Annotated in this window: 57 protein-coding genes, 1 tRNA gene and 1 pseudogene (2 of these 59 running past the window's edge); 27 read left to right on the top strand and 32 right to left on the bottom strand. The window is 69.3% G+C overall.

Translation table 11 applies throughout. The features are described from left to right. The 11 genes from G555_RS20975 to G555_RS0102215 form a co-directional block, all read left to right on the top strand. On the top strand, positions 1–241 hold the 3' portion of the coding sequence (locus tag G555_RS20975) for a hypothetical protein (protein WP_051208247.1). The gene continues 149 nt to the left of window position 1, outside the view; the window shows 241 of its 390 coding nt (coding positions 150–390); its start codon lies beyond the left edge, outside the window; it ends in the stop codon at positions 239–241. Between the two features lie 103 nt (positions 242–344). Next, positions 345–1,691 carry a M20/M25/M40 family metallo-hydrolase gene (locus tag G555_RS0102260; protein ID WP_051208241.1) on the top strand — a complete coding sequence of 449 codons (1,347 nt, stop codon included), beginning with the start codon at positions 345–347 and terminating at the stop codon, positions 1,689–1,691. 9 nt (positions 1,692–1,700) lie between these two features. Continuing rightward, positions 1,701–2,690 (top strand): asparaginase, encoded by a 990-nt coding sequence (locus tag G555_RS0102255; protein WP_051208238.1) that lies wholly within the window; start codon positions 1,701–1,703, stop codon positions 2,688–2,690. Between the two features lie 310 nt (positions 2,691–3,000). Next, positions 3,001–4,896 carry a BglG family transcription antiterminator gene (locus tag G555_RS0102250; RefSeq protein ID WP_028707611.1) on the top strand — a complete coding sequence of 632 codons (1,896 nt, stop codon included), beginning with the start codon at positions 3,001–3,003 and terminating at the stop codon, positions 4,894–4,896. A 9-nt stretch (positions 4,897–4,905) separates the two neighbouring features. Further along, positions 4,906–5,373: a transcriptional regulator GutM gene (locus tag G555_RS17400; protein WP_051208236.1), complete on the top strand. Its 468-nt coding sequence runs from the start codon at positions 4,906–4,908 to the stop codon at positions 5,371–5,373. 186 nt (positions 5,374–5,559) lie between these two features. Then, positions 5,560–6,111 (top strand): PTS glucitol/sorbitol transporter subunit IIC, encoded by a 552-nt coding sequence (srlA, locus tag G555_RS0102240; RefSeq protein ID WP_028707610.1) that lies wholly within the window; start codon positions 5,560–5,562, stop codon positions 6,109–6,111. Between the two features lie 4 nt (positions 6,112–6,115). Further along, positions 6,116–7,162, top strand: coding sequence for a PTS glucitol/sorbitol transporter subunit IIB (gene srlE / locus G555_RS0102235; protein WP_028707609.1), 1,047 nt, complete (start codon positions 6,116–6,118; stop codon positions 7,160–7,162). Positions 7,163–7,191: 29 nt separating this feature from the next. Beyond that, positions 7,192–7,554, top strand: coding sequence for a PTS glucitol/sorbitol transporter subunit IIA (locus G555_RS0102230; RefSeq protein WP_028707608.1), 363 nt, complete (start codon positions 7,192–7,194; stop codon positions 7,552–7,554). After that, positions 7,551–7,877, top strand: a complete 327-nt coding sequence (locus G555_RS17395; protein WP_051208232.1) for an HPr family phosphocarrier protein — start codon at positions 7,551–7,553, stop codon at positions 7,875–7,877. The genes G555_RS0102230 and G555_RS17395 overlap by 4 nt, the downstream gene beginning before the upstream one ends. Then, positions 7,874–9,214, top strand: coding sequence for a sn-glycerol-1-phosphate dehydrogenase (locus G555_RS0102220; protein WP_028707607.1), 1,341 nt, complete (start codon positions 7,874–7,876; stop codon positions 9,212–9,214). The genes G555_RS17395 and G555_RS0102220 overlap by 4 nt, the downstream gene beginning before the upstream one ends. Before the next feature lie 74 nt (positions 9,215–9,288). Continuing rightward, positions 9,289–11,004, top strand: coding sequence for a DEAD/DEAH box helicase (locus tag G555_RS0102215; RefSeq protein WP_245581173.1), 1,716 nt, complete (start codon positions 9,289–9,291; stop codon positions 11,002–11,004). A 191-nt stretch (positions 11,005–11,195) separates the two neighbouring features. Here G555_RS0102215 and G555_RS0102210 read toward each other — a convergent pair whose 3' ends face one another. From G555_RS0102210 to G555_RS0102195, 4 genes are read right to left on the bottom strand one after another with little or no spacing between them, the layout of a single operon-like run. Next, complete coding sequence (locus tag G555_RS0102210; protein WP_051208230.1) at positions 11,196–12,314, bottom strand: mannosyltransferase family protein; 1,119 nt, start codon at positions 12,312–12,314, stop codon at positions 11,196–11,198. Further along, positions 12,311–13,897 carry a glycosyltransferase family 87 protein gene (locus tag G555_RS17390; RefSeq protein WP_156887387.1) on the bottom strand — a complete coding sequence of 529 codons (1,587 nt, stop codon included), beginning with the start codon at positions 13,895–13,897 and terminating at the stop codon, positions 12,311–12,313. The genes G555_RS0102210 and G555_RS17390 overlap by 4 nt, the downstream gene beginning before the upstream one ends. An 11-nt stretch (positions 13,898–13,908) precedes the next feature. Next, positions 13,909–16,110 carry a transglycosylase domain-containing protein gene (locus G555_RS17385; RefSeq protein ID WP_036920704.1) on the bottom strand — a complete coding sequence of 734 codons (2,202 nt, stop codon included), beginning with the start codon at positions 16,108–16,110 and terminating at the stop codon, positions 13,909–13,911. Further along, the gene (locus G555_RS0102195) at positions 16,103–16,522 is read right to left on the bottom strand and encodes a DUF5318 family protein (protein ID WP_028707604.1); all 420 of its coding nucleotides are present in this window, start codon (positions 16,520–16,522) and stop codon (positions 16,103–16,105) included. The genes G555_RS17385 and G555_RS0102195 overlap by 8 nt, the downstream gene beginning before the upstream one ends. Positions 16,523–16,723: 201 nt before the next feature. Here G555_RS0102195 and G555_RS0102190 point away from each other — a divergent pair. After that, positions 16,724–16,796, top strand: a tRNA-Ala gene (locus G555_RS0102190). A gap of 130 nt (positions 16,797–16,926) precedes the next feature. Next, a complete protein-coding gene (locus G555_RS23000) occupies positions 16,927–17,166 on the top strand; it encodes a hypothetical protein (RefSeq protein ID WP_232514701.1) in 240 nt (79 codons plus the stop codon). Between the two features lie 243 nt (positions 17,167–17,409). Here the strand turns inward: G555_RS23000 and G555_RS22995 are convergent. The 6 genes and pseudogenes from G555_RS22995 to G555_RS0102160 all read right to left on the bottom strand — a co-directional run. After that, a pseudogene (locus tag G555_RS22995) lies at positions 17,410–18,450 on the bottom strand (recombinase family protein); the annotation flags it as partial. Between the two features lie 181 nt (positions 18,451–18,631). Beyond that, positions 18,632–18,877: a hypothetical protein gene (locus tag G555_RS0102180; RefSeq protein ID WP_242497681.1), complete on the bottom strand. Its 246-nt coding sequence runs from the start codon at positions 18,875–18,877 to the stop codon at positions 18,632–18,634. Next, positions 18,864–19,421 (bottom strand): hypothetical protein, encoded by a 558-nt coding sequence (locus G555_RS0102175; protein ID WP_028707602.1) that lies wholly within the window; start codon positions 19,419–19,421, stop codon positions 18,864–18,866. The genes G555_RS0102180 and G555_RS0102175 overlap by 14 nt, the downstream gene beginning before the upstream one ends. A gap of 19 nt (positions 19,422–19,440) precedes the next feature. Further along, entirely contained in the window at positions 19,441–19,881 is a 441-nt protein-coding gene (locus G555_RS0102170; RefSeq protein WP_028707601.1) for a single-stranded DNA-binding protein, read from the bottom strand. Between the two features lie 80 nt (positions 19,882–19,961). After that, positions 19,962–21,740 (bottom strand): type IV secretory system conjugative DNA transfer family protein, encoded by a 1,779-nt coding sequence (locus tag G555_RS0102165; RefSeq protein WP_028707600.1) that lies wholly within the window; start codon positions 21,738–21,740, stop codon positions 19,962–19,964. Then, positions 21,737–22,285 (bottom strand): hypothetical protein, encoded by a 549-nt coding sequence (locus tag G555_RS0102160; protein ID WP_028707599.1) that lies wholly within the window; start codon positions 22,283–22,285, stop codon positions 21,737–21,739. The genes G555_RS0102165 and G555_RS0102160 overlap by 4 nt, the downstream gene beginning before the upstream one ends. Before the next feature lie 176 nt (positions 22,286–22,461). On the opposite strand from G555_RS0102160, the gene G555_RS0102155 reads away from it, so the two are divergent. From G555_RS0102155 to G555_RS17370, 3 genes are read left to right on the top strand one after another with little or no spacing between them, the layout of a single operon-like run. Then, positions 22,462–23,544, top strand: a complete 1,083-nt coding sequence (locus tag G555_RS0102155; RefSeq protein ID WP_028707598.1) for a tyrosine-type recombinase/integrase — start codon at positions 22,462–22,464, stop codon at positions 23,542–23,544. Positions 23,545–23,569: 25 nt separating this feature from the next. Then, positions 23,570–23,878, top strand: coding sequence for a helix-turn-helix domain-containing protein (locus tag G555_RS0102150; protein ID WP_245581172.1), 309 nt, complete (start codon positions 23,570–23,572; stop codon positions 23,876–23,878). Next, positions 23,875–25,653, top strand: coding sequence for a site-specific integrase (locus G555_RS17370; protein ID WP_211223145.1), 1,779 nt, complete (start codon positions 23,875–23,877; stop codon positions 25,651–25,653). Before G555_RS0102150 ends, G555_RS17370 begins: the two co-directional genes overlap by 4 nt. A 95-nt stretch (positions 25,654–25,748) precedes the next feature. Here the strand turns inward: G555_RS17370 and nhaA are convergent, their stop codons facing one another. Then, positions 25,749–27,020 (bottom strand): Na+/H+ antiporter NhaA, encoded by a 1,272-nt coding sequence (nhaA, locus tag G555_RS0102140; protein ID WP_245581171.1) that lies wholly within the window; start codon positions 27,018–27,020, stop codon positions 25,749–25,751. 294 nt (positions 27,021–27,314) lie between these two features. Between nhaA and G555_RS0102135 the strand changes: the two genes are divergently transcribed. Genes G555_RS0102135 through G555_RS17365 form a run of 3 tightly spaced genes read left to right on the top strand, consistent with a single transcriptional unit; the run spans position 27,315 to position 28,358 of the window. Then, on the top strand, positions 27,315–27,596 hold the full coding sequence (locus G555_RS0102135; RefSeq protein WP_028707595.1) for an ArsR/SmtB family transcription factor: 282 nt from the start codon (positions 27,315–27,317) through the stop codon (positions 27,594–27,596). 7 nt (positions 27,597–27,603) lie between these two features. After that, complete coding sequence (locus G555_RS0102130) at positions 27,604–27,993, top strand: VOC family protein (RefSeq protein WP_028707594.1); 390 nt, start codon at positions 27,604–27,606, stop codon at positions 27,991–27,993. Then, positions 27,990–28,358: a toxin-antitoxin system YwqK family antitoxin gene (locus G555_RS17365; RefSeq protein WP_051208224.1), complete on the top strand. Its 369-nt coding sequence runs from the start codon at positions 27,990–27,992 to the stop codon at positions 28,356–28,358. Before G555_RS0102130 ends, G555_RS17365 begins: the two co-directional genes overlap by 4 nt. Before the next feature lie 141 nt (positions 28,359–28,499). On the opposite strand, the gene G555_RS17360 is transcribed toward G555_RS17365, so the two are convergent. Both G555_RS17360 and G555_RS0102110 read right to left on the bottom strand, forming a co-directional pair. Continuing rightward, positions 28,500–29,477 carry an ATP-binding protein gene (locus tag G555_RS17360; RefSeq protein ID WP_245581170.1) on the bottom strand — a complete coding sequence of 326 codons (978 nt, stop codon included), beginning with the start codon at positions 29,475–29,477 and terminating at the stop codon, positions 28,500–28,502. A 525-nt stretch (positions 29,478–30,002) separates the two neighbouring features. Further along, positions 30,003–31,244, bottom strand: a complete 1,242-nt coding sequence (locus G555_RS0102110; RefSeq protein WP_028707593.1) for an IS256 family transposase — start codon at positions 31,242–31,244, stop codon at positions 30,003–30,005. Between the two features lie 251 nt (positions 31,245–31,495). On the opposite strand from G555_RS0102110, the gene cmtR reads away from it, so the two are divergent. The 5 genes from cmtR to G555_RS0102085 are packed head-to-tail and all read left to right on the top strand — an operon-like array spanning position 31,496 to position 35,219. Next, positions 31,496–31,855 carry a Cd(II)/Pb(II)-sensing metalloregulatory transcriptional regulator CmtR gene (gene cmtR / locus G555_RS0102105; protein WP_028707592.1) on the top strand — a complete coding sequence of 120 codons (360 nt, stop codon included), beginning with the start codon at positions 31,496–31,498 and terminating at the stop codon, positions 31,853–31,855. Then, entirely contained in the window at positions 31,852–33,768 is a 1,917-nt protein-coding gene (locus tag G555_RS0102100) for a heavy metal translocating P-type ATPase (RefSeq protein ID WP_028707591.1), read from the top strand. The genes cmtR and G555_RS0102100 overlap by 4 nt, the downstream gene beginning before the upstream one ends. Beyond that, the gene (locus G555_RS0102095; protein ID WP_028707590.1) at positions 33,768–34,376 is read left to right on the top strand and encodes a cadmium resistance transporter; all 609 of its coding nucleotides are present in this window, start codon (positions 33,768–33,770) and stop codon (positions 34,374–34,376) included. The genes G555_RS0102100 and G555_RS0102095 overlap by 1 nt, the downstream gene beginning before the upstream one ends. Next, positions 34,373–34,897: a signal peptidase II gene (locus G555_RS0102090; protein ID WP_028707589.1), complete on the top strand. Its 525-nt coding sequence runs from the start codon at positions 34,373–34,375 to the stop codon at positions 34,895–34,897. Before G555_RS0102095 ends, G555_RS0102090 begins: the two co-directional genes overlap by 4 nt. 10 nt (positions 34,898–34,907) lie before the next feature. Then, positions 34,908–35,219, top strand: coding sequence for a thioredoxin domain-containing protein (locus tag G555_RS0102085; RefSeq protein ID WP_026936351.1), 312 nt, complete (start codon positions 34,908–34,910; stop codon positions 35,217–35,219). Between the two features lie 7 nt (positions 35,220–35,226). On the opposite strand, the gene G555_RS0102080 is transcribed toward G555_RS0102085, so the two are convergent. The 14 genes from G555_RS0102080 to G555_RS0102020 all read right to left on the bottom strand — a co-directional run bounded on the left by G555_RS0102080 (position 35,227) and on the right by G555_RS0102020 (position 45,873). Next, a complete protein-coding gene (locus G555_RS0102080) occupies positions 35,227–37,188 on the bottom strand; it encodes a hypothetical protein (RefSeq protein ID WP_211223144.1) in 1,962 nt (653 codons plus the stop codon). 5 nt (positions 37,189–37,193) lie between these two features. After that, a complete protein-coding gene (locus G555_RS0102075; protein WP_026936353.1) occupies positions 37,194–37,529 on the bottom strand; it encodes a helix-turn-helix domain-containing protein in 336 nt (111 codons plus the stop codon). Continuing rightward, complete coding sequence (locus G555_RS21650; protein ID WP_211223152.1) at positions 37,519–37,680, bottom strand: hypothetical protein; 162 nt, start codon at positions 37,678–37,680, stop codon at positions 37,519–37,521. The genes G555_RS0102075 and G555_RS21650 overlap by 11 nt, the downstream gene beginning before the upstream one ends. Positions 37,681–37,715: 35 nt before the next feature. Then, positions 37,716–38,069: a cation diffusion facilitator family transporter gene (locus G555_RS17350; protein WP_084634532.1), complete on the bottom strand. Its 354-nt coding sequence runs from the start codon at positions 38,067–38,069 to the stop codon at positions 37,716–37,718. Between the two features lie 25 nt (positions 38,070–38,094). Further along, positions 38,095–38,427 carry a heavy-metal-associated domain-containing protein gene (locus tag G555_RS20970; RefSeq protein ID WP_051208222.1) on the bottom strand — a complete coding sequence of 111 codons (333 nt, stop codon included), beginning with the start codon at positions 38,425–38,427 and terminating at the stop codon, positions 38,095–38,097. A 62-nt stretch (positions 38,428–38,489) separates the two neighbouring features. Continuing rightward, positions 38,490–38,732: an SHOCT domain-containing protein gene (locus tag G555_RS0102060; protein WP_028707587.1), complete on the bottom strand. Its 243-nt coding sequence runs from the start codon at positions 38,730–38,732 to the stop codon at positions 38,490–38,492. Positions 38,733–38,847: 115 nt separating this feature from the next. Then, complete coding sequence (locus tag G555_RS0102055) at positions 38,848–39,468, bottom strand: peroxiredoxin family protein (RefSeq protein WP_028707586.1); 621 nt, start codon at positions 39,466–39,468, stop codon at positions 38,848–38,850. 5 nt (positions 39,469–39,473) lie between these two features. Then, complete coding sequence (locus G555_RS17340) at positions 39,474–40,451, bottom strand: cytochrome c biogenesis CcdA family protein (protein WP_084634530.1); 978 nt, start codon at positions 40,449–40,451, stop codon at positions 39,474–39,476. Further along, positions 40,451–40,774 (bottom strand): thioredoxin domain-containing protein, encoded by a 324-nt coding sequence (locus tag G555_RS17335; protein ID WP_028707585.1) that lies wholly within the window; start codon positions 40,772–40,774, stop codon positions 40,451–40,453. The genes G555_RS17340 and G555_RS17335 overlap by 1 nt, the downstream gene beginning before the upstream one ends. Before the next feature lie 130 nt (positions 40,775–40,904). Next, positions 40,905–41,525: a DUF305 domain-containing protein gene (locus G555_RS0102040; protein ID WP_028707584.1), complete on the bottom strand. Its 621-nt coding sequence runs from the start codon at positions 41,523–41,525 to the stop codon at positions 40,905–40,907. A gap of 100 nt (positions 41,526–41,625) precedes the next feature. Then, on the bottom strand, positions 41,626–42,801 hold the full coding sequence (locus G555_RS17330) for a YibE/F family protein (RefSeq protein WP_245581175.1): 1,176 nt from the start codon (positions 42,799–42,801) through the stop codon (positions 41,626–41,628). Between the two features lie 187 nt (positions 42,802–42,988). Further along, positions 42,989–43,450 carry a hypothetical protein gene (locus G555_RS22745; protein WP_051208216.1) on the bottom strand — a complete coding sequence of 154 codons (462 nt, stop codon included), beginning with the start codon at positions 43,448–43,450 and terminating at the stop codon, positions 42,989–42,991. Positions 43,451–43,496: 46 nt separating this feature from the next. After that, a complete protein-coding gene (gene lnt, locus G555_RS17320) occupies positions 43,497–45,071 on the bottom strand; it encodes an apolipoprotein N-acyltransferase (RefSeq protein WP_051208214.1) in 1,575 nt (524 codons plus the stop codon). A 28-nt stretch (positions 45,072–45,099) separates the two neighbouring features. After that, positions 45,100–45,873, bottom strand: a complete 774-nt coding sequence (locus tag G555_RS0102020; protein WP_028707583.1) for a prolipoprotein diacylglyceryl transferase — start codon at positions 45,871–45,873, stop codon at positions 45,100–45,102. Positions 45,874–46,079: 206 nt separating this feature from the next. Between G555_RS0102020 and G555_RS21645 the strand changes: the two genes are divergently transcribed. Next, positions 46,080–46,721 carry a DUF305 domain-containing protein gene (locus G555_RS21645; protein ID WP_169337846.1) on the top strand — a complete coding sequence of 214 codons (642 nt, stop codon included), beginning with the start codon at positions 46,080–46,082 and terminating at the stop codon, positions 46,719–46,721. Between the two features lie 102 nt (positions 46,722–46,823). On the opposite strand, the gene G555_RS0102010 is transcribed toward G555_RS21645, so the two are convergent. The 5 genes from G555_RS0102010 to G555_RS0101990 all read right to left on the bottom strand — a co-directional run bounded on the left by G555_RS0102010 (position 46,824) and on the right by G555_RS0101990 (position 54,429). Next, positions 46,824–47,168, bottom strand: coding sequence for a metal-sensitive transcriptional regulator (locus G555_RS0102010; protein ID WP_084634522.1), 345 nt, complete (start codon positions 47,166–47,168; stop codon positions 46,824–46,826). Beyond that, positions 47,140–49,911, bottom strand: coding sequence for a heavy metal translocating P-type ATPase (locus G555_RS17310; protein ID WP_036920695.1), 2,772 nt, complete (start codon positions 49,909–49,911; stop codon positions 47,140–47,142). Before G555_RS17310 ends, G555_RS0102010 begins: the two co-directional genes overlap by 29 nt. A gap of 103 nt (positions 49,912–50,014) precedes the next feature. Continuing rightward, positions 50,015–52,459, bottom strand: coding sequence for a heavy metal translocating P-type ATPase (locus G555_RS17305; protein ID WP_051208206.1), 2,445 nt, complete (start codon positions 52,457–52,459; stop codon positions 50,015–50,017). 42 nt (positions 52,460–52,501) lie between these two features. Then, positions 52,502–52,819: a hypothetical protein gene (locus G555_RS0101995; RefSeq protein WP_051208205.1), complete on the bottom strand. Its 318-nt coding sequence runs from the start codon at positions 52,817–52,819 to the stop codon at positions 52,502–52,504. Between the two features lie 104 nt (positions 52,820–52,923). Beyond that, positions 52,924–54,429 carry a multicopper oxidase family protein gene (locus tag G555_RS0101990; protein WP_028707580.1) on the bottom strand — a complete coding sequence of 502 codons (1,506 nt, stop codon included), beginning with the start codon at positions 54,427–54,429 and terminating at the stop codon, positions 52,924–52,926. Positions 54,430–55,182: 753 nt separating this feature from the next. On the opposite strand from G555_RS0101990, the gene G555_RS0101980 reads away from it, so the two are divergent. Further along, positions 55,183–55,896 carry a response regulator transcription factor gene (locus G555_RS0101980; protein ID WP_028707578.1) on the top strand — a complete coding sequence of 238 codons (714 nt, stop codon included), beginning with the start codon at positions 55,183–55,185 and terminating at the stop codon, positions 55,894–55,896. Further along, positions 55,893–56,157: the beginning of a sensor histidine kinase gene (locus G555_RS0101975; RefSeq protein WP_245581169.1), read on the top strand. It continues 863 nt past the right edge of the window; only the first 265 of its 1,128 coding nucleotides appear in the window; it begins with the start codon at positions 55,893–55,895; the stop codon falls past the right edge of the window. The genes G555_RS0101980 and G555_RS0101975 overlap by 4 nt, the downstream gene beginning before the upstream one ends.

Genomic DNA, 56,157 nt, shown 5'->3' with positions numbered 1-56,157 from the left:
CGTCCTCGACCTGCTGGTCGTGGGACTCCTCGCGTTCCGGCGCGTGGCGGGGGTCGTCCTGGCCGTGGTCGTGATCCTCGCCGACATCGCCGTGAACTGGATCGTCTTCGCCACCATCGGCGGCAATCCGCTGTACGGCGTCGTGAACCAGACGGTCTTCGCCGTGTTCCTCCTCGTCACAGCACCGTCGTTGGGGCGGTGGTGTCGCGCGTTCCACGCCGAGCGGCCCGACCGGCGCTGAGAACGGACGGCCAACCGACGAGCGGAGGCGGGCGCGGCAGGGCCCCCCGAGCGGCCGGGTCGTAGAGTGACCGGAGCGGCAGCACCCACGACCCAGGAGCATCGTGACCGAGCAGACCATCGACTCCGCCGAACTCGACCTCATCCAGGACGAGGCCGTCCGCATCACCTGTGAGCTGATCCGGATCGATTCGACGAACTACGGCGACGGTACCGGGCCGTGCGAACAGGAGGCCGCCGAGTACGTGATGGAGGTCCTGCGCGAGGTCGGGCTCGAACCGCAGTACGTCGAGTCGGCGCCTCGCCGGGCCAGCGTCGTCGTGCGCGTCCCGGGGGCCGACCGCGATCGTCCCGGACTCGTCCTGCACGGCCACCTGGACGTCGTCCCGGCCGATGCCGACGACTGGTCCGTGCCCCCGTTCTCCGGGGAGATCCGCGACGGCATGATCCACGGGCGCGGTGCCGTCGACATGAAGGACATGGTGGCGATGCTGCTCGCCAACCTGCGTTCGCTGGCGCGCACGGGCGCCGTCCCGCCGCGCGACATCGTGTTCGGGTTCTTCGCCGACGAGGAGGCGGGCGGGGCCTACGGCGCCGAGTGGCTGGTGAAGAACCACCCGGAGGTGTTCGCCGGGTGCAGCGAGGCGATCAGCGAGGTCGGCGGGTACTCGATCACGCTCACTCCGGCCGGCGGCGGGCCCGCACGCCGGACGTACCTGCTGCAGACCGCCGAGAAGGGGTACGCGTGGATGCGGATCCGCGCGCGGGGCCGCGCCGGGCACGGGTCGGTGCCCAACGACGAGAACGCGATCGTGCGTCTCGCGCAGGCGATCTGCCGGATCGACGCGCACGACTGGGGCACGGAGCTGATCCCGCCCGTGATCACGCTGCTCGATCACGTCTCCGAGGTCACGGGGATCGGCTGGGACCCCGACGACCCGGCCGCGTTCCTGCCGCAGTTGGGCGGTGCCCGGCAGTTCGTCGCCGGCACGCTCGCCAACTCCGCGAACGTGACGACCCTGCTGGCGGGCCGCAAGTCCAACGTCGTGCCGGGTTCGGCCGAGGCGTCCATCGACTGCCGGTTCCTGCCCGGGTCGGAGGACGTCGTCCTCGACACGCTGCGCGCGCTGTGCGGGGAGCATGTCGAGCTCGTCGTCGACCGGATGAACCTGCCGCTGGACGTTCCGGCCGAGGGTCCGCTCATCGACGTCCTCGCGGCCGCGATCGACGCCGAGGACCCGGGTGCGCAGGTCGTGCCGTACTGCCTGTCGGCCGGCACCGACAACAAGGAGCTGCGCCCGCTCGGCATCGCCGGCTACGGGTTCGCCCCGCTGCGGCTGCCCGCCGATCTCGACTTCGCTCCGCTGTTCCACGGCGTCGACGAGCGTGTGCCGGTGGACGCCGTCCGGTTCGGCGCGCGCGTCCTGCGGCGCGTCATCGCCACCTGCTGAGGAGGGTTCATGCCCGAGGGACTGCCCATCGTCGCGCTCGCGAGTGTCGGCGGGACGATCACGATGACGCCGGGCGATTCCGGCGGGGTCCAGCCGACGCTGACGGCGGCCGACCTTGCCGCGTCGGTGCCCGGGCTGAGCGAGGTCTGCGAGATCCGCGTCGACACGCTGGCCTCGATCCCCAGCCCGTCGTTCCCGATCACCCGCTTCTGGGATGTCGCCGAATGGGGTCGGGAGCAGGTGGACCAGGGTGCGTCCGGTGTGATGCTGGCGCAGGGCACCGACACCATCGAGGAGTCCTCGTTCCTGCTCGACCTGTACTGGGAGCTGCCGCACCCGTTCATCGTGACCGGGGCCATGCGGGCGCCGCGGCAGGTGTCGGCCGACGGCCCGGCGAACCTTCTCACCGCGGCCGTCGTCGCGTCGTCCGGTGCGCTGCGCGACCAGGGCGTGCTCGTGGTGCTCGACCAGACCGCGCACGCGGCCAGGGTCGTCCGGAAGACGCATTCCTGGGCCGTCAGCACGTTCCAGTCGCCGGGTTTCGGCCCGGTCGGCTTCGTGATCGAGGGACGTCTGCGCGCCCGCCCGATGCCGCGCCCTGCGGTGCGCATCGCGGCGCCGCTGTCGGATCCCTACGTGCCGTTGCTGGAGACGTTCGTCGGGGACGACGGCACGACGCTGCGGGCGGTGCTCGACGCGGGTGCGGATGGCGTCGTCCTCGGCGCGTTCGGCGTCGGGCATCTGCCGGCGCGGGTTGCGCGGGTGGTCGCGGAGGCGGCCGCCGACGTCCCGATCGTCGTCGCGTCGCGCACGGGCAGCGGGGGGACGTTGCGGGAGACGTACGGGTACGAGGGCTCCGAGATCGACCTCGGCCGCAAGGGCGCGATCCTGGCCGGAGCCCTGGATCCGCGGAAGGCGCGGACGCTGCTGTGGGCCGCGACCGCGGCGGGGCGTCCCGCGGCGGACGTCCCCGGCCTGTTCGCGGCGTTCGACGACTGAGCGTCCCGCCGACACGGCCCCGAACGCTCCCAAACCCCCGGGTCCCGCCCGCGAACGCTCCGAAGCTGCCGGAAAACGGCGGCTTTCCGGGGGTTTGGGAGCGTTCGGCGGGATCGTTCCTCCGTCCGCCGCGGCGGCGCGCCACCTCCGGCACCTGTCCGACCCCGTCCTGAACACGCTCCGGCCCGGATTCGGCCACCGTGGCGGCGCAGAACGCCGGAGGGGCGGACCATTCCCGCATTCCCGCTCGCCCCTGCGACCGGTAACGTCCCGAGCAACCTGAGAGGTTGCCACCAACGGAGGAGGGACGATGAACCGGCAGGCCGCCATCCTGAACCAGCTCGAGACGTCCCTGTCCGTGTCCCCCGCCACGCTCGCCGACCGCTTCGGCGTGAGCGAGAAGACCGTCGCGGCGGAGGTCGCCCAGCTCAACGTCGCGCTCGGTGCCGCCGGCTCGGTCAGGCTGCACCGCGGACGCTACAGGCTCCTCGTCGTCGACACGGACGGGCTGCGCGCGGCACGCGAGCGGATCGTGGGGATCGACGCCGGTCTCGGCGACCCCCAGCGGCGGACGGCGTTCATCCTGGCGCGACTCATGCGCAGCGAGCGGCCGGTGCGCATCGAGGAACTCGTCGCGGAGATGTTCGTGGGCCGGACGACGGTCGTCGCGGACCTGGCCCGGCTCCGCGAGGGACTGTCGGGGCTCGACGTGCGCATCGAGGGACGCACTCACGTCGGTCTCCGGTTGGACGGGCCCGAACTCGGGATCCGCCTCGCCGTGCTCCGCTACGCCTGGGACGCGGCCTATGCCGACTACCCTCTCGGCCCCGAGCTCACCGCGGCACTGACATCGGCGGTCGCCGAGGGCGGGTTGCCGCAGGACGTCGCCGCGACCGTGCACCGATGGGCGACCGTGATCCTGGACCGGTATCTCGGCGGGCATCCGCTCGTCACACTGCCCGTCGAGTACCAGAGCCTCGCGAACACGCGCGCCCACGACCTGGCCCGACGGGTGGCCGCACGGCTCGAACCGCTGATCGCCGAGACGCTGCCGCCGGCCGAGGTGCTGTTCCTCGCCATCCCGGCCGCAGGACGCCGGACACCCACCGTCGCCGAGGACAGGGAGGGGTCGCCCGAGGCCGTCCCCGACCTCGTCGAGGACATCTGCCGCCAGATCCGCGACACGATGGACGTCGAGGTCGACGCCGGCGGGCTCCTCGCCGAGTTCAGTCACCACCTCGCCTTCATGATCAATCGGATGCGCTATTCGCAGCACGTCACCGAGCCGATCCAGGTCGAGCAGATCCGGGCCCAGTACCCGCTGGCGCACCACATGGCGACGATCGCCCGGGGCGTCATCGCCGAGCGCACCGGCCTGGCCATGGACGACACCGAGGTGGCCCTCACCGCGACATATTTCCAGGTGTACCTGGAGGATCACGCCGCGCGGCCGCAGCCCCCGTTCCGGGTCGCGATCGTGACGCCACGAGGGCCGGGTGTCGCTCGCCTCATCCAGACGAGGATGGCCAAGGTCCTCCCGCCCGGGACGACGTTCCAGATGTTCTCGACGGACACGGACGAGCGGGTGCACGACGCGGACCTCGTCGTCGCCACACCCGGGACAACGGTCGACGTGCCCGCCCCGGTGCTGCAGCTCTCCGAGGTGTTCGACAGCTCGGAGTTGGCCCGCCGGCTGGCGGCGATGCGCTTCCCCGGGTACAGGCAGCTCGCCCTGCCGCGTCACGCCGGGTCGATTCTGGTGACGCTCCTCGACGCCGACCGGTTCGTACCGCTTCCGCGAGACTGCGCCTACCTCGACGGGACGAGGCTCCTCATCGACCATCTGGTCGAACGTGGCCTGATGGACGAGGCATTCCGCTCGGCCGTCGCCGAGCGCGAGAAGCGGGCCACCATGCTCCTCGACGAGGTCCTCGCGTTCCCGCACGCCGTTGCGCCGCACGGGGAGCACCTCGTGTGCGCGCTCGGCCTGATCCCACGCGGGGACGCGGAGGAGGGGCTTCGCGCGATCTTCCTCATGGCCGCGCCCGAAAAGGCGCTCTACGACGACACCATCCTCATCCGTGCATACGACGACCTCATCCGGCTCGGGTCCAACCGGCTCCTGCTGAGCAAGGTCTCCCGTCTCTCGACCTACGAGCAGTTCTTCTACCTGATGGAGAGCGCTGCCGAGGACCACGTCCTCTAAGGAGTCACCATGTTCTGGATCTTTCTCATCGGCTTCGCGGTCATCTACGCGACGCAGACGGTGCTCGCGTTGAAGCAGGCGAAGGACTTCACGCGTACCTTCACCGCGTTGCACCGCCGCGGCAAGGTCGCGATCGGCAAGAAGAAGGGCCTGCTCACCGCGGGCGCGATCGTGATGTTCCTGTTGGACGACGCCGGCGGGATCGCCGAGGGGCATCGCCTCAACGGGGTGACGGTCTTCGCGCGGTTTCGCCGGTGGGGCGCCTTCGACGGCGCCGACCTCATCTCGGTGGCGCCCGAGACCGACAGGCGGTTTCCCCGGAGCGTGCGGCAGGCCGTCGCCAACGCCCGCGACAACTACCGCATCGTTCTCACCGGCGGCAGGCCTCCCGAACCTCCCGGCCCGCTGACGCAGATCGCCGACCGGCTCCGCGTCGTCGTCCGACGCTCCTCCAGGGCGCAGGCCGCCGGGGGCTGACCGTCGCCCCACCCCCGTCACCGGGTTCAGCGTGTATCGCGTCGCGCGTCCCGCGACTCGCCGGACCGATTCCGGCCCTCACCCGCGGGTGAGCCCCTTCCACGTGCCCACCAGGGCGTCACTGCACCACCTGCCCTGGCCGGCCCTGCTCGTTTCTGCTCCCACGACCGCTCGAAAGGAGTGACCATGAATAACGTTGTCGGCGTCGCCGAATGGTTCATCGGACTGTTCAAGGCCGGCGCGGAGACGTTCCTCAGCTGGATGACGGGCATCGTGCCCCTTGTCCTGATGCTGATCATCGCTATGAACTCGCTGATCCAACTGATCGGCGAGGACAGGATCAACACGCTCGCCGCCAAGGCGGGCAACAACCCGGTCTCGAGGTACCTGCTGCTGCCGTTCCTCGGCTCGTTCATGCTCGCGAACCCGATGGTGCATTCGCTCGGCCGGTTCATGCCCGAGCGGTACAAGCCCAGCTACTTCGCCAGCGCCGCGCAGTTCTGCCACACCAGCAACGGCGTCTTCCCGCACATCAACCCGGCCGAGCTGTTCATCTGGCTCGGCATTGCCCACGGCGTGGAGCAACTCGGCCTCAGCACAGGGCCGCTCGCGATCCGCTATCTCCTCGTGGGCCTCGTCATGAACTTCCTCGGAGGGTGGGTCACCGACCTCACAACGAGGTGGGTCAGCAAGCAGCAGGGTGTGACGCTCAGCACGGCGACGAAGGTGGAGGTGTGAACCGATGAGTGAGTACAGGACCATCGTGATCGAGCGCGGGAGCGGAGGGTTCGGCGGGCCGTTGACGTTGACCCCGACCCCTGAGCGCAACAAGCTCGTGTACATCGTCGGCGGCGGCATGAAGCCCGAGGTCGTCGACAGGATCGCCGAACTGTCGGGCGCCGAGCCGGTGAACGGCTTCGCGACGTCCGTCCCGGACGAGGAGATCTTCGCGGCCGTCATCGACTGCGGCGGAACGCTGCGATGCGGCATCTACCCGAAGAAGGGCATCCCCACGGTCAACGTGATGCCGACCGGAAAGACCGGCCCGCTCGCCCAGTTCATCCACGAGGGCATCTACGTGTCGGCTGTCGGTCCCGGACAGGTCAGGGCGGCCGACGACGCGGTCGAGGTCGGTGCCGCCGCTGCGGGCGCTGAGGCCTCCGCCGCGGGGACGCCCGGCGGCGAGAAGGGCCCTGCGTTCACCGTTCAGGGCGACTGGTCGACCGACAAGAAGATCTCCCAGACCATCGCCGCGAAGGAGAAGAAGTCGATCCTGGAGCGGATCGGTCTCGGCGCGGGACGCGTCGTGTCCATCTTCTTCCAGGCCGGCCGGGACGGCGTCCAGACAATGCTCAACACGGTCATCCCGTTCATGGCGTTCGTCGCCATGCTGATCGGCATCATCAACGCCTCCGGCTTCGGCAACTGGTTCTCTTCGATGCTGACGCCGCTGGCGGGTTCGGGCTGGGGCCTGCTCGTGCTCGGATTCATCTGCTCGCTGCCGTTCCTCTCGCCGCTGCTCGGCCCCGGAGCGGTGATCGGGCAGATCATCGGCACCCTGATCGGCGTCGAGATCGGCAAGGGCAACGTGCCGCCGAGCCTTGCCCTGCCGGCTCTGTTCGCGATCAACACGCAGAACGCCTGCGACTTCATCCCGGTCGGCCTCGGGCTGGCGGAGGCGGAGCCCGAGACCGTTGAGGTCGGGGTGCCGTCCGTGTTGTACTCCCGCTTCCTCAACGGCGTCCCACGTGTCGCCGTGGCCTGGCTCGCCAGCATCGGCCTCTACTGACACCGCCACACGAACTGAGGACAACGCTCATGACCGAGATCTACCGCACGACCGTGACCGCCGTCGGACCGCAGGCGACCGAGTTCACTGCCCAAGGACTGTTCGTCACCTTCGGCGACGACGCACCTGCCGCTCTCCGGGAGTTCTGCTACATCGTGGCGCAGGCGCGGACGTCGGCGCCGATCGTCCCGGGCCAGCGGCTCGTGATCGACGGGACGGAGTACCCGATCACCGCGGTCGGCGACGTGGCTCAGCGGAACCTGGACGCACTGGGGCACGTGACGGTGAACGTCGACGGCTCCCCCACCCCGAAGCTGGCCGGGGCGATCCACATCGCCGGGGAGTCGCCGGTGATCGGCGTCGGCACCACGATCGCGATCGAGGGGCCATGATCCGCCGGGACGTCCGTCTCGGCGACCCGGCGGGACTGCACGCGCTGATCGCGCAAGCCGTGGTCGCCGTGGCAGGGGAGTTCGCCAGCAGCGTCTTCCTCCGCCACGACGGCCGCACGGCCAGTGCGACCAGTCCTGTCGGGGTGCTCGCCCTGGGTGTCCCGCCGGGCGCAACCGTATCGGTGTGGGCGGACGGGGCCGACGAGTACGAGGCCCTGTCCGCGGTCGCCGACCTGCTGACCCGACCACATGCGCAATCCGCGGTCGACGAAAGCCCCCCACCGGGGACCGACACAACCAGTGAGACGAAGGAGAACCGATGAATGCCGTGATGGCCGAGGGGCTGCGGCGGGCCGGCGACACCAAGGTGGTCGAGGTGGGACGCGGCGTGCTGGAGCGCAGTGGCGTCCTGCTGCGGGACGCCCTGCTGCGCGACCGGACCGCCCTCGTCGTCGCCGACGAGCGGACGTGGGCGGCCGCCGGACACGCCGTGTTCGACCGCCTCGCCGCTGCGGGGGTGAACCTGGCAGAGCCTCTCGTCTTCCCGGGGCAGCCGGCGCTGTACGCGTCGTACGAGAACTGCGTGATCATCCGGGAGCGGCTGCGCGAATCGGACGCGCTGGGCGTCGCCGTCGGCGCAGGGACGATCAACGACCTGGTCAAGCTGGCGTCGGGGGAGCTGAGCCGGCTGTACGCCGTGGTCGGCACGGCTGCGTCGATGGACGGGTACACGGGGTTCGGCGCACCCATGAACCGGGGCGGGGTGAAGCTCACGATGCCCTGTCCGGCGCCGCGCGTCGTCCTGTTCGACCTGGACGTGGCGGCTGCCGCGCCCCCGTCGATGGTGGCGTCGGGATACGGTGACCTGGCAGCGAAGATCCCGGGCGGCGCCGACTGGATCCTGTCGGATGCGGTGGGCATCGACCCGATCGAGCCGCTGGCCTGGGACCTCGTTCAGGGCGGGGTCTCGGAGGCGCTGTCGCGACCCGCGTCGCTCGCCGCGGGCGACGCGTCCGCCTACGAGGGGCTGGTGTCGGGCCTCGTCCTGTCGGGGCTCGCCATGCAGGTGTACCGGGGGACGCGGCCGGCCTCGGGCGCCGAGCACTACTTCAGCCATCTGTGGGAGCTCGCGCATCTGGGCGCCGAGGAGGACCCGCCGCTGTCGCACGGGTTCAAGGTGGCTATCGGGACGTTGGCGATGTGTCAGTTCTACGAGCGCTTCCTCGCCCGCGACCTGAAGGGACTGGACGTCGACGCGGCCGCTGCGCGGTGGCGTCCCTGGGACGATGTGGAGGCGGACATCCGCAGCCGGTTCACCGGCGCCCTCGCGGACAACGCCGTGAACGAGACGAAGGCCAAGTATGTGGACGCCGACGGGCTCCGCGCCCGGCTGCGGGGGCTGATGGACCGGTGGGACGAGCTGCGGCCGAGGCTCGCTGCGCAGGTGCTGCCGGCGGCGGACCTGCAGCGGATGCTGCGGGCGGCGGGTGCCCCTGCCGTGCCTGAGGACATCGGTTTGACGGCCGCTGACGTCCGGGACACGTTCCCACGGGCCATGTACTACCGGGCGCGCTACAGCGTGTTGGACGTCGCGCGGGAGACGGGTTGGTTCGACGACCTCGTGGCGGAGGTGTTCGCTCCGGGGGGTCTGTGGACATAGATCCGGAGCGGTCGGTGCCTTCCGCCGCGGCGGCGTGGAACGGCCTCGTGCCGGAGAACCGCTACGGTCGTGTGGTGAACGACGACAACCGTCCCGAGCAGTCCACCTCCGACGAGATGACCTTCGCCGACCTCAACCTCGACCAGCACGTGCTGCGCGCGCTGCGGGACGTGGGGTACGAGCACCCGACCCCGATCCAGGCCGCGACCATCCCGGCGCTGCTCGCCGGGCGGCATGTGGTGGGTCTCGCGCAGACCGGCACGGGCAAGACGGCCGCGTTCGCGCTGCCGATCCTGAACCGGCTCACCCTCAAGCAGAAGGCGCCGCAGGCGCTCGTCCTCGCCCCGACCCGGGAACTCGCGCTGCAGGTGTGCGAGGCGTTCCAGACCTACGCCGGACGGATGCACGGCGTCCGCATCCTGCCGGTGTACGGCGGCCAGGGGTACGGCGTGCAGCTCAGCGCCCTGGCCCGGGGCGTGCACATCGTCGTCGGCACACCGGGCCGGATCATGGACCACCTCGAGAAGGGGACTCTCGACCTCTCGCAGGTGCGTTTCCTCGTCCTCGACGAGGCCGACGAGATGCTGAGCATGGGATTCGCGGAGGACGTCGAGACGATTCTCGCCGAGACGCCCGACGACAAGCAGGTCGCCCTCTTCTCGGCGACCCTGCCCGGGCCGATCCGGCGGTTGTCGAAGAAGTACCTCGCCGACCCCGTCGAGGTCGTGCTCCAGGGCCGGACGAAGACCGCACCCAACGTCCGTCACCGGTACGTCGTCGTGGCGTACCCGCAGAAGATCGATGCGCTCACCCGGATCCTCGAGGTCGAGGATTTCGAGGGCATGATCGTGTTCGTCCGCACCAAGAACGAGACGGAGACCCTCGCCGAGAAGCTGCGCGCCCGGGGATTCTCGGCGACCGCCATCAACGGCGACATCGCACAGAACCAGCGCGAGCGGACCATCGGGCAGCTCAAGTCGGGCAAGCTCGACATCCTCGTCGCGACCGACGTGGCGGCCCGCGGCCTGGACGTCGACCGGATCAGCCATGTCATCAACTACGACATTCCCACCGACACCGAGTCGTACGTCCACCGCATCGGACGGACGGGCCGCGCCGGGCGCAGCGGCGACGCGATCTCGTTCGTGACCCCTCGCGAGCGCGGCCTGCTGGCGGCGATCGAGAAGGCGACCGGTCAGCGTCTCACCCCCATGGCGATGCCCACGGTCGACGATGTCAACGCGACCCGGCTCAGCCGCTTCGACGACGCCATCAGCGAGGCACTCGGCTCCGACCGGCTCGACACGTTCCGGGAGATCGTCGCGCACTACGTCGCCGAGTACGACGTGCCCGAGGTGGACGTGGCGGCGGCGCTCGCGATCAACCTGCAGGGGGACGAGCCGATGCTGCTCGGGCCCGAGGACGAGATGCGGGCCGTCCCGGATCGCCCCGCGGGAGCGCGCCGGGAGCGGTCGCCGCGGCCCCGGTCGGACGTGGCGCTGGCGATGTACCGGATCGCGGTCGGGAAACGGCACCGGGTGCTGCCGCGGCAGATCGTCGGTGCGCTCGCGAACGAGGGCGGGCTGCGCCGGGAGGACTTCGGCCGCATCGACATCCGCGCCGACCACTCGCTGGTGGAGCTTCCGGCCGTGCTGCCGCAGGCCGTGCGGGACGCGTTGCGCTCCACCCGCATCTCGGGCAAGCTCATCGATCTCGCGCCGGTCCAGACCCAGGGCCGGGCGGACGACCGCCCGCGCAAGAAGCCGCGCCACAAGAAGGTCCGTCCCTGACCCGGATCCGTCTCGGGACTGCGGAATTGTGTTCCTTACGAGGGCGCTCGACGGCAGCGCGGGCCCCGATCGCGGAGTTCTGTACCCGATGAGAGCGTCCGGCGGCCCGAGAAGGTACAAAAGTCCGCATCCGGGCGACGGGACCGGCCCGACCGGCAGCATTCGGTACGGAAAGCCGCAGCGACCGATCGTCAGCTTGCCCACAGGCCGTTGAAGTAGAGCCAGGCCCAACTGGCCAGGGCCGCGCAGGCCGCGACGACCGCCACGGTCAGGCCGGCCGTCCGCGCAGCCCTCCCGCCGGGAGTCTCGGGCCTCCGCTCCGCCCACTCGCCGACGAGGATCCACGTCGGGAACCACAGCAGGACGGCGCGGCACACCGACTGGAACCAGTACGACAGCGAGAACGCGAGGATCTGCACGCCCACATAGCCCGCCTCGGCCCAGCGACGGCGCCGCAGGCACAGGACGGTCGTCACGACGCCGACCACGACGGAGACGAGTTCGAACCGGAAGATCCACTTCCACTCGGGGTGGTCGGGGTACGCGCCGGGCGCGGCCGCGCCGAACGTGTTGATCACGGCCTGGACCGGGTTGGTGAGGGATCGTGCCCAGCCGGTGGACTGGGCGTGGTACCAGGCCATCCAGTCTCCGGTGGACGCCTTCAGGTACACCATGTACGCGAGGATCACCCCGAACGGCACCAGCAGCCACGCCAGCCGCGCGATCCGCCGCCGCAGGGCGTCCCCGGCCTGGGTGAGGATGAGGATGCCCAGCGCCCCGGCCAGGAACAGGCCCGAGACCCGGATCGCCGCGGCGGCTCCGGCGAGCACCGCCATCCACAGGTAGTTGCGTCGCCGGGCGAACTCCCACGCCCAGAAGGCGGCGGCGCAGAACAGGCTCTCGGTGTACCCGACGACGGTGAACACGGCCGTCGGGGCGAGCAGCCAGGCGATCGCCGCGCCCGGTCCGCCCAGCCGGTACAGGGCCCAGGTCGCGAGGACCGATCCGATCAGCGACAGCAGGACGCCGCCCACGACGGGGTCGATGCCGACGGCAGACCCGGCCCGCAGCAGCAGCGGCAGCCCCGGGAAGAACGCCTGCGAGTTCGCGGCGACGTAGCCGTCCTCGGCGATGCGGATGAAGTGCACGACGTCCCAGGTCTGCAGGATGCCGCGCAGCGTGAGGTCGGGGCGGGTCGCGAGCACGTACGCGGCGGCGAGCGCGATGAGGAGGCGGCTGCCCGCCCAGGCCTGGGCGACGAGCTGGACGTCCGGTCGGGAGAACGCCGCGCGCACCCGCGCGGGGCTCACCGCCCGTCCCCGGAGTCGGCCTCCGGGTCGGCCTCGGGGACGTCGGCCGCGTCTGCGTCCCGGTCCTCCCGGCCCGGTTCCGCACCGCCCGGGTGTGCCCCGGGATCCACGTCGTCCGGCTCGGCGGTGACCGCGCGGATGCCGACGGGGACCGGCTCGCGGACGTCCGGCTCGGCCCGGAGGATCGCCGGGTCGCCGTCCGGCGCGGACCACGAGCGCATGCCGAGGCGGCGGCGCAGCGCGAGCACCCAGCCGTCGTCGGCCGCATGGTCGAAGATGCCGCCGTCGGGGTCGTCGACCGACCAGGCGTTGCGGATCGGGTCGAGCTCGGGATGCAGGATGTCTCGCACGACCATGCCCGCGAGCCACACCTGGACGCCGATCCTGAGGAGGACCGCCAGCCAGTACAGCTTGTCGGACGTGCCGTCGGCCGGGCCGATGGTCTGCGCGAGGTGTCCCCACACCGCCGCCCAGTACGCCAGTTCGGCGACGGTGAAGATCACCAGTTCGCGCGCTTTCGGCCGGGCGAGGACGAGCAGGGGGAGCAGCCACAGCATGTACTGCGGCGAGTACACCTTGTTGAGGACGAGGAACGCGACCGTGATGAGGAACAGCGACTGGGCCAGCCGGGGTCGGCGGGGGGCCAGGAGGATCAGGCCGGCGAGGAGGATGCCGCAGATGCCGAGGAGGACCGTCACGATCCTGCTCAGGCCGTCCACCTCGAAGCCCGCCAGGTCCAGCACGTACCACAGCGATCCGAGGTCGGGCCCGCGGTCGGCGTTGAACGTCCAGAAGTTCAGCCAGTTCGTCGGCGAGATCACGTACATGGGGGCGTTCACCGCGAACCACGCCGCGATCGTGCCCCACGCGAACGTCGTGAAGCGGCGGAGCTGGCCCGATCGCAGGCACAGCGCGAACAGGGGCAGGAGCCAGAAGACGGGGTACAGCTTCGCGGCGACGGCGAGCCCGAGCAGCAGCCCGGCGACGAACGTCCGTCTTCGGCTCCACGCCAGCAGGGACGCCGAGGCGAGGAACACGACCAGCATGTCCCAGTTGATGAGGCCCCCCGCGACGATGAGGGGTGATCCGGCGATGAGGAGGGCGTCCCACGGGCGGTGCAGCCGGAGGTGGACGATCACCAGGGCCAGGAAGCAGATGAACATGACGATGGCGGTGACGGCGTAGAACAGCTCGGCGCCCTGGACCTGCTGGAGAGCGGTCGCGTCGGGCCCCGAGTACCCGCCCAGCAGGTTCACGGCCCGCCGGGCGAACTCCATGATCCAGGCCGTGAGGACCGGGTACTCCATCGGGATGTCGACCAGCGGGACCGAACCCGTGGACAGGCCCCGGTTGAGGTACAGCACGGGGATGTCCGTGTAGCACATCAGCTTGAAGGTCTCGGGGTACGAGTCGGTCGAGGTCTGGATGCAGGCGGCGTTGCGCCACATCGTCAGGATCCATGCGACGGTCGCCAGGAGCAGCGCCCACGGCGCCGGGGTGCGCCACGCGCCTCCCGTGGCGGCGTGACGCCCGATCGGCCCACCGATCCAGCGCCACAACGGGCTCCGCGTGTCAGCCTCCACGGAAGGCAATGTTAGCTATGGCTCGCTGTGGGACGTGTCGATGGGCTTGGCTGCGCCTGTGTGGGTTCGGTGGACGGCTCGACCTGTGTGGGTGTGCGCGTCGGCTGAGGCTCGGGTTCGGCGGTCGTGGAGCTCTGCGTCGGCTCGGGGGTCGGCGTGGACGTGGGGGTCTGGGTGCGCGTCTGCGTCGGAGCGGCGCTCGGGGTTGAGGCGCGTGTCTGCGCGGGCTCGGCGGTGCGCGTGGACGTCCTCGTCGAGGACGACGGCGCCTCGAACTCCTCGTCGGGCAGGTCCTTCATCGCGACGGCCATGTACTCCGACCACGCGTCGGCCGGGTAGCCGGAGCTGTAGAACCAGGCGTCGCCGGGCGCGGCGTAGTCGTCCAGGTTGCCGTTGCCGTCGTCCCCGGCGACGAACATGACGGCCGTCGAGATCTGCTTGGTGTACGCGACGAGCCAGCTCGACACGGTCTTGTCCTCGACGGCGCCCGTGCCCGTCTTTCCGGCGGCGGTGTGGCCGGACGTGTCGACGGTGTTGCCGGACCCTTCCTCGACCACGGTCTCCATGGCCTGTGTGACGGTGCGGGCGTCGTCGGCGGAGATGTCGCTCTTCGTCGCGACCTCGGGCTTGTAGACGACCTTGTCGCCGGCGTCCTTCACCTCGCGTACGACGTGGGCCGCGTGGTAGGTGCCGTCGTCGGCGAGCGTCGCGAACGCGTTGGCCATGTTGAGCGGGCTCGCCTCGGCGGTGCCGAGCGCGATGCGGTTGTTGAGGTCCCAGCCGTCGCCGGTGGGGACGCCCGCGTCGTTCGCGGCCTTGACGACCTGGGCGGGGCCGTCGTCCAACTGCTGGGTCATGTCGACGAAGGCCGTGTTGATCGAGTCGGTGACGGCCTGGCGGAGGGTGACTGTCCCGTAGTTGATGCTGCTCGCGTTCTTGACCGAGGTGCTGTCGCCCCGCGGGGTGAAGGTGGAGCCGCGGAACGTCGAGTTGAGGGTGAAACCGCCGCGGAGGGCGGCGATCGTCGCGAAGGCCTTGAAGGTGGACGCTGTGGGCCGGGCTGTCGTCGCCCAGTTGCGGGAGTTCGACACGTAGTCGGAGCCGCCGTACAGCGCGATGACCTCGCCGTTGGAGGTGTCGACGGAGGCGATGGCGGCGTGCAGCCCGGAGGAGTTCTGGCCGGCCGCCTCGGCGGCGGTCTTGACCGTGGACTCGGCGACCTTCACCGCGGCGTCCTGCGCGGTCTTGTCGAAGGTGGTGGTGATCTTCAGGCCGCCGCCGTACACCTGGGCGTCGGACATCCCGGCCGCGCTCAGCTCGGACTCGACCATCTTGATGAGGAAGCCCTTCGCGCCGCCGTAGGTCGACGATGCGGGGATGTCGGGGAAGGTGGGCAGGTCGTCGTACTTCTCCCGTTCCGCCGCGGTGATGGTGCCCTGTTCGACCATGCCGTCGAGGACGTAGTGGTAGCGCTCCGTGAGGCGCTGGAGGTTCTTGTCGCCGCCGTCGGGGTCGAAGTAGGCGGGCGCGTTGAGGACGGCCGCGAGGACCGCGGACTGTTGCACGGTGAGCTCGGACGCGCTCGTGTTGAACCACGCGTGGGCCGCCGCCTCGACGCCGTACGCGCCGCGACCGAAGTAGATGGTGTTGAGGTACCCCTCGAGGATCTGTTCCTTCGACCGCTCGTTGTTGAGCTTGACGGCGAGGACGATCTCCTTCAGCTTGCGGCTGAACGTCTGCTCGCTGGTCAGGTAGAGGATCTTGATGTACTGCTGGGTGATCGTGGACCCGCCGCCGGTGATCTCCTGGTTGCTGACGAGGCCCCAGGCGGCGCGGAGGATGCCGCTCACCGAGATGCCGGGGTCGGTCCAGAAGGAGCGGTTCTCGGCCGACACGACGGCGTCCTTGATGCTCTGCGGCATCTCGTCGTAGCTGATGGACTGCCTGTTCTGGATCGACAGGGTGCCGAGCACGGTCGTCCCGTCGTTGTAGTACAGCGTCGTCGTGTTGGTCTGGAAGTCGCCGTTCGGATCGGGGATGTCCGTCGTCGCGTACAGGACGCCGATGCCGCCCGCCGCGATCAGCACCAGGGAGAGGATGCCGATGGTTGCCCATTTGAAGAAGCGGCGCACCTTCTGCCCCCGGGTGCGTTTCGTCTTCGCGGATGTGGGCTTGGATGCCTTTCCCCCGTTGGAGCGGGTGGAGTCAGCCATAGATGTCCTCTACCGTCTTCTGGCGCCGCGGGGGCCGGCGTGTCACGCCGTCCCCGAGCACATAGCTGCTGTTCATGTGGTTCCACCTGCAGTCCGGGCAGACTTCGACGACGCACACCCGGAACTCGCCGAACTCGGTCTGCATCTCGTCCAGTTCGGCCGTGGACTTGATGCGTCCCGAATACTGCCCGAGTTGGGAGCCGAACACGTAGCGGAGCGTGACGAGCCGGTCGGACCGGCAGATCGGGCACGCCTCGTCGGTCTCCTCGCCATGGTGGACGGCGGAGCGGACGAGGATCGGGTCGGCGTCGCAGAGGTCTTCCCTCGACACGGTGCGGACGCGTCGGCGTAGCGCGGCGAGCAACTCTCGCCGCCGCAGGGTGTAGTCGACCTCCTGCCGCTTGGACCACATGCGTCCCAGCGTAGGTGGCTCGCCGAAATGGGGCGACCCGGACGCGAGACCTCCTGCCCGCCGCGTCTGCGCACCGGACGCTCCCGAGCTGCCGGGCCCCGCGGCGTGTCGCGCCAGAAACAGAGCAATCGGCGGCAGGTGGTCGGCCGTCTCGGTCGTTCGCTACGATGGCGGACGTCCGTCGCTCCCCGCGAGCGGCCCGGGGCATTAGCTCAGTTGGTAGAGCGGCGGCTTTGCAAGCCGTAGGTCAGGGGTTCGAATCCCCTATGCTCCACCGCACGCACAAGGCTCGAACCCTTGCCAACGGAAACGTTGGTTGAGGTTCGGGCCTTGTGTGCGTCTGCGGCCCAGGTCAGCGCGTTGGCGTTGACCTGTGGATCGAGGAGCATCTCGAAGGGTCGGTTGTGCTCGACGCGCAGCTCGTTGTCTTCGTCGATGAAGACCTTGGTGAAGAACGCCTGATTGCACAGCCGCCGGTTGGTGTCGTCGCACCGGGTGTAGATGTCGGCGCAGTTGGCGAGCAGACCGAGCGCGTCGTCGAGGTGGGAGCGGGCGTCGGCGTAGTCGCCGTAGTGGGCGTCGATGCGGCGGGTCACTTGGTCGAGTTCGGCGACGATGCGGTCCTGTTCGCGCTTGAGCACTGAGAGCGGAATCGCGTCGGCGTAGTGCGCCTGCATGAGGCGGTCCTGCTCGCTTTCGAGCCGGTCGCGGTTGGTGGTGAGGCGTTCCAGTTCCTCGGTTTCGGCGGCCATGAGCCGGTCGAACTCGTGGTGGAGCATCCCCGCGAGCGCGTCCTGCTGGGCGGGCGTGATCTGGACGCGGGTGTAGTAGTCCTCGACGAGTTTCTCGACGTCTTCGATGAGCATCGCCTGGCGTGTGCAGTCGGTGCGCTTGGAGTGCCGGCCGGAGCACACGAAGTAGCAGTAGACGTTGCCGTGGCGGTTCTTCGCGTTGGAGACGATGAGTCGGGAGCCGCACTGGCCGCAGTGGATGGTGCCTTTGAGGTAGTGGCCGTGGACTTGGGTTGCCTCGACGGCGCACTGGTGCGCGGTGAGCACGGACTGGACCTGGTACCAGACCTCGGCGGGCACGAGCGCCGGGTGGTTGCCCTTGTAGCGGGTGCCTCGGTAGACGACATCGCCCTTGTAGTACGGGTTGGTCAGGAGGCGGTGGATGGTGGACACGGCAAGCGGCTTCGCCGGCCTCTTCGGCGTGGGCAGACTGCGCAGCCCCCGCGAGGTGAGTTCGTCGTGGAGTTGGCTGACGCTCCAGTTGCCCGAGGCGTAGGCCTTGAACGCCCATTCGATCATCGGTGCGCGCTCAGGATCGAGCTCGATGGTGCGGACTTCGCGCCCGAGCTCGTCGCGCTTGCGGACGTTCAGATACCCGATGGGTGCGCGCCCGTTCGTGCCGCCACCGATGGCCTTCTGCGTCATGCCCTTGGCGACCTCGGTGGCGAGGTTGCGGGAGTAGAACTCGGCGATGGTGGACATGATTCCGTGCAGCAGCATCCCCGAAGGAGTCTCGTCGATGTTCTCCGACGCGGACACGAGCATCACCCCGCACTGTTGGAGTGCGAGGTGGATGCTCACATCGTCGGCGCGGTTGCGGGCGAGCCGGTCGACCTTGTGAACGATGCAGTACGCGACCTTATTGGCCTTGACGTACTGGATCATCCGCATCAGCTCGGGCCGGTCGGACGACTTGGCTGAGGCTCCCGCGTCCACGAACTCCTCGACGATGCCGGCGCCGAGCTGTTCGGCCTTGCGCCTGGTCGCTTCGCGCTGGGCCGGGATCGAGAAGCCTTCGTCGGTGCCGCCCTTCTCTGCCTGCTCGCGGGTCGAGACTCGCAGGTAGGACACGGCGGCAGCCGCAGTCTTGGGCGGGTCGATGAGGCTGGCTGCCGGATCGTCGGCAATGGTGGTCATCGGGGGCTCACTCTCACGCGGTTCGACCCTCGCGCTCCCACTGTTGGTGGGAGGGGTGTTGATCGTGAGAGCAGCCGGTGAAGGCTGTAGGGCGAGACCCGATGGTCTCGGTGCGTGTTGCCCGCCGAACGGCGGGGTTTAGGCCACAACACCCCGCATCGCGAGGCTTGCAGGTTTCATTCTACCGGGCGGCTTCAGAGGCGGCCAGGCCATCGGGAGCCGCCTGGTAGGTGTCGGGCACCCGCACGGCTTCACGGGCCGCGCGGCTCTCGCCGGTCTCCTGCAACGTCAGCCGGATGAGAACCTCGGCGAGCTTGTGCAGGTCGGCGCGCTCGCGGTGGACGGCCCGGACGGAAAACGACCGCTCCTCGTACGGGCGACGGTCGGTCTTCTTGGCATAGCGGCTCATCGCTCTACGGAGCTTCATCGTCGGCCAGGTTGGCGTAGAACTCGTCTTCGGCCTCCTGGCGCTTGCGGACTTGGGCGATGACGAACTCGACGAACTCGGTGTCGCGGTCGGTGAAGGTGAAGTCCTGGATGGTGGGCGCTGAGTCTTCACCGGGCCATGCAGCTTGCCGGGTCGGTCGGTCGCGGTCGCCACGGGTGCCGCAGGCGGTGACCCAGTAGCGAAGGCGTTCGCGCGCGTCGGCGAAGTCGCGGTGCCAGCCGAGCGGCGCGGATGCGTTCTGATCGGGGTCGTAGGCCGCGAGCCAGTGCAGGTGCAGTGCCGATAGCTCCCAGACCATCTCCGGGTGGTGGTGCCAGAACGGTGGCACTACCGCGACGGTGAGGCCGTAGGTGCGGCGCAGCCAGTCAACCCATCGGTTCAGCGCGAGCCATTCCTGCTCCAGCTCGTGTGCCGTCAGCAGGTTCCAGTTCACGGGGTGCGGCGGTTCGGGCATGTCCGAGTTGGTGACGCGGGGCGGGCCGTCGAAGACGTCCGGCTCATCCATCTCATGCTGATCGTTCATGGTGCTGTAGCTCCCGAGCTCACATGCTGACCGGGGCGTGCGCCGCGGTCGCTGCTCGCTGCGTCGGCTCGTACGTTGCTGCGTCCCGCCCGACTCCATTGCGCGGCGTGCGATCCACCTGGTAGCGGGTTCGCGCGGCGTCGTGGCCGATCTTCTTGGCGACGAACTCTTCGCCCTCGATTGCCTGACCGTTGCGCTCGTAGTTGACCGGTCGCGTGTAGCCCTCGGCGACGAAGTTGTCGCCCTGGTCGAAGTTCGCGTGCGCGTGCTCAGCGGAACGCCCGAACATCACCAGGTGGTGGTAGGTCGTCTCGGTCTGCGTGAACGAGCCGTCGTCCTCGCGGCGGAAGTGCTCCTTGCCGATACGGGCGAAGAACCTGGCGTCTCCCTTTGCCGTCTCGGTGAGCAACGGCTCCGAAGCGATGAAGCCTGACAGCGATTCCTGGGTGTGAATGGCCATGATGGCCTCCTCCTGATTCGGGCGACCAGCTGCGTGTGGGTCGCTCTGTCAGGCAGGTGCACTGGAGCTTCCAAGCGTCGTCAGGAGGCGGGGCGGTGGCGCAGAAGCGCTTCGAGTTCGTCGCGGTCAGTGCGGAGCTGCGCTGCGTCGGGGCGGGTCGGCCAGGCGCGTAGGTCGGTGACGATGGGCGGTGCAGAGCGCAGCATCGTGATGCCGGTGCCGAACGGCAGTGTTCGGATGCGGTCTGGCGGCAGGATCGGGACGCGGCGGATCGAGCGCTGATTCGAGCGGGTGCCGTGGTCGCCGAGGGTCACGCTGTCGGTGTACTCGTCGCGCTCTCCGATGAGCGTGGAGAGGTCTTGGAGGTCACGGCTGTTGGATGCGCCGCCGAGGATGATCTTGACGATGCTGGCGTCCCAGATCGCGCCGGCCTGATGCTCACTCCACCTGTCGCGAGCCTGGGCGAGGGACTGCAAGACCGGCATGGTCGTGATCCCGGTGCCGCCACCTTCGGCCATGAGCGTCGGCAGTGACGGCAGCGGCGCGAGGTTTCCGATCTCGTCGAGCGCGAGCAACAGCGGCGGGTCGAGCCGGGCTCCCGGTGAGCGTGCCGCGAGTCGGCGGGCGGTTTCGATGAGGTCTTCGACGAACGCCGCGACCAGCGACGCGGAGGCTCCCGCTCCGGCACCGGTGGCGAGCAGGTAAAGGGTGCCTTGTTCGGTGAGGAAGGTCTCGGGGTCGAAGTGTTCGTGCGGTCCTGGCGTGACAGCATCGAGCACGCGCGGGTCGGCGAGGGCTGCGAGCGCGAGGGAGACGCCTTGCCAGATGCTGTCCCGGGTCTTGGGGTCAGCGTCGATCATCGCGGCCAGCGAGTCGTCCCAACCCATCGCCGCGTTCGGGTGTGAGTTGAGGATGGCGACGGCCTCCGACGCAGCGCTGGGGTCGAGGGTCCACCTGAACAGCTCGGCCGGTTGACGACCGTCGAGCGCGGCAGCGTGCAACAGACTCTGGAGCGCGGTGCGGGTCTTGCCTTCCCAGAACCCGCCGGACTCGACCCCGCCAGCACTGAGACCCGTAGCAGCGGCGAGTCCGTTGGCGCGGATCATCGCGGTCAGTGGATCGTCGCAACCGCGAATGGGTGACCAGCGCAGCCCGGCGGGGATGCCTTCGGCCAGGCGCTGGGGGTCGAACACGGCGACCGGGCCGCCCTTGCGGCGTCGGGCGCGAAGCGTCGCGGTGAGGTTGTCGGGCCTGGTGCTGGTGGTGACGACCGCCCCGGGTGCGTCGAGGATCGCGTTGATGACGACGTGCAGACCTTTCCCGGATCGGGGTGGGCCGATCAGCAGGATCGAGTCTTCGACCGATGCCCAGACCTTCGTGCCACGGCTGGCTCCGAGCAGGTAGCCGACATCCTGTGGTGCGGGCGACTTCAAGGAGGGCCGCAGGGTGGCCGCGCGGTGAAGCAGTGCCTTCGCGGATGCTGCGGTCTTGACCTCGTGGCTGGTCGCGATCCCGGCCAGTCGGTGCGGGTCGGTCTCTGTCTTCCGCGTGTGTCGGCGCAGCACGATCCAGACCCATGCGATCCCGGCGGCGAGTCCGCCGAGCAGTGCCGTGCTGACGAGCCAGTAGACGACCGGGTTGAGCCTGTCGGCACCGAGCGCGGTCGCAGGGTCGCCGGGGTTGAACAGCACGGCGAGCCCTGCTGCTGCGCCGGCCTCGGGCTGGGGTGTGCCGGTGAGGAACGCGGCGACGCTGCCGGCGGCGCGGAGGACGAGAGCGATCCCGAACATGCCGATCAGGCCTATGAGGGCGGCGTTGGTGAGTTCGTCGCCCATGCCCCCGGCTTGCCGCTGGTTCATGTCAGCCGCCGCACTGTGAGCGTGCCCGAGATGCGCCCGAACAGGATCACCTCGTGTGTGCCGTCGGGTAGGTCATCGAGGTCGATGAGCGCGCGGGCTTCGCCGGTTCCGGTGGCGTCGGTGTGGGAGACGATCGTCGCGACGGCGATATCCTCGCCGGGCACGAACCCGCCCGCGGTGACTTCGGCCAAGCGCGGCAGTCGTCGGGCGTGGCGACTCCGACGTGTCTCCGGCACAGGGTTCTGGGACGGGGCCGCTGCGCGTCGGGGCTTGCGGGTGCGGAGGATGTCGGTGAACACACTGCCGTCGTTCTCGCGCACCTCGACTCGGACGGCGATCGTGCGGTCCTGGGTGATGACATCCATGAGCGGCCCGAACGTCGCCCGCGTCCACGCTGTACCGTCCGGTGACGGGAATGGTGCTCCATCGACCGTCGCGGTGAGGGTGCCGTCGGCGGCGACGGTGACGAGGACGTGCGGCAGCTCGACGGGAGCGGTCGCATCTTCGTCGGTTGGGGTGGATCGGCGCGGGCCGGTGAAGCTCATCGGTGGCCAATCTCCATGCATTGAAGTTCCGCTCTCCGCTTCGGGCCCGATCGGGCCGTGTTCCCTTGTGGTTGCAGGTTCGTCGCGGGTGCGACTCGCGGTGACGAATGGTCACTGTGGCTGACGGTTCGTCGGTATGGTTGACGTATGGTCGACCGGCGTGAACAGCAGAGTCCATGAGGCTCGTCGCGCTGCGCGGCGGCGCCGGCGACGACGAGGTCCTGCGGACTGCTCAGGATGTCGAGGACTTCGAGCAGGAGATCGTCGATGAGTACGCGATCGCGATGGCGGCCGCCGGGCTCAGCGACGGGTATATCCGCACGACCAGGCCGACGATCATCGAGTTCGCGCGGTCGTTGACCGGCCCGTTGTGGGAGGCGTCGTTCGCTGACGCGGACCGGTTCCTGGTCGAGCAGCGGCGGATGGGTCACGCGGTGAGCACGCGGGCGGGCAAGGCCGGAGCGCTGGCGCTGTTCTACGAGTTCGTCGTCGCCCGCTATCAGGGCCAGATCCACCGGATGACCGGGGTTGTGGTCGAGCAGCCCATCGATGAGTTCAACCGGCAGTCCGGCGCGTCGCTGGGCAAGGTGCGGGTGCCGCCGTCCGATGCCGAGGTCGATGGGCTGTTCGCCTCGTGGCGCGGTTCGATCCCCGAGGCACGGAAGTATCTGCCTGCTGCACGGGATTACTTCGCCGCGGCGCTGTGGCGCCGGCTCGGCCTGCGGATCACCGAGACGGTGATGCTCGACATCCGCGACTGGCGCCCCGACCTGGGCGGGTTCGGGAAGCTGCATGTGCGGTTCGGGAAGGGCTCGCGCGGGCGCGGCTTCAAGGCGCGCCTGGTCCCGGCGATCAACGGCGCCGAACAGCTCATCGACTGGTGGCTGGCCGAGGTGCGTCACCAGTTCGGCGACGACTGGGACAACCCGGACGCGCCGCTGCTGCCGTCCGAGCGGTTCGACGAGGACCTGCGTCGTTGCGGACGAGTGAGCGACTTCTCGCTGCGTCGGGGTCTGACGGTCCAAACCGATCGGTTCCTGCCCGCGTGGTCGGGCCGGCTGACGCCTCACGTGCTGCGGCATTACTGCGCCTCCTCGCTGTATGGGTCGGGGATGGACTTGAAAGCGATCCAGGAGTTGCTGGGTCATCAGTGGCTGTCCACGACGTCGGGCTATATCCACGTGCGCAGCGAGCACGTCGAGCTGGCCTGGCGAGGCGCCAACCAGCGGGTCGAGGCCCGCTTCGCAGAAGAAAGGTGAGCCGCCCGTGCAGTGGAATCTGAGGATGAGAGCCGCCGAGCGCGGCATCTGGAAGTCCGCCGAGATGCGCCGCCGCCTCGCCGCAGAAGGACTGGAGATCAGCGCCGGGAAGATGTCGTCCTGGTGGGCCGGGACCCCGCCGACGATCCGACTGGACGAGCTCGACGTGATCTGCTCGGTGCTGGACTGCACCCCGTCTGATCTGATGGTGCCCGAGCCGGAGAAAGTCGCCGCGCGCAGGCCGCAGAAGGCCGAGACCATCAACGCCCAGAACGACGCCCCGCCCCGGGTCGCGCCACGGTTCGGCAACCCCAGGTCCGAGCCCCCGTTGTGAGCCCCGCAGCGGGCAAGGACGCGCCGCTGCGGGTGCCGCCGAACTGCTCCCGCTGCCAGGTGGGCCGCGCCGCCTGGACGAAGCCCCGTGTGGACTTCTGCTACGACTGCCTGCCCGGAGGCCCGTTCGCCCTGCCGCCGTGCTCGGCCTGCGCGTCGATGAAGAACTACTTCAGCCAGGGCCTGTGCGAGCGGTGTCATCCGCGCAGTCCCGAGCGGCTTGGCTCCTGCAAAGGATGCCTGGCCTGGGGTGTATATCCGCAACGCAACTGGATGTGCTCGTCGTGCCGCTGGTGGCAGACCCACTACCCGAAGGGCGTGTGCGACTACTGCGGCCGCGAGAGCTGGATCGCCGAGCAGGGTGCCTGCCGGCTCTGCCTCGAGCAGGCGCGGATGCTGCAAGAACCCGGACGCTCCCTCGACATCGCGGGCGCGAACAAGTACGGGCAGCAGCTCTTCTTCGCCAACATGGTCTTCCAACGTCCGAGGACGCCGCGTCTCAAGTCCGCCAACGGCTGGAAGACGCCCGGCGGGTGGGGTCGCCCCGGTCCGCCGCCGAAGAAACTCACCCTCACCGAGTGGGTCCAGCCCGTCCTCATCGACGTGCCGCCCGATCCCGAGATGCTGCGCCAGAAGGCGTTCATCGAGAACAGCGAGCTGACCCGCTACTGCGCCGCGATCGTGGGTGAGCACGCCGAGAAGTTCGGCTGGAGCACTCGGCAGCGCAACGACGTGATCCCCTCCCTGCGCCTTCTGCAGACCCTCCGCGACTCGCCGACCGCGAAGATCCGCGCCTCCGACGTGCTCCAGCTCCCGCGCTATGCCGGCAACATCGTCTCGACTATCGACGTGCTCGCCGCCGCGGACCTGCTCATCGAGGACCGGCCCCGGCCGATCGAGGTCTACTTCGCGAACAAGACCAACGCCTTGCCGCCGGTCATGCGCGAGCAACTCGACATCTGGAGGGGTGTCATGCTCGACGGCGCCACGACCGCGCCCCGCCAGCGCTCCCGTGACCCTCTCACCGTCCGCAACCACATCCGCGCGATCGCGCCCGCCGTCAAGGCCTGGGCCGAAGCCGGGCACCAGTCGCTGGCCGAGATCACCGCCGCGCAGGTGCGCGCTGCCCTGCCCGGCACCCCGGTCCAGCTTGCGCTCGTGGAACGAGGCATGCGATCGCTGTTCAAGACCCTGAAGGCGCGCAAGCTCGTCTTCGCCAACCCGGCGCGCGGGTTGAAGAGCACCAAGCTCAACGGCACGATCCCGCTGCCCCTGAACACCGAGCTCATCCGCGAGAAGCTCAACTCGCCCCATCCGGCCGTGGCTCTGGCCGTTGCCCTGGTCGCGTTCTATGCGCTGACCGCCAAACAGGTCTCCGAACTTCTGCTCACCGACATCGTCGACGGCCGCCTCACCCTCGACGGACGCAGCATCCCGCTGGCAGCGCCGGTGCGTGAGCGCCTGGCCCGATGGCTCGACTACCGCCAGACGAAATGGCCGAACTCGCAGAACCCGCACCTGCTCATCCACCAGCGCTCCGCGCTCCGGCTGATGGCCGCAAACCGGACATATCCATGGCAGGAGGCCGGCATACGCCCGCAGAAGATCCGTGAAGACCGCATCCTCGCCGAAGTCCACGCCACCGGCGGCGACGCGCGACGGATCAGCGACCTGTTCGGCCTTAGCATCGAAGGCACCAACCGCTACCTCGGCGCCCTCGAACACCCCGACCTCACGTCGCCAGGCACCCCGCACCCGCGACCGCTGACGCCCTGACCCATGTCTCACCACAACCAGTAGGTGCGACAACACGACCGGCACGCCCGCGAACTGTCATCGCGGGGAGTACACCACGATGAACAGGACCCTGGTCACGCTCCCGTCTGGTAGACGTCCGGGACACCGTCGCCGTCGGCGTCGATCGCGTCGCGTTCGCTGATCTTCCGGTAGCGCCGGTTCCTCGCCGTCAGCACGATCGCGGCGAGCAGCGCAGCCAGCACCGATGCGGTGAGGATCGCGACCTTCGCGTGGTCGTGCTCGACGCTGCCCGGGGTGAAGGAGAGTTCGGCGACGAGCAGTGAGACGGTGAACCCGATGCCGGCGAGCAGGCCGACCCCGGCGAGATCCACCCATCTCAGGGCGGGGTCGAGTCGGATGCGGGCGACGCGGGTCATCAGCCAGGTCGTGGCGAGGATTCCGACTGGTTTGCCGAGCACCAGCGCGGCGACGATCGCGACCGTGAGCGGATCGGTCAGCGCCGAGACGAACCCGTCGATGCCGCCGATCGCGACGCCGGCGGAGAAGAACGCGAACACGGGCACCGCGAACCCGGCCGACAGCGGCCGGAAGCGGTACTCGAACTGCTCCGCCAACCCCGGACCGGCATCCGGTGCCCGGTCACGAACGCGGTGCAGGACGGGGATCGTGAAGGCCAGCACGACCCCGGCGATGGTCGCGTGGATGCCGGAGGCGTGCATGAACGCCCACGCGACCATCCCGAGTGGCAGCAGGATCAGCCACGCCGCCATCGGGTGCAGACCGAAGAACCGACGCGACATCTGCGCGATCGCCCCGTAGACGGCGATCGTCACCACCGCCAGGACGAGAGGGACCGGATTGATGGTGTCGGTGTAGAAGATCGCGATGATCCCGATCGCGATCAGATCGTCCACCACCGCGAGGGTGAGCAGGAAGATCCGCAACGGACTCGGCAGGTGGGAGCCGATGAGCGCGAGGACCGCGACGGCGAACGCGATGTCCGTGGCGGTGGGGATCGCCCACCCGTGCCGCAGTCCCGGGTCCTGCCAGGCGAGGACCGTGTAGATCAGGGCAGGGACGGCGACCCCTCCGGCCGCGGCGGCGATCGGGATGACCGCAGTGCGGAACCGGCGCAAGTCCCCGGCGACGAACTCGCGCTTGAGCTCCAAGCCGACCAGGAAGAAGAAGATCGCCAGCAGCCCGTCCGCTGCCCACCCGCCGAGGGTGAGGTTCAGGTGCCAGGGTTCGTAGCCGATGCGGAAGTCCCGGAGCGCGAAGTAGCCCTCTGCCCACGGCGAGTTCGCCCACACCAGGGCGATCACGGCCATGACCACCAGCAGCGCCCCGCCGACGGTCTCCTTGCGCAGGACCTGCCCGATCCGCACCGCCTCGGCATAGCTGCCGCGGGCAGGGAACAACCGTGGGTTGCGCGCAGGCGGGGAGGCTGGGGAAGGCGAGGTCATTGGCATGCTCCGGGATCGGTCGACAAGGAAACGTCGACCAGACTTCCCGACACGCCACCCCCAACCCTACCAGCCACCCTTGAGGTCGCCCTCGGCCAGTCAGCCCCGATGTTCCCCTGTGCGCGTGGTCCCGACCTCGAGGTTGGCACCTCGCGCCAGTGATGATGTGCAGCAACGACCTAGACAGGCAAGTAGCCACTTGCCTATAGTCGAGGGATGGGTGATGTCTTCAAGGCGTTGGCAGACCCGACACGGCGGACGATCCTGGACGAGCTCGCTGAGCGTGATGGGCAGTCGCTGTTCGAGATCTGCTCGCGTCTGGCGATGCGGCACGGCAGCACGTCGACGCGGCAGGCCATCTCCCAGCACCTGGCCGTCCTGGAAGAGGCTGGTCTGGTCCGCTCGCGCCGGGAAGGGCGGACGAAGATCCATCACCTGAACACCGAGCCGCTGCGTTCAATCGTCGACCGCTGGCCACTACACCGACTCAAGGAGTAAGCACATCATGCCCAGGATCAATGTCACGAGCGTGCTGGTCGACGAGCAGGCCAAAGCGCTCACATTTTACACCGACATGCTCGGCTTCGTCGCCAAGACCGACATCCCGCTGGGCGAGCACCGGTGGCTCACCGTCGTCGGCGCGAACGAGCCCGACGGCGTCGAGCTGCTGCTGGAGCCCGATGCCCATCCCGCCGCGAAAGCGTTCAAGCAGGCACTGGTCGAGGACGGCATCCCGCTGACGTCCTTTGCCGTCGACGACGTGGCCGCCGTCTATGACGATCTCGTGGCGCGAGGAGTGACATTCAGACAGGCGCCGGTGACGATGGGACCAATGGTCACCGTGGTGCTGGATGACACCTGCGGCAATCTGATCCAGCTCACGAGCCCCGCATGAGCGTGGAGTCCGCGCCCAACGGGCACGACGATCAGGGCCGCAAGACCGGGCTGTGGTCTGAGGCGGACCCGCACGGAGGCACAATCACCGGCGAGTACGTCGAAGACGAGCGCCACGGTGTCTGGCGGCACTACTTCGCGAACGGGACGCTCCGATCCGAGGGCGAGTACCGGCGTGGAGCCTTGCACGGAGCGTGGACCTGGTATCGAGCCAACGGCGGCCTGCTCCAACGCGGCGGCTTCCTCGAAGACCAGAAGCACGGCCTCTGGGAACGATGGAGCGCCGACGGATCGCCGCTCGATGCGACGCAGTGGGACCGAGGCAAGAAGCTCCGCAGGCCGGCGTCCCCGGCTTCCAGTTCCTGACAATCAACGCGCGACCGGCGCTGAGCACACCACCCCTCGCCTGGTGAGCGCGGATGTTCCTCGAACATCAACCCCCAGACAGCCTGTAGACACGGTGAGCATTGAAGTTCGTGCGAAAACCGTCGAAAATCGCCGGAACTTCTAGACGTTTCCCGCGGCGCGGCTGCTGGTGTCGAACAGGGCGAGTTCGTCGGGGTGGAGTTGGTGTTGGCAGACGAAGCTCCTGGCCTTGATCCGCCACAGGCCCTGGCCGACGCCGAGGTTCGGCAGGAGCTGCTGCTCGGTACCGGTCAGGCCGAGGGCGGTCGCGGTCGGCCCGAGCTGGTCGGACTCCTGCCGATACACGATCCGGGTCTCTGCATTCGCGAGCAGTGAGTTGGCCAGGGAGCGCATGGCGGAGCCTTGGTCGCCCACGTTGTCGAGGTCGGTGAGCTTGTGGAAGATCAGCATGTTCGCGATCCCGTAGTGCCGTGCGAGTCGCCAGTGCGCATCCATCCGCCGCAACAACGCGGGATGGGACATGAGCCGCCAGGCCTCGTCGTAGATCACCCACCGCTGCCCGCCGTTCGGGTCGAGCAGCGCGGACTCCATCCACGCCGACGAGCACGTCATCAACACCGAAATGAGGGTCGAGTTCTCGGTGACCCGCGAGAGGTCGAGCGAGATCATCGGCAACGACGGATCGAACGCGACCGTCGAAGGCCCGTCGAACAGACCGGCCAGGTCACCTGCGACGAGACGGCGGAGCGCGTGGCCGACGAGTCGGCCGTCCTCAGCCAGCCTGCCGTCGGCGTCCGTGCTCGGGGCAAGGACGCGATCGACGACCATCGGCAGGATCGGCACGTCGTTCTCCCGCACCGTCTGGGTCAGGGCGATGTCGATCGCGGTGTGCTCCAACGGCGACAACCCGCGCGCGAGCACCGTCTCCGCGAGCGCGCCGATCAGGTCACGGCGTCGCGCAGAGACGGTCGAGGCCCACTGCTCATCCGAGAGCCCTGTCGGGCGGTGGCCTTCGTCGAGTGGATTCAAGCGAGTGTTCAGGCCGTGGCCGAGGACGATGGCACGCCCGCCGACGGCGTTCGCAACGGCGGTGTGTTCGCCCTTCGGGTCGCCAGGCACGTACACGCGCCTTCCGAACGGCAGCGACCGCGTGTACACCCTGTTGGACGTCCGAGCAAGCGGCCAAGCGGCCCTCATCCCCTTGGGCGCCCATCGGGTGTGCTCGACTCTGCCGACGGGCGTGTGGTTACTCAACTGCCCAGTAGCGGTCGTCAAAGTCGACGGCGGTATATCCCGGACTTGCCGGGAGGGAGGCTTGACGGATGGCTACCACTCTTGACCGTAACGAGCGACCGGCCAACGTTGCTGGTCACTCGCCGTCGGGCGGGGTATCCCTCATTCCCATCACCACGCCAGCTTCGACGGAGCAGTCGATCGTGAGCAGGCCTCGGTAGAGATGGTCGACGCCGGTAGCGGTCATCGTCCAAGGAACGGCGACCTGCTGGACCGACATGCCAAATGAGCACGGTCCCGTCCAATCGGTCCTCCAATGAGAGGTTGCCCCACGCAAGTTGTACTGGTAGCACCGATTGTTGCTGAGTCGGTCAAGTCCTTCGGAGTGGTGTACGGCTGATCCTTCGGGGTTCAGGCCGTGAGGGCCTGGAGGATGGGCTGGTCGGTCACCTCCTGCTCGGTGGTGGTGGCCTGTGATTTGGCTAGGACATCGAGTCCGAGGTAGCGGCGGGCTTCGGCCCATTCGTCGTGTTGTTCGGCCAGGACGGCGCCGACGAGGCGGATGATGCTGGTCCGGTCGGGGAAGATGCCGACGACGTCGGTGCGGCGCCGGATTTCGCGGTTGAGTCGTTCGTTGGGGTTGTTTGACCAGATCTGTCGCCACACCTCTTTGGGGAACGCGGTGAAGGCGAGGATGTCGGCTCGGGCGGTCTCGAGGTGTTCGGCCGCAGCGGGCAGCTTGTTGGCCAGCGCGTCGACGATCCGGTCGAACTGGTCGTTGACCGCGTCGGCGTCGGGCTGGTCGTACACCGAATGCAGGAGTGCTTTGACCCAGGGCCAACTGCTCTTGGGGGTGGCCGACATCAGGTTCGCCGCGTAGTGGGTTCGGCAGCGTTGCCAGGCGGCGCCGGGCATGGTCGCAGTGATCGCGGCGACGAGGCCGGCGTGGGCGTCGGAGGTGACCAGCCTGACCCCGTGCAGGCCGCGGGCGACCAGGTCCCGGAAGAACGCGAGCCAGCCGGCGCCGTCCTCGGCTGTGGTGACCTGCACCCCCAGCACTTGGCGGTGCCCGTCGGCGTCGACACCGGTCGCGACAAGGGCGTGGACGCCGACGACCCGGCCGCCCTCACGGACCTTCAACACCAGCGCGTCGGCGGCCACGAACGTGAACGGGCCGGCGTCGTCGAGGCGGCGGGTGCGGAACTGCTCGACCTGGCCGTCGAGGTCCTTGGCCATCTCCGAGACCTGCGACTTCGACAGTGTGGTGATGCCGAGGGATTGGACCAGCTTGTCCATTCGTCGGGTGCTGACGCCGAGCAAGTAGCAGGTCGCCACCACACTGGTGAGGGCTCGTTCGGCCCGTTTGCGGCGCTCGAGAAGCCACTCAGGGAAGTAGGTGCCGGTCCGGAGCTTCGGGATCTCGAGCTCCAGGGTGCCGGTGCGGGTGTCGAAGTCGCGGTGCCGGTAGCCGTTGCGCCGGTTCGACCGCTCCGGTGAGCTGGTGCCGTAGGCGGCGCCGCACACCGCGTCGGCCTCCGCCGACATCAGCGTGTTGATGAAGGTGGTCAGCAGCTCGCGCAACAGATCAGGGCTGGCCTGGGCCAGCTGTTCCTCGATCAGCCGCGCGCCATCGATACTTGGAGTGACGGTCATCGTTGTGTCCTTCTTCGAGTCGGTTGTGAGAGATCACTCGAAGGATCACGCGGTGGCCGTCGCCTACATCACAACGACACGCTCGCCGCCGAATCCGTACACCACTCTGATGGACTCCACTGCTGAGTCTTGTACTGGTAGCACCGATTGTTGCTGAGTCGCGTATTCATCAGATGTCGACTGCTGTTTCGCCTTGTGGCGGAGGCTGATGCATCCGGCGATTGATCAGCCTGTGCTGTATAGTTCAGTGCATGCTGACTATTGCTTCTCGACTCGACGTCATGAACCGGCTCGGCCGGGCCATGGCGGATCCGACGCGTTCCCGGATCCTGATGACCCTGCTCGAGGGACCGAGCTACCCGGCGGTGCTCTCGCGTGAGCTGGAGCTGGCTCGCTCGAACGTGTCGAACCACCTCACCTGCCTGCGCGACTGCGGCATCGTGGTCGCTGAGCCGGAGGGTCGCCAGACTAGGTATGAGATCGCTGATCCGCACCTCGCGGCCGCTCTCATCGCGCTGGTGGATGTGACTCTGGCTGTCGACGAGCACGCTCCGTGCGTGGACTCGTCGTGCACCGTTCCGGGTTGCTGCGGAGCGGGAGCAGACGCGTGAGCGCGGCATGCGGCTGCGAGCACGAGCCGACGACCACGGCAGTCGATGAGAGCGAGGAGAAGGAGCGGCCCTGGTGGAGGGACCGCGGGATCATGGTGCCGGTCTTCTCCGGTGTCGCGTTCCTCGCTGGTCTGATCCTTGAGTGGTCCGGCATGGAGATCCCGGCACTGGTGCTGTTCTGGGTCGGCTTGCTGCTGGGCGCGTCGACGTTCACGCCGGGCGCGATCCGGAAGCTGTTCAAGGGCAAGCTGGGCATCGGGCTGCTGATGACGATCAGCGCGGTCGGCGCAGTCGTCCTCGGCTACGTCGAAGAGGCTGCGGCGCTGGCGTTCCTCTACTCGATCGCAGAGGCGCTGGAGGACAAGGCGATGGACCGCGCCCGCGGCGGGCTGCGAGCGCTGCTGAAGCTGGTCCCCGACACCGCGACCGTGCGCCGCGACGGCGCTTCGGTGGAGATTGCGGCGAAGGACCTCGCGGTCGGGCAGGTCATGGTGGTTCGTCCCGGCGAGCGGATCGCGACCGACGGAGTCGTCCGTGCGGGGCGCTCCAGCCTGGACACCTCGGCGATCACGGGCGAGTCGATCCCGGTCGAGGTCGAGCCCGGCGACGCCGTGTCGGCCGGCGCGATCAACAGCGCCGGTGCGCTGGAGGTCGAGACGACGGCGGCGGGCACCGACAACTCGCTCACGACCATCGTGGAGCTGGTGGAGCAGGCGCAGGCGGAGAAGGGCGAGCGAGCGCGCCTCGCGGACCGGATCGCGCGCCCGCTGGTCCCGGGCGTGCTGGTCCTCGCGGCCCTGGTCGCCCTGGTCGGCTCGCTGTTCGGGGACCCGGAGCTGTGGATCACCCGAGCCCTCGTCGTCCTCGTCGCCGCCTCCCCGTGCGCGCTGGCGATCTCGGTGCCGCTGACGGTGGTCGCGGCGATCGGCGCGGCGAGCAAGTTCGGCGTGATCATCAAGTCCGGCGCGGTGTTCGAGCGCTTCGGCACGGTCCGCCACGTCGCCGTCGACAAGACCGGCACCCTCACCCGCAACGAGCCCGCCGTCACCGCGGTCCTCGCCGCGGACGGCGTGACCGACGCCCAGGCGCTGGCCTGGGCGGCCGCGCTGGAGCAGCACAGCACGCACCCGCTGGCCGCGGCGATCACCGCCGCAGCCCCCGGAGCCCAGGCTGCGGAGGGCGTGACCGAGCAGGCCGGGCACGGCATCGAGGGCAAGATCGACGGGACTCGGATCACCGTCGGCAGCCCCCGCTGGCTCGACGCCGGGGTGCTCGGCGACCAGGTCGCGGGCCTGGAGGAGCAGGGCATGACCGTTGTGATCGTGCACCGCGACGGGGCCCCTGTCGCCGCGATCGGCGTCCGCGACGAGCTGCGTCCCGAGGTCCCCGAAGTGGTGCGGACTCTCGCGGCGCAGGGCGTCGGGGTGACGATGCTCACCGGCGACAACGCCCGCACGGCACGGGCGCTGGCAGCGCAGGCCGGTATCAGCGACGTGCGCGCGGAACTGCGTCCCGAAGACAAAGCGACCGCGATCGGGGAGCTGTCAAAGGCGGGGTCGGTTGCAATGATCGGCGACGGCATCAACGACGCCCCCGCTCTGGCCGCCGCGGACATCGGCATCGCGATGGGCGCGACCGGCTCGGACGCGGCGATCGAGTCCGCCGACGTCGCGTTCACCGGCCACGACCTCCGCCTCATCCCGCGCGCGTTCGACCACGCCCGCCGCGGACGCCGCATCATCAACCAGAACATCGTCCTGTCGCTGCTGATCATCACCGCGCTGCTGCCGCTCGCGCTGTTCGGCGTCCTCGGACTCGCCGCTGTGGTGCTGGTCCACGAGATCGCCGAGGTCGTCGTGATCCTCAACGGACTCCGCGCCGCCCGCACGCGTACCCCACGGCTGGAGAGCTGATGCTTGCGACCATCGGCTCAGCGATCGGCTTGTTTGCTGCGACCAACATCGATGACATCGTCGTGCTGACCGTGCTGTTCCTGGCCTCTAGCCGAGGGAAGCCGCGACCGTGGCAGATCGTCGCAGGCCAGTACCTCGGGTTCATCACCCTCGTCGTGATCAGCGTGATCGCCGCGCTCGGCCTGACCATCGTCCCCGAGGAATGGGTGGGCTTCCTCGGCCTGATCCCGCTCGGCATCGGCATCTGGACCCTCGTGCGGGGCCTGCGACGCAACGGTGACGACGATGACGACGACGAGAAGATCACCGCGGTCGGGCTGTGGGGCGTCGCCGGGATCACGATCGCCAACGGGGCCGACAACATCTCCCTCTACACGCCGATCTTCCGCACCAGTTCGCCCGGCGACGTCGTCGTCATGATCGCGGTGTTCCTCGTCCTCGTCGCCGTCTGGTGCGCTGCTGGGCGCCTGATCGGAACCCACAAGGCCGTCACCGAAACGCTTGAACGCGTCGAGCACTGGCTCGTACCCGTCGTGTTCATCGGCCTGGGCCTGTTCATCCTGATCGATTCCGGCGTCATCGTCCGCCTCGTCGAGGTCCTCGCATGACCCCGGACGCGGCTGCCGATGCTGAGCTGACGTCGGGAGAGTGGCAGCAGAGGGGGCGTTGGCGGCTCACGGCGGGGGCACTCGCGCTCGGCGGGCTCGTCCTCCTGATCGATCAGGGGACGAAGGCATGGGCGGAGGCCACGCTCACAGTAAGTGAGCGCCTCCCGCTGATCGGCGACCTGCTGGGCCTGCAACTCGCTTACAACCCCGGCGCGGCGTTCTCCTTCGGTGAGGGTTCCACCTGGGTGTTCGCGCTGGTGGCCGTCGCGGCCACCGTCACCGCGATCGTGTTCGCGTTCCGTGTCCGACACCCCGGGTGGGCGATCGTGATCGGCGCGCTTGGCGGGGCCGCCGCCTCCCACGCCGGCGACAGGCTTTTCCGTGCTCCAGGGTTCGCCCAGGGGCACGTCGTGGACTTCCTCGCCTACGGGAACTGGTTCATCGGGAACGTCGCCGACGTCGTGATCGTCACCGCCGCGATCGCCGGAGCGCTTCTGATGATCCGCGGCAACGAGAACTGAGAGGACCATCATGGAGATCATCCTGCAGTATTTCAACGGCTGCCCCAACTGGGAGGTGCTCGACCAGCGGCTCGCTGAAGTAGTCAACGACCGATCCGATGTCAGGGTCATACGTCAGCTGGTCGAGACCCCCGAGGACGCCGTGCGCCTCGGGTTCCACGGCTCCCCAACCGTGCTCGTCGACGGCATCGACCCGTTCGCCGACGAGCGTACCCACGTCGGGCTCGCCTGCCGGATGTTCCGCACGCCAGCTGGGATCGCCGGGTCGCCGACCGTCGAGCAGTTGCGCGAAGCGATTTCCGGCCCGGGCGCTGACGTGTGATGCTCGTTCAGGCGTGGTCGGAACGGAGTGCCGGATAGTCGGACCAGTCACCGCCGGCGAGACGCGACCATGCGGCGGCGGACGAGGTCGTGATGCCGAGGAGATCCGAGACGATCCGGGGATGCATTTGCCGGGTGAGCTCGATGAGCGCTGTGGTGCGTGCGCTTCCCGCGAGCAGGCCTTCGGCGCGAAGACGACGGCTCAGCGGGCCCGGGGCGAGGTGATTGCCTGGGTTCCGGCCGGGGAACAGCCATCCTTCAGGATGGTGCTTCGCGGCGTCGGCGAGATCGCTGATGGCGTCGCCAAGGATCTCGGGGAGCCCGATCGGCTCGGCCCCGACGGTCAGCGTGACGGGCCGCGAGCTCGTATCGATCTGTGTCCGGGTGATCGTGACGATGCGGGTCAGCTGGATGCCGTAGAGCAGTACGAGGAGCCCGGCTGCCCGGGTCTTCGGGTCCATGCCGGCATCCGACAGGAACTTGCGAGCCATCTGCCATCGGTGGTCGGAGGCGTAGCTTCGCCCTTCGAGGCGATGGGCTCGGAACTCGACTCGGAGGGTGCTCATCCGGTGCCGTCGTAGCCAGCGAGTGAATGGTGCCAGCGCGTCACGCTGGCTCGGTGAATCAGTCAGATATGCGTCGAGCCGGCGCTGCGGATAGGTTGCCAGCGTCTCTTGCTGTGACCGAATCTCTCGAAGAAGCGCGGCGCAGTACTTCAGCGCGGCCCGTTGCCTTTGGAAGCCAGCGGCTGGACTCGATGTACTGCGGGGTACCGCTCGGAAAGCCCGGGTGGACCGGAGGAGCTCCCAGGTGCAGTACCGGCGCAGGACCAGCCGGTCCTCGGCATGTTCGATGCCCGCCAACCATCCATCGAGCCAGTGGTCGAAGCGCGTGCCTTCGACATCGATCTCCGGAAGCACTCCTGAGCGGACCAGAAGCGAGAGGAGGAACGCTACCGACTGTCCCGACCGGGCTCGGGTGATGATCGCCTCGGCGGTGAGTGGCAGGGTTCCGTCCGCGATCTCGCGGAGCACCATCGCGCACTTGCTCTTGTGCATCCAGCGTTCGAGCGATGCGGCTTTGCTGTGGTGCGTGAGCAGATAGTCCGCAAGGGGGTGGAGGTCCGCGCGGATCTCTCCCGCGTCGTCGGCGAGCAACTGCTGGATCGCGACGGGCCGGCGGCACTCGACGCAGAGATGATGCTTGCGGATCTCCTCGATCGAGCCACACCCAGGGCAGGCCATCGTCACCGGAGCGCCCGCGCAGTCGGCGCAGAACTTCTGACCGTTCATGAAACCGGTCAAGAACACCCTGCGCCCGCACTCGGGACAGGGCTGCGGTCTACGCATCGCGTAATAGCAGCGTGCGCATACCCGTCGCCCGTCAAGGTGGGAGGCGACCCGGCCAGGTTCTCCGCAGAGACCGCAGGTCTTGATCGGTGCGGTATAACAGGCCAGGCAGACGAGTTCCGGGCGGCGGACGATGATGGTCGCGTGCTGCCTGCACCGCGAGCAGTCACCGAACGATCGAGGGTCGGCTCGCCAGCATTCGCGGCAGAAGCGCTGTCCGTCGATCGTGCGCTGCACGGGTCGGACCCGGCCACAGGAAGCGCAGGAGACGGACCTGGCGTTCCGCTCGCAACGAGAGCAGTGCCGACCACCGCTCGGCGTCTTGTGGGGCATTCTCACCGAGCGGCCGCAGGACTCGCACGTCGGCAGCACTACCCGGTCTGCTCCTTCTTCTACCAGCGCGCGGGCCAGATCCTGGACGGTCACCGGCACATTCGCATGCCGCACCTCGAGGACCCCAGGCTGCTTGATCAGCGCGAGCTCAAGAAGCCGCTGCGTGAGGGGCACTGGCGCAACCGAATGCACGATCTCAGCGAGACGCTCGGGCAAGATCTCGGGAACGAGGGGACGCACGAGGTCGATAACTTCCGTGACTCTCGGCTGCTGCGGAGGCTTGGCCACCGTGGCTACTTCGTACGCGGACGGCGGATGGTTGCGCGGACAGGACGGAGATCACCGATCGACCCGCGCGTCGCTTCCTCGCCCACGGCCACCGGGGTCGATGCCTCTCGGCGAGCGATTGTCACGAGATCGTCGAGTGAGCACTCCAGCGCATCGCACAACGCCGCCAACACGTCGAGACGCACCCGCTGAGGCGGTTGCGTCACCAGCCGATACACCTGCTCCCTGGACAGGTCGATCCCGCGTTCCTCGAGCAGTGGCTTCAGCTTGGAGGTCTGGAAGATCCCGCGCGAAGCCATCACTCTGCGGAGATTCCATCCGGTGTCGAGCTCAACGGTCATCAGCTTCTCCTTCGATGAGGGCCTTCAGTGCTTCCGCGAGCACCCGGTTCTTGTAGTCCGAACTGACGGAGGCGTAGATCGAGGTCGTCGAGGCGTGCATGTGCCCGACCTGCTCCTGGACGAATCGATCGGCATAGCCGAACTCCAGCAAATGCGTGACGTAGGAATGCCGGAGGCTGTGCAGCGTCAGATCCTTCGACAGGCCGGTGTGTACAGGCGCCGAACACCCTCGACGAACGCATACACCCCGACCGCTAGCAGGACCGCGGCCTGGGCGCCAGCGGCCAGGACTTCGGCGCGCCGCCAGCCCCAGGTGCGTTCGGGGGTGGGTGGCCGCAGGGCGAGGTTGGTGGCGATGAGCGCCATCAGCAGCCCCGACGCGGCCGTGAGCATGTAACCGGCGTCGACCAACAACGCGAGGCTGTTGGTCCACCACGCGCCGATGACCTCGGCGACCAGGATGGCGGCAGTGATCCCGACCGCGATCGTGAGCTTGCTGCGATGGGTGCCCTGCGGCGCGTGGACGTGGTCGGCGCTCATGCTGGTGCTCCGTCCAGGGCGGGCGTCAGGGCAGGTGCGTGAGCTCGGGTCCGCCAGCCTTGCTGTGGATCAGGGGAGACCACGAGCGAGCGTCCTGTCCCCGGAGGGGCCGGCGGTGACTGCGGCGGGCGATGTAGTCGAAGCCGATCTCGTCGACCAGGGCTCGGATTTCCTCGGCGCTCACGGCCTCCGCGGGGGCGATCGTCAGGGACGATTCACCCGCAGGCTCAAGGTCGACGGTCACCTCCCGAACCCCGGGCTGTTGTCGGACGCGCTCCATGAGCAGGACGAGGCAGTCCGGGCAGGTCAGACCGCTCACCCCGAAGGTGCTGACTCTCCTGATCGTAGTCCTCGTCACGGTGCGCTCCTTGGGTAGTTCGTGGCATGCAGGGGTGCGGGTCGGCGCCCCCCCGGCAGGGTTCAGCGTTGGTCGTTGAGGATCCGTCGGCGCTGCTGGTAGTCGTCGGGTTCGATCTCCCCGCGAGCGAGGCGTTCGTCCAGCAGCTCCAACGCGGTCGGCCGCTCGCGCTGGGGCCTGGGCGCCTCGACGCGGCCGATCCTGCTGATGGACCACACCAACAGAGCGATCAGGACGACGAGGATGAGCGTGCTGATCCCCATTCCCAACCACATCCCCCAGCCGCTGTTGTCTCCCCACATCATTATTGGTTCCCTTCTTGAGCTGGCCTTAGGGCCAGGGTGGTGCGTGAACGGCGTGCGGCCCGTCTGCGGTCGGTCAAGATCGCTACAAGGTCGGCGGCGCAGCGTTCGCGCCCGTTCACAGGCGGCTGGTGGCTTCGTGCAGGAGCTCGACGGGGTCGAGCCACATGGAGGGGTAGTTTCCCTCCCAGACCTGGTTGCCGTCGGCGTCGATCAGGACGAAGCCGTGCCCGGGCAGGCCGGGGTGCATGCCCTTGTCGAGGGTGTCGTAGGCCTTCGAGACCGTGCCGTCGTCCAGCAGGTAGGGGGTGGTGACGCCGAAGCGGTCCAGGTCGGGCTGGATCTGGGCGGCGGTGTTCATCACGATGGGGAGCACGGTGATGCCGGCTGCGGCGAAGCCCGGCTCCTGCTCGATGAGGGCCATCTGCTGGGTGCAGGAGCCGCAGCCGGCGCCCTCGCTGAAGTAGAGGATCACGGGTCCGCCGCGGTAGTCCGACAGGGACACGGTGGTGCCCGCGGTCGTCGGCAGGGTGAACGCGGGCGCCTGACCGGACGGGCCACCCTCAACCGGCCGGGCACTCCACAGGCCGAACCCGACGAGGGCGACGATGAGCGTGGTCAGCAGGGCCGTTGCCGCCCTGAACAGGCGGCGACGCTTGGTCTCCTTGGCTGATTCGCGTGCCCGTTGGTCTCGGAGCTGTTGCCGGCGGTTGGTGGTGGTTCGCTGGTTGGTGGGCATGGTCGTCAGTTCCTTGCGGTGTCGTGGTCGGCGATCGGGTGGTCGGCGTCGGTCGTGCTGTGGCAGTGCGGCAGGGTGGGGTCGGCGTCGACGTGCTCTTCGGCTCCCTGGCGCGCGTCGCGGCGGCGGTCGCGGAGCGTGGTCCACACGAACACCCCGGCCAGCCCCAACAAGGCGAGGCCGAGGACGGGCTCAGGGACCGGGGCAAGCCAGCCGAGGACGGCCTGCGCGGCTTGGGTGATCCAGTCGCCGGCGGCGAGCTGCACCCAGGTGCCCGACCCGGTCATCGTCGCCGTGCCAGCGAGGGTGATGACCCAGACGCCCATGATGACGAACGCGACCGCGACGAGCAGGTTGACGCTGTTGGTGTGCAGGCTGCGGCCGGCGACGGTCACCCTGATGGGCTTCGCCCGGCCCCAGCGTCGTTCGTTGAGGCGGGCGGCGTCCCACACGAGTGCCATGACGAGCAGCGGGATGACCATGCCGAACACGAACGCCAGCCCGAGGACCAGGCCGCCGAGCGGGTTGCCGGAGAGAGCGGACAGGGTCATCACGCCTGCCAGGACGGGGGCGCAGCAGCTGGACGCGATCCCTGAGAACACGCCGAGGCTGAAGAAGGTCGCCGTGTCGCCGCGGGTGGTGTCGGGGGCGCGCAGCATCGACGGCATGGACCACATCCGGCCGCTGAGGGCCAGCAGGCCGAGGCCGATCATGAGCAGGCCACCGGCCCAGTACAGGATCACGTGGTACTTGGCGATCGCACCGGCCAGCAGACTCACCCCGAGCGTGATCGGGACCAGGACGAGCGCCAGGCCTGCCGCGAAGACGAAGGTCAGCGGGAGGAGGCGCCACCGGTTGTTCTTGACCGCAGCAGCCAGGTACGACGGGGCGAGGAAGACGATGCAGCAGGGTGCGAACAGTGCCACCGTGCCCGCGAAGAAGGCGGCCAGGATGCTGCCGGTGGCCAGGAGTTCCGAGCCCATCACGAGGCCTTCCGTGCCGCGAGGGCGCGGTCGAGCTTGCGGCGCGGGAGGCGTCCGGCGCTGAGGAACGCGCCGTCGAGCAGCACGAGGGGGAACATGGCCGGGCGGTGTTGATGGAGGAGCTTCTGGCCCTGCGGTGATTCGGCGTCCACCTGGTCGAGCAGTAGCTGCCCTTGGGTCGCGCGGTTCAGGAGTTCCGTGTGGGCGTCCTCACAGAGGTGGCAGGCCTCGGCGGTTACCAGGGTGACCATGGGCGACGCAGCCCGGGCGGTCTGGTGGCCGACCCGGGCCCAAGTGTTGTTCGTCGTGTTCACGACGACCATGGTGGTTCCCCTCACCGGGGGGACCGGTCAAGGCAGCCTCAAGATCTCGTCTGGCCTGAGAACAGCATGTGCGGTCGTCCGAGGGCGAGGGGCCGGCAGCACCTGCCGGCCCCTCGCCACGGTCGGGTTCCTACGCTGATGCGAGCAATCCCTGCATCTCCTCGATCTCTGCTTCCTGGTCGGCGATGATCTTCTGCGCCAGCTCGATGGCTTGCGGGTCGCGGACGTCGGCGAGTTGGGTCTGGGCCATCTCGATCGCTCCTTGATGGTGGGCGATCATCGAGGTGAGAAACTGCCTGTCGAAGTCGGCGCCCGATAAGCCTCGCAGCTCGGCCATCACCTCTTCCTGGCTTCTCCCGTCCATGTCCATGCCCGAGTGGTCCATCCCGGGCATGTCACTCTCGGCCGGCATCGGATCCTCGCCCCACGCGGCAAGCCAGCCGCTCATGGTCTCGATCTCGGGGCCCTGGGCGGCCGAGATGCGTTCGGCCAGCGCCTTGACGTCCGCGCTCTGGGCCTGCTGGGCGGCGAGGTCGGCCATCTCGATCGCACCCTGGTGGTGCACGATCATCATCTGCGCGAACGCCGTGTCTGCCTCGTTGTGGACGGCCGCACTGTCCGGGTTCGCTGACCCTGCCGTCGTCAAGGCTGGGCCGGGAGTGGCCGCCGGCGTGGCCGAGCACGCCCCCAGCATGGTTGCCGCTACCACGACGCCCATCACGATCGTGACCCACTTCGGTGTTGCTCTCATTGTTCTCCTGTTTCTCGCAGACAATCGGCCGCACCCCCGAGGGAAGCGGGGCACCCGCCGTCTTTCAAGGCTGCGCAACGAAGCTTGGCCATACCTTGACCTAGATCGCTCGCCGGGGGCCCGGGGCGGCCCGCTCGGGGTCGTCGGCTCCTCTACCCGATCGGCGAGCCGCCCCAGCCGCGCCGGCGACGGTGAGGGCGGCCACGCCGGTGGTGAGGGGAACGCTCAGCACGAGGCCGATGCCGCTGCCGAGGGTGCGGATGATCTCCTCGGAGAACTGCTCGGTCGACAGCAGCAGGTTCAGGGGCTGCTCGTACAACGACAACAGCAGCAACAGCGACAGCGCAGCGCCGGCGTACGCGAACACGATGGTGTAGATCGTGGAGGCGATGTGGTCGCGGCCGATCCGCATCCCCGAGGCGAACAACTGCCCCCGGCTCAGGTGCGGCCCGGCGGCCCGGACCTCCCACACCGACGACGCCTGCGTGATCGTCACGTCGTTCAGCACGCCCAGGCCCGCGATCACCAGACTACAGGTAAGGATGTCAGGGAAGTCGAGGTCACCGAGCAGGTTGGTCAGCGCGAGGGTCTCCTCACTGGAGATGCCGCTCAGCCGGGCCATCGAGACGCCCAGCGCGCCGAGGCCGGTGGTCACCAACAGGCTCAACCAGGTGCCGACGAACGCTGACGTGGTCCGCCACGACACCCCATGGGCCAGATAGAGCACCACGAACATGATGGCGGTCGACCCCACGATCGCCACCCACACAGCCGGCTGTCCCGACGTGAGGGCCGGGATCATGAACCCGAACAGCACCACCCCGGACACCACCAGCCCCAGCAGCCCGAAGAAGCCCTTCCGGCCGGCGACGACCAGCACCGCCACCACGAACAGGATCGTGAAGATCGCCAGGACCGGGATCCGGTCAACCGTGATCAACGACCATCCCCCGGGCACCCCCTCGGTGGCGCCGACCTCGGCCACGTGGACGCCGTCGCCGGGCTGCAGGCCGCTCCACGCGGTCACTCCCACCAGCTCCACGTCCACGAGTTCGCCCGCCCGGCGGTCGAGTTCGACCTGGGCGACGAGGCAGGCGTGTTGGACGCCGGCGTCCGGCCCGGTCGGCGGGGCGTCCGGGGCCGCCGGGCACGGCTCGATCGCGGTGATCTGCCCGCGCACGGGCACGATCCCCTCGGTCGTCAGCACCGAACCCTCCGGCAACACCCGCTCCGTGGGCCACAACCACACCAAGCCCGCCATGGTGATCGCCGCCACGACGGCCAACAGCACTAGTGTCGCGAGCGGGCCGTCCGGGAGACGCGCACGTCGGCGTCCACCCCATCATGCCCGTGGTGGTGATGGTGACCCCCGCTCATGGGGTGGCCACCGGAGGGACGAGGCGAGGTGTGGTCACGATCGTCCAGCGTGGCAGCCAGCGCATGAGCCGGAGGTCAAGGCCGGGTCAAGATCTGGTCTGGTTCGTGTCTGGGTGGTGCCCGTCGTGTTCCTCCAGCGGCTGGCCGGTGGGGCCAGTGGTCGCCGCGGGCTGGGGTGCGACGGGTGTCGGGTTGAGGGCGGGCCCGATCACGAACGCGGACAGTGTGAACAGGCTGGTGAAGGCGATCGCCCCCAGCGCTGGCGCCTTCCAGGTGCCGAACCGTTTCCGGAGGCGGTTGAGCATCGGGATGCTGAGCAGCATCCCGGCTGCGTAGAGCACCGTGTTGCCCACGACGCCGGTCAGGAGGGCGGCGCCGGCGAGGAACCCGACGTGGTGCAGGACATGCGGTGCGAGCCCGAGCAGGGCCCCGAACGTGGCTCGGGTGGCCGCCCACGCCCCGGCGGCGCGGGCCCGCCACGGGGTGGCCGCGGTGACGCTGTCGGCGGCCAGAGTAGATGCCGGGGGGTCGGTCAGGCTGGTGTCCATACCGTCGAGGGTGCGTGACGTCGGTGTGGTGTCGGCCCGGCTCTGGTCAAGATCCGACCAAGGGATGAAAGCGCCTGCGCGGCGAAGGCGTCAGCGTGAGCGCCGTGATCCAGAGCGCGGCGGCCACGGTCGCGGTGACCTCCAGGGGGGTGGCGAGCCAGCTGGCGGTGGTGGTCCCGGTGCGCAGGCCGAGTTGCACCACTCCAACGGCGGGACCCGGTTCGGTGACCTTCACGGTGACCCGACCGGTGGGATCGATGAGTCCGGTGATGCCGCTGGTGGTGACGACGAGGGTGTCGCGGCGCAGTTCCGCTGCCCGGGCCCGGGTGATGGCGAACTGTTGCTCGATCTGGGCGGTCCCCTGGTACATGGCGTTGTTGCTTTGCACGATGACGGCCTGCGCGGTGGCGAGGTCGTGCACGACGGGGTCGAAGGCGACGTCGAAGCAGGCCAGCACGCCGAGGCTGATCGAGCGTCCGTCGGGGAGCTGTACGTCGAGAAGACCCGGATCAGTGCCGGCCACGGACTGGGCGCCGACGTAGCGCAGGGCAGGGATCAGCGGCAGCAGCACGTCTCGGAACGGGATCCATTCGCCGAACGGGACGATCGAGCGTTTCTGATAGGTGGGCCCGATCCGGCCGTCGGGTTCGCGCCATTGGGCGGCGGTTCGCCGCTGGCCGGGTCCGGGACCGTCAAGGATGGCGCCGACCAGCACGGGACGCCCCACGGCCGCGACGGACTGCTCGACGAGCTGGCCGGTGCGCTGGTCGGTGTCGGGGTCGAGGTCGGTGGCGTTCTCGGGCCACACGACGAAGTCGGGGGCCGGCAGGCGGCCGGCGTCGATCGCGGCGGCCAGTTCGCGGGTGGCCCGTGCTTGGTTGGTGGTGATGGTGCGAGGCGGGCCGAGGCCGTAGACGCCGCCGCCGGGTGCGCCACCCTGGACCCAGCCCGCGGTGACGACGCCGTCAGGGGGCGGGGTCGGGGTCACGGTACCGGCGGTGGCGGCGCCGGTGACGACGACCAGCCACGCCGCGGACCAGGCCAGGCGCCGCCTGGAGGGCCCCAGCAGGATCCAGGCGCCCAGCTGTCCCGTGAGGACCACGGAGAAGCTGACGCCGGCCACCCCGATGAAGGGGTACAGCCCGGCCAGGGGCGAGTCGATCTGGGTGTAGCCGAGCCGCAGCCAGCCGAAGCCGCCGAACGGGACGCGGGCGGCGAGGAACTCCACGCCCAACCAGGCCAGGGCTGCCAGTACGGGCCAGCCGCGGCTCCGGCCGGCGGCGCGGACCAGCACGGCCGTGACCGCAGACCAGCTGGAGGAGAGCAACAGCAGCCCTACCAGGGCGGCCGGGTGGATGGCGGCCATCCAGCCCAGGGTTGGTCCGGACAGGCCAAGGCCGTAGGCCAGCCCCACGGCAGCCGCAGCCCGGAGCGACGTGCTCCGGTGCACGGCGACGGTGAGCACCATGACGCCGAGGGTTGGGGCGAGCCACCAGCCCAGCGGTGCGACACCCGTGCCCGTCACCAACCCCGCCGCCCCGCCCACGACCAAGGGCGCCCAGTGACGCGGCCACCGCTGCCGGGCCCACGCCGCGTCCCGTGCGGTCCGCAGGGTCGTCATCGCCGGCGAGGCCAGTCCACCGAGCGAATCACACGCGCGCCGGCTCGACCGGGAGTGCGGCGGCGGGCTCGGGGGTCCGCTGCCGGCGGTCGACCGCGATCAGCATGACGCCGGCGATGATGCTGAGCACGCCGAACAGTTGCGCTTCGGTAAGGCCGAGCAGGACGCGGTCGTTGACCCGGACGATCTCGACCAGCAGTCGCGCGGCCCCGCTCAGGGCGAGGTAGCCGCCGAACACCGACAGCGGCAGCCAGCGGCGGGCCAACAGCCAGAGCACGGCGGCGATCGCGAACGCGCCGGCAGCCTCGTACAACTGGGCCGGGTGAACCGGGACGGTCACCGGCACCACGCCGTCCGGGAAGGCCATCCCCCAGGGCAGGTCGGTCGGCGTGCCGTAGGTGCCATCGCCCGCCAGGAAACAGCCGATCCTGCCGATCCCGTACGCCACCGACAGCGGGAGCGCGGTCGCGCCGGCCACGCTGGCCAGAGGCAGCCGGTAGCGGCGGGTCAGGACGACGACGGTGAGGATGCCGCCGATCAGCCCGCCGTACCAGACGAACCCCGAGCTACCGAGCAGGTGCCAGCTGAACTGGGCACGGTTGTCGATCAGGAAGTACACCTTGGCGGCCACGAACCCCCACACCGCCGCCCACAGAACCAGCGAGTGCGCCTGCTCCACCGGGAAGCCGAGCCGGCGGAAGGCCCGGCCGAGCAGCCACGCGGCGACCAGCGCCGCGAGCGCCTTGCTCACCCCGTACGACTGGATCTGGATTCCGAACACTGAGAACAACACCGGCCACACGGCGAGACTCCTCCATCAAGCGACGCACCCGCGTGGCACGCCGGCTCCCACTGTCGCGGGCCGGGGTCAAGGGCCCCCTGAGCGGCAGCCAAGATCACGTCAAGAAGCCGATGAAACTGGGCGGGGGTGCCTGGCGAAAACCTCAAGATTCGGCCAAGAACCCCGATCCGGGGCTCGACGCCGCGAAACCCCGGTGGGTAGCGTCGATGCCCATCCTCACACCTGAGGCGAACAACCAAGGGAGGCATGATGGAACACACGAACCTGACCCGACGGGTGGCGTCCGGCTTGACTGCGCCCTGCTGGCGACCGGCGCCCTGACCGGGGTGGCGGTGGCGGCCGCACCACCGGCACAGGCGAGCGCACCGGCGTCGTCCGATCAGGCGGCCCGGTTCGAGGTCGACTTCCTGACCGGGATGATCGACCACCACCACATGGCGGTGATGATGGCCGAGATGTGCGTCGAGAAGGCGGTCCACGACGAGCTCGCAGCGACGTGTGAGTCGATCGTGGCCACCCAGTCGGCCGAGATCGCCACCATGCAGCAGTGGCTGCAGGACTGGTACGGCATCAACCACGAGCCCGACATGACCGGGATGCAGTCGATGCACCGGTTCCACGCCCTGGACGGCGAGGAGTTCGAGGTCGCGTTCCTGCGGTCGATGATCCGCCACCACCGGGGTGCGATCCGGGAGGCCGAGAAGTGCCTGGCGAACGCCGAGCACGACGAACTGCTGACCCTGTGCACCGACATCCGAGACGCCCAACTGGCAGAGATCGCCCAGATGCAGGACTGGCTGCAGGAATGGTACGACCTGCCGGGCGGCCGACCGGTCGGCACAGCCTGATCGAGGCCCTGCCCCCGCGGGCGGCCCGACGGAGGCGTGACGCGCAAGGGCGGGGGGTCGCGTTCGCGACCCACCCGCCCCTCTTCACACGCAGGACCAGCTTCAAGTGCGGAGCAGCCGTTCGACGGCCCGGAGGGCCTGCTCCACCTGTTCGGTCTGCTCGTCGGCCAGGGTGGTGGCTGCCCCCCGCTGCAGGCAGTCGCGGAGGTGTTGGTCGACCAGCATCAGGGCTGCGGCTTCGAGGGCGTGGGTGACTGCGGCCACCTGGGTGAGGATCTCGATGCAGTCGGCGTCGCCGTCGACCATCCGGGCGATCCCGCGGACCTGTCCCTCGATGCGCCGCAGCCGGCCCAGCAGGGCACGTCGGGTCCGTGGGCCCGACGCGCTCCGCTGGGCTGCGGGTGTTGCAGCGCCCGGGTCAGTGGTGGCCGGCGCCGGAGGGTCCATGCGCGTAGCGGTGGGGGTCGGTGTCGAACGCCGCTGCGCAGTGGGTGGAGCAGAAGTGGATCGTGGTGCCGTCGTGGTCGCGGGTGGCGGCAGCGTCAGCGGGGTTGATCTTCATACCGCACACGGGGTCGACGACCTTGGCGGTGGTGGTGTCTTTCTTCTTGCCGAACAGGCTGAACATGGTGGTTTCCTTTCGTTGGGTGTGGTGTGAGGCTTCGACGCTGCCGCCCACCTCGACGAGCGGGTCGACGTCCGCCACTCGGGTGGTGGCAGCCAGTGGACGGGGGGTGAACCGGCGGAGCCGGTTGGCGTTGGCAACCACCGACAGCGACGACAGTGCCATCGCGGCTGCGGCGATGATCGGGCTGAGGGTGATCCCGAACGCCGGATAGAGCACGCCGGCGGCGATCGGGATGCCCAGGATGTTGTACAGGAACGCGAACACCAGGTTCTGTTTGATGTTGCGCATGGTGGCCCGGGACAGGTCGACAGCGGTCACTATGCCCACCAGTGCCCCCGAGACCAGGGTGATGTCGGAGGACTCGATCGCGACGTCGGTGCCGGTCCCGATCGCCGACCCGACGTCGGCCTGGGCGAGGGCGGGGGCGTCGTTGATGCCGTCGCCGACCATGCCGACCACCTTGCCGTCGGCTTGCAGGCGCCGGACCTCGGCGGCCTTGTGGTCGGGCATGACCTCGGCGACGACGCGGGTGATGCCGACCTGGCGGGCGATCGCGGCGGCGGTGTGCCGGTTGTCGCCGGTCATCATCACGACCTCGATGCCGCGGGCCTGGAGGGCTGCGACCGCCGCCGGGGCGCCTTCCTTGAGGGTGTCGGCTACAGCAACAACGCCGGCGGGGTGTCCGTCGACCGCGACCAGCATCGCGGTCTTGCCTTCGGCGGCCAGCCGGTCGTGGGCGGCGAGCAGGACGGCCGCGTCCACCCCGAACGCGTCCAGCAGCCGACGGTTGCCGACCAGCACGGGCCGCCCGTCGACCCGCGCCATCACCCCTTGGCCGGTGACGGACTCGAACCCGTCGACCTCGGGCACAGCGAGCCCGCGCTCGGTCGCCCCGGCCACGATCGCGGCCGCCAGCGGGTGCTCGGAGGCGCGCTCGACCCCGGCGACAGCGGCCAGGAGGCGGTCCTCACCGCCGTCGGTCACGGGGATGACGTCGGTGAGGGCCGGGACGCCGCGGGTCAGGGTGCCGGTCTTGTCGAGGATGATCGTCTGCAGCTTGTGGGCGGTCTCGAGCGCTTCGGCGGAGCGGATCAGGATGCCGTGCGCGGCCCCTTTGCCGGTGCCGACGGTGATCGACATGGGAGTGGCGAGCCCTAGGGCGCAGGGGCAGGCGATGATCAGCACCGACACGGCGGCGACGAGCGCGAAGATGAACACCGGCGGCGGGCCGACGAGCACCCAGGCGACGAAGGTCCACACCGCGATCACGATCACCGCGGGCACGAAGTAGCTGGACACCTGGTCGGCGAGCCGCTGGATGGGCGCCTTGGAGCCCTGGGCTTCGCGGACCAGCCTGATGATCTGGGCCAGCATCGTGTCGGCGCCGACCTTGGTGGCCCGGTAGCGCAGGGCGCCGGTGGTGTTGATGGTGGCGCCGATCACGGTGTCCCCGACGGACTTGGTGACCGGCATGGACTCGCCGGTCACCATGGACTCATCGATCGAGGAGGAGCCGCTGGTCACCTCGCCGTCGACCGGGAGCTTCTCCCCGGGACGGATCAGCACGATGTCTCCGACCCGCACCTCGTCAACGCCGACCTCGAGTTCGGCACCGTCGCGTTCGACGCGCGCGGTGCGGGGCTGCAGCCCGATCAGGGCACGGATCGCCTCACCGGTGCCGGCCTTCGCTTTCGTCTCGAGCAGCCGCCCGAGCAGGATGAGGGTGATGATCACCCCGACGGCCTCGTAGTACACATGCCGCAGCGCGTCGGGCAGCAGCCAGGGCAGGAACGTGACCACCAGGCTGTAGCCGAAGGCGGCAAACGTGCCCAAGGTGATCAGCGAGTTCATGTCGGCGGTCCGGTGCGACAGCGCCTTCCAGCCGGTCCGGTGGATCGGCCAGCCGGTATAGAACATCACCGGAGCGATCAACGCCAGCTGTAGCCACGGGTTCATCAGGAACTCGGGAACCCACATCGCCTGGAACAACTCCACCGCCATCACCGCGACCAGCACCGGCGCCGACAGCACCGCACCCACCAGCAGGCGGCGGGTCAAGTCGCGGATCTCGGCGGCACGCTCAGCCTCCTCCGCCTCCGCGTCGGGGGCGGTGCCGCCGGCCGCGGTCGTTCCGTCCACCGGCCGGGAGGCCTGCTCCACTACGGTGCCGCCGCCTTGGGTATCGGCCGGGGGGCTCCCGCTGACCCGGACCACCCCGGACACCATGTTCATCCCGCACGCAAAGCGGTACTCCCCCGTTTCGGTGGGAAGGAACTCGACCGCCGTGGTCCGGAACGCCGGCAGCGCTGCGTTGACCTTGAAGTCGGGCATGACCACCCGCGAGGTGCACTCCCCGCTCTCCTGCCGGTCGAACAGGAGCCTGACCGGTACGCCCGGGCGGACGCCCTCGATCACGTCCGGGCTGTAGCCACCGTCCACGGTGACCCGCACCACCTGGACGCCGTCCTCCAGGCTCACCTGTCCGGCCCGCTTCGGACCGAAGAAGAACCACCACAACAACCCGGTGACGACCACCGCGCCGCCGATGACGAGCCAACTCATCCCAACCACCTCACCCTGTCCTGATACCCCCCAGGGGTACCGCTTCTGGTGTCAGGTTAGGTGGGTCTCGTGTCCGGATCGGCAGGATCGGATCAAGGTCGCGTCAAGATCCCGACGCAGCCTGCGCGGCCGGGGTGCCTGGTCGGCGGTGGTGCTCGTCAGGAAGCCGCAACCGCTTCAGCAGCAGGGCGTTGACAGCGACGATCAGGCTGGAACCGGACATCGACAGCGCAGCGATCTCTGGCCGTAGGGTCAGCCCGACGCCGGCAAACACGCCGGCCGCGATCGGCAGGGCGACCACGTTGTAACCGACCGCCCAGCCCAGGTTCTGCCGCATCTTCCGCAGCGTGCCACGGCCGATGGTCAGGGCGGTCGGCACGTCGAGGGGGTCCGACCGCATGAGGACCAGGTCGGCCGTCTCGATCGCCACATCGGTGCCCGCCCCGATCGCGACCCCCACGTCAGCCTGGGCCAGAGCAGGGGCGTCGTTGACACCATCACCGACCATCGCCACCACCCGCCCCTGGCGTTGTAGATCGGCCACATGGGCGGCCTTGTCGCCGGGCAGCACGTCCGCGATCACCGTGTCGATCCCCAGCTGGGCGGCGATCCGCTGTGCGGTCGCCTGATTGTCCCCGGTCAGCATCACCACCTGCACGCCCTGGTCGTGCAACGCCGCGACCGCCCGGGCGGAGGTCTCGCGGGGGGCGTCCGCCAACCCGATGACCGCCACGATGCGGCCGTCCACCGCTCCGAACACGGCGGTCTGGCCCTGGGCGGCGACCCGCTCGCGGATCGGCCCCGCCGCCGACAGGTCGACACCGAGGGACTCCATGAGCCGCCGGTTTCCGACCGCAACGTCCAGTCCGTCGACGACGGCGGTGGCCCCGTGGCCGGGCACGTTGCGAAACTCGGCAGCCTTACGGGTCGCGACGCCGAGGGCGTCGGCATGGGTGACCACGGCGGCCGCGAGCGGGTGTTCGGATTCGCGCTCCACCGCCGCGACCAGGTCGAGGTGGGGGTCGCCCCCGACGGCGATGACCTGGGTCACCTCGGGTTCGCCGCGGGTGAGCGTGCCGGTCTTGTCCATCACCACCGTGTTGACCTTCGCGGAGGTCTCCAGGGCGGTGGCGTTCTTGAACAACACTCCTCGCTTGGCGCCCAGACCGGTGCCGACCATGATCGCGGTCGGCGTCGCCAGTCCGAGGGCGTCGGGGCAGGTGATGACCACCACCGTGATCGCGAACAGCATCGCCGTCTGGACCGACGCGCCGGCCAGCAGCCAGGCCCCGAACGTGAGCCCTCCTCCGATGATGGCCACCAGCACCAGCCAGAACGCCGCCCGGTCCGCGAGCCGCTGGCCGGGGGCCTTCGAGTTCTGCGCCTGCTGCACCAGCGCGACGATCTGCGCCAGGGCGCTGTCCGCGCCCACCTTGGTGGCCTCCACCCGCAGCGTCCCCGTGGTGTTGATCGACGCCCCCACCACCGCTGAACCGACCGTCTTGTCGACCGGCAAGGACTCCCCGGTCACCATCGACTCGTCCACCTCGGAACGGCCCTCCCGGACGACGCCGTCGACGGGCACCTTCGCGCCGGGACGGACCAGCACCAGGTCGCCGACCAGCACCTCGCTGGTGGGCACGTCGGCCTCGACCCCGTCACGAATCACCGTCGCCATCGGCGGCGCCAGGTCCAGCAACGCCCGGATGGCGTCGTTCGCGCCGCCGCGGGCCCGCATCTCGAACCAGTGCCCCAACAAGACGAACGTGGTCAGCACCGCGGCCGCCTCGAAGAACACCTCGCCACCACCGGTGAGCGTGACGTACAGGCTGTACAGCCACCCGGCGCCGATCGCGATCGCGACCAGCACCATCATGTCCAGCGTCCGGTTCCGCAGGGCGCGGAAAGCCCCGTCGAAGAAGATCCAGCCCGCGTAGAACACCACCGGCAGCGACAACACCAGGGCGAACACCTCGTCCCGCAACCCGAACGGCGCCGGCAGCCCGAAGCCGAGCATGTCGCGTCCCATCGGGGAGAACAACGTGATCGGCACCGACAGCACCGCCGCGACCAGGAACCGGTTGCGCATGTCGGCGACCATGGCGTCCATCGACATCCCCCCATGACCGCCATGACCCATCGCGTCATGCGGCGAGATCACCACCCCCGCGGCGTGGCTCGCCGCCTGGTCGTGCCCCCCATGACCGTGCGGCACCGTGGTTCCGGGGCCGCCGTGCCGCGCGTGGGCGTCCGGGGCTGCGTGCCCGCCGGGATGACCTGGCGGTTCGATGCGGGGAACGCACACGTGGGTGGGCTGTGACTCGCCGGCACAGTGGTAGCCACACTCGCGCACCCAGCCCTGAAGTTCGGCGACGTCGGTCCGCGTCGGGTCGAACGTGACGGTCGCCGTCTGGGAGATCGCGTTCGCGTCGACCGCCAGCACGCCTGGCCGGGTCAGGAGGGTCTGTTCGACGCCGTGGGCGGTGGTGGCCCAGTGCAGGCCACCCACGTGCAGCACGACCGACTCGGCGGTGGAGTTCAGGTTCATCACATTCTCCTGTCAGGGCGGACGGGCGTGGGGGTGCCGGGGTCAATGCTTGTGGCCGCCAGCGGAGCCCTGGTTCATGAACAGCATCATCGCGCCCATCATCGCCATGCACAGTACGGCGTAGCCGATGGCGCCGAACCCGGCCGCCCCGGTGGCGACGAGGAATCCGACGACGGCCAGCATCGGGGCGCACATCAGCAGGTGCATCCACCACCGGTGCCGCACGGGCTGGGCCGTAGGGGCCGGCTGCCCAACGGGCGGTGCCGGGGTGGTCGGCGCGAACGGGTCGGCGGCGAACCGGTCGTACGGGTCGCTGCCGGCCGGCGGGATGGCGCGATGGTCGGTGTGGTCGTGATTCATGGCAGGGGCTCCTTGGCGTTGGTCGGATCGTTACACCAGCAAGGCTGGTCGACGAAGGTCGGGTCTGGTTGTGGGAACCGTCAAGGTCGCGTCAACGATCCGGATCAGCCGCGGTAGAGCAGGCCGATCATCATGCCCGCCTCGGCGTGGTAGATGTTGTGGCAGTGGACCATCCAGTCGCCGACGTTGTCGGCGTCCAGCTCGAGCGCCATCGACTGCATCGGCGCCAGAAGCACCGTGTCCTTCCGTAGCCCTGTCGGCAGCGCGAACGTGTGCCCGTGCAGATGCAGGGGGTGGGTCATCATCGTCATGTTCATCACGTTGAGCCGCAGCCGTTGCCCCTCACGCACGGTGAGCGGCTGGTTCTGCCCGAACGGGGCCCCGTTGATGCCCCACCGGTACGGGCTCATCGACCCCTCCAACGAGATCTGCGCGGTGGCGTCCGGCGATCGTGAAGGCAGCCTCACCGACTCGTGGGGACGCAGGTCGGTGGCCAGCAGGATCCGCCTGGCCAGTTCGGCGGGCGACACGTCGGGGCCGGGGGCCTGACCCGATCCCGTCCGGACCAGGGCCAGGCCCTGGCCGCCCTCGGTCTTGCCGAACGGACGAGCCACCAGGGGGAACACGCCGTCGTCGAGGGTGACGAGGGCGTCGTAGCGCTCGCCCATGCCGAGGTAGAGGGCGTCGACCTCCCGCGGTTCCACGGGGAAGCCGTCGCCGTGGGTCACCGTCAGTCGGTGGCCGCCGAGCGCGACCGTGAAGATCGTGTCGGACGCCGCATTGATGAGCCGGATCCGCACGCGCTGGCCCGGCCTGGCCTCGAACGTGGCGGGTGCGGTGGGGACGCGCCCGTTGATCAGGAAGTAGGGGTACGTCACGTCGCCGGCATCCCCCCACGGCTGCAGAGCGTTGCCGCCACCGTGACCGCCGTGGTCCATGCCACCCATCCCACCCATCCCGCCCATGCCCCCGCTCGGGGCAGGGCCCCCGTCGGCGATCAGCTTCGCCAGGACATCGTCGGGGGTACGTCCGGTGCCGTCGACCCAGTCGTCCAGCACGACCACCCACTCGGCGTCGTAGGAGCCCGCCTCGTTCGGGTCGTCGACGATCAGGGGGGCGTACAGGCCGCGGTCGAGCTGGACGCCGACGTGCGGGTGGAAGAAGTACGTGCCGGGATCCGGAGCGGTGAACTCGTAGGTGAACGACCCGCCGGCCGGGACCGGGTCCTGCGTCATGCCGGGGACACCGTCGGCCTTGTTGTGCAGCCGGATCCCGTGCCAGTGGATGGTGGTGTCCGCGGGCAACTGGTTGTCAAGACGTATCCGGAGGAAGTCACCCGCGGTAGCCCTCACGAGCGGACCGGGCGCGGTGTCGCCGTAGGCCCAGGTAGGGACGGTGGGTCCGCCGAGGTCGAGGGTCACAGGCTTGGCGGTCAAGACCTGCTCGACGATCCGTTGCCCGGGTCTCGGGGTGGCCGGCGGGAGCGTCGGCATCGGGCCAGACGCGGAGGGGACGGGGCCGGCGGCCGGCGCGGTGGTGCAGCCGGTCAGGGCGGCGGCGCCGAGGCCGAGTCCACCGAGCAGGAGCGTGCGTCGGGACATGCCAGTCATGGGTGCCTTTCGATGGGTGCTATTCGAGACGTTGAGGAGGAGTCGGTCCGGGCCGGCGGCTCGGCCAAAGCCCGAGGCTGCGAGCGCCCGGGAGTCGCCTCGTTCTCGGATGCCTCGCGGAATTCCTGCTCAGGCGTGTTTCCGCCCGCCAGGAACAGCGCCCGGATGCCCAACAGGACCACTGCCCAGAAGCCGGCCATGCCGATGAGCATGAGGACCCACATCTCCCAGCCCATAGCGCTCCCCTCTCCTAGCCTCCTGCCACTGTGGCCGCCTGCTGTGGCGCCGCCGTATGGCGCAGGTTCAGGTTCGGTCAAGATCGGACCACCTGGTGATGTCGCCCAGCGAACCCTGCCAACGCCGGCTGGGCGAGGCTGCGACGGCCTTGTCGGCCGTCGACAAGCTCGTCGAGCCCACCCGCCTACCGATGCGGCCATCAACCAGCTGCACGGCGTTCACCTCACTCGTCCATGCAGGTCCCGCCTGACACCCCAGCCGCGCTCGGCACCCAATCGCAAATCGAAGGGGTCGCAATCCCGCCTCGAAGTCCCTCCCCGATAGGAGGCGCCGTACGGTTCCACGGCGCGGTCGAGAGAACGGCGTCCCTCCAGCGCTGGCTCGAACACCGGCTGGACACAGCGCCCGGCGCTGCCACATCGTCCGACCGGGACCTTCTCAAGATCGCATCAAGACCCGCGCGAGAGCCCGGCCCCGCCGACCGCCGGCGCGCCGGCCGCGGCCATACTGGCTGACATGAACAGCGAAGGTGCACTGCCGACCAAGGTGCTGGTCGTCGATGACGAACGCGCACTCGCCGCCGTCATCGCGTCCTACCTCACCCGCGCGGGCCACCAGGTCAGCCAGGCCCACACCGGCCCCGAGGCCCTCGACCAGGCCAGGGCCGAGGACCCCGACGTCATCGTGCTCGACCTCGGGCTGCCCGGCCTCGACGGCATCGAGGTGTGCCGCCAGATCCGCACCTTTTCCGACTGCTACATCCTGATCCTGACTGCTCGCGGCGACGAGGTCGACCGGCTCATCGGATTGTCCGTGGGGGCCGACGACTACCTCACCAAGCCGTTCAGCAACCGCGAACTCGTCGCCCGCGTCCAGACCGTGCTGCGGCGCCCCCGCCGCCCACCCGCCGCCGCCCCCGCGGTGGAGGATCAGCGTGTGTTCGGCGACCTGCGCATCGACGCCGCCGGCCACGAAGTGTGGATCGGCGACCACCCCGTCGCCCTCACCCGCACCGAGTTCGACATCCTCGACGTCCTGTCCGCCCAACCCCGCTTGGCGCTCAGCCGCCGCCAACTGATCGACGCCGTGTGGGACACCGCGTGGGTCGGCGACGAACACGTCGTGGACGTCCACGTCGCCAACCTCCGCAAGAAACTCGACGACGACCCGACCGAACCGCGCTACATCACCACCATCCGCGGCGTCGGCTACCGGATGGGACGAGGGTGACCCGCCTGCTTGAGGCGATCGCAGCGTGGCGGCTCGGCACCAAGCTGTTCGTCGCCCAAGCCATCGTCCTGTTCGCCATCGTGGCCAGCGCCGGCCTGACCGCCGCGATCATCGGGCCACCGCTGTTCCACGCCCACCTCCTGGACACGGGCCACCCGCCCGACTCTCCCGAGATCGTCCACATCGAACGCGCCTTCGCCGACGCCAGCATGATCTCCCTCACCGTCGGGCTGCTGGTCGCGCTCGCCGCCTCCCTCGGGA

Origin of the sequence: Propionicicella superfundia DSM 22317 (assembly GCF_000423465.1) — a bacterium.
Taxonomy (GTDB): Bacteria; Actinomycetota; Actinomycetes; order Propionibacteriales; family Propionibacteriaceae; genus Propionicicella; species Propionicicella superfundia.
Note: the sequence above shows the minus strand (reverse complement) of the source record. Positions and strands in the feature narration are given on the sequence as shown.

Bases quoted from the DNA above. Each gene is read 5' to 3' on its own strand.
- G555_RS17350 (WP_084634532.1), bottom strand. From the start codon at position 38,069: ATGAGCGCCGACCACGTCCACGCGCCGCAGGGCACCCATCGCAGCAAG.
- G555_RS0102040 (WP_028707584.1), bottom strand. From the start codon at position 41,525: ATGAGAGCAACACCGAAGTGGGTCACGATCGTGATGGGCGTCGTGGTA.
- G555_RS0101980 (WP_028707578.1), top strand. From the start codon at position 55,183: ATGAACAGCGAAGGTGCACTGCCGACCAAGGTGCTGGTCGTCGATGAC.
- G555_RS0102085 (WP_026936351.1), top strand. From the start codon at position 34,908: ATGGAGATCATCCTGCAGTATTTCAACGGCTGCCCCAACTGGGAGGTG.
- G555_RS0102255 (WP_051208238.1), top strand. From the start codon at position 1,701: ATGCCCGAGGGACTGCCCATCGTCGCGCTCGCGAGTGTCGGCGGGACG.
- G555_RS0102060 (WP_028707587.1), bottom strand. From the start codon at position 38,732: ATGATGTGGGGAGACAACAGCGGCTGGGGGATGTGGTTGGGAATGGGG.
- G555_RS0102220 (WP_028707607.1), top strand. From the start codon at position 7,874: ATGAATGCCGTGATGGCCGAGGGGCTGCGGCGGGCCGGCGACACCAAG.
- lnt (WP_051208214.1), bottom strand. From the start codon at position 45,071: ATGACGACCCTGCGGACCGCACGGGACGCGGCGTGGGCCCGGCAGCGG.
- G555_RS0102160 (WP_028707599.1), bottom strand. From the start codon at position 22,285: ATGAGCTTCACCGGCCCGCGCCGATCCACCCCAACCGACGAAGATGCG.
- G555_RS0102110 (WP_028707593.1), bottom strand. From the start codon at position 31,244: ATGACCGTCACTCCAAGTATCGATGGCGCGCGGCTGATCGAGGAACAG.
- G555_RS17395 (WP_051208232.1), top strand. From the start codon at position 7,551: ATGATCCGCCGGGACGTCCGTCTCGGCGACCCGGCGGGACTGCACGCG.
- G555_RS0102135 (WP_028707595.1), top strand. From the start codon at position 27,315: ATGGGTGATGTCTTCAAGGCGTTGGCAGACCCGACACGGCGGACGATC.
- G555_RS0102130 (WP_028707594.1), top strand. From the start codon at position 27,604: ATGCCCAGGATCAATGTCACGAGCGTGCTGGTCGACGAGCAGGCCAAA.
- G555_RS0102075 (WP_026936353.1), bottom strand. From the start codon at position 37,529: ATGACCGTTGAGCTCGACACCGGATGGAATCTCCGCAGAGTGATGGCT.
- G555_RS0102250 (WP_028707611.1), top strand. From the start codon at position 3,001: ATGAACCGGCAGGCCGCCATCCTGAACCAGCTCGAGACGTCCCTGTCC.
- G555_RS17310 (WP_036920695.1), bottom strand. From the start codon at position 49,911: ATGAGTTGGCTCGTCATCGGCGGCGCGGTGGTCGTCACCGGGTTGTTG.
- G555_RS17335 (WP_028707585.1), bottom strand. From the start codon at position 40,774: ATGGTCGTCGTGAACACGACGAACAACACTTGGGCCCGGGTCGGCCAC.
- G555_RS0101995 (WP_051208205.1), bottom strand. From the start codon at position 52,819: ATGAATCACGACCACACCGACCATCGCGCCATCCCGCCGGCCGGCAGC.
- G555_RS0102010 (WP_084634522.1), bottom strand. From the start codon at position 47,168: ATGGACCCTCCGGCGCCGGCCACCACTGACCCGGGCGCTGCAACACCC.
- G555_RS0102090 (WP_028707589.1), top strand. From the start codon at position 34,373: ATGACCCCGGACGCGGCTGCCGATGCTGAGCTGACGTCGGGAGAGTGG.
- G555_RS22745 (WP_051208216.1), bottom strand. From the start codon at position 43,450: ATGGACACCAGCCTGACCGACCCCCCGGCATCTACTCTGGCCGCCGAC.
- srlA (WP_028707610.1), top strand. From the start codon at position 5,560: ATGAATAACGTTGTCGGCGTCGCCGAATGGTTCATCGGACTGTTCAAG.
- G555_RS0102195 (WP_028707604.1), bottom strand. From the start codon at position 16,522: ATGTGGTCCAAGCGGCAGGAGGTCGACTACACCCTGCGGCGGCGAGAG.
- G555_RS0101990 (WP_028707580.1), bottom strand. From the start codon at position 54,429: ATGACTGGCATGTCCCGACGCACGCTCCTGCTCGGTGGACTCGGCCTC.
- G555_RS0102095 (WP_028707590.1), top strand. From the start codon at position 33,768: ATGCTTGCGACCATCGGCTCAGCGATCGGCTTGTTTGCTGCGACCAAC.
- G555_RS0102165 (WP_028707600.1), bottom strand. From the start codon at position 21,740: ATGAACCAGCGGCAAGCCGGGGGCATGGGCGACGAACTCACCAACGCC.
- G555_RS0102055 (WP_028707586.1), bottom strand. From the start codon at position 39,468: ATGCCCACCAACCAGCGAACCACCACCAACCGCCGGCAACAGCTCCGA.
- G555_RS0102170 (WP_028707601.1), bottom strand. From the start codon at position 19,881: ATGGCCATTCACACCCAGGAATCGCTGTCAGGCTTCATCGCTTCGGAG.
- G555_RS0102230 (WP_028707608.1), top strand. From the start codon at position 7,192: ATGACCGAGATCTACCGCACGACCGTGACCGCCGTCGGACCGCAGGCG.
- G555_RS21645 (WP_169337846.1), top strand. From the start codon at position 46,080: ATGCCCATCCTCACACCTGAGGCGAACAACCAAGGGAGGCATGATGGA.
- G555_RS17400 (WP_051208236.1), top strand. From the start codon at position 4,906: ATGTTCTGGATCTTTCTCATCGGCTTCGCGGTCATCTACGCGACGCAG.
- G555_RS17340 (WP_084634530.1), bottom strand. From the start codon at position 40,451: ATGGGCTCGGAACTCCTGGCCACCGGCAGCATCCTGGCCGCCTTCTTC.
- G555_RS17305 (WP_051208206.1), bottom strand. From the start codon at position 52,459: ATGAACCTGAACTCCACCGCCGAGTCGGTCGTGCTGCACGTGGGTGGC.
- G555_RS0102175 (WP_028707602.1), bottom strand. From the start codon at position 19,421: ATGAACGATCAGCATGAGATGGATGAGCCGGACGTCTTCGACGGCCCG.
- cmtR (WP_028707592.1), top strand. From the start codon at position 31,496: ATGCTGACTATTGCTTCTCGACTCGACGTCATGAACCGGCTCGGCCGG.
- G555_RS0102150 (WP_245581172.1), top strand. From the start codon at position 23,570: ATGAGAGCCGCCGAGCGCGGCATCTGGAAGTCCGCCGAGATGCGCCGC.
- srlE (WP_028707609.1), top strand. From the start codon at position 6,116: ATGAGTGAGTACAGGACCATCGTGATCGAGCGCGGGAGCGGAGGGTTC.
- G555_RS0102155 (WP_028707598.1), top strand. From the start codon at position 22,462: ATGAGGCTCGTCGCGCTGCGCGGCGGCGCCGGCGACGACGAGGTCCTG.
- G555_RS17385 (WP_036920704.1), bottom strand. From the start codon at position 16,110: ATGGCTGACTCCACCCGCTCCAACGGGGGAAAGGCATCCAAGCCCACA.
- G555_RS0102180 (WP_242497681.1), bottom strand. From the start codon at position 18,877: ATGAAGCTCCGTAGAGCGATGAGCCGCTATGCCAAGAAGACCGACCGT.
- G555_RS17365 (WP_051208224.1), top strand. From the start codon at position 27,990: ATGAGCGTGGAGTCCGCGCCCAACGGGCACGACGATCAGGGCCGCAAG.